5 protein-coding genes (1 of these 5 running past the window's edge) are annotated in these 57671 nt (G+C 75.5%); all 5 read left to right on the plus strand.

The window, feature by feature from the left end; all coding sequences use genetic code 11:
- Positions 1-2853, plus strand: a 2853-nt coding sequence (locus ABZW32_RS20275) for an SDR family NAD(P)-dependent oxidoreductase (RefSeq protein WP_356217714.1), incomplete at its 5' end; no start/stop codon positions are given.
- Positions 2854-3106: 253 nt separating this feature from the next.
- Complete coding sequence (locus ABZW32_RS20280; protein ID WP_356217716.1) at positions 3107-18814, plus strand: type I polyketide synthase; 15708 nt, start codon at positions 3107-3109, stop codon at positions 18812-18814.
- 57 nt (positions 18815-18871) lie between these two features.
- Positions 18872-35161: a type I polyketide synthase gene (locus tag ABZW32_RS20285; protein WP_356217722.1), complete on the plus strand. Its 16290-nt coding sequence runs from the start codon at positions 18872-18874 to the stop codon at positions 35159-35161.
- Positions 35162-35277: 116 nt separating this feature from the next.
- Positions 35278-44952, plus strand: coding sequence for a type I polyketide synthase (locus ABZW32_RS20290; protein ID WP_356217718.1), 9675 nt, complete (start codon positions 35278-35280; stop codon positions 44950-44952).
- A 61-nt stretch (positions 44953-45013) separates the two neighbouring features.
- Positions 45014-57671 carry the 5' portion of an SDR family NAD(P)-dependent oxidoreductase gene (locus ABZW32_RS20295; RefSeq protein ID WP_356217719.1) on the plus strand. The gene runs 9803 nt beyond the window's last position, so only the first 12658 of its 22461 coding nucleotides appear in the window; its start codon is at positions 45014-45016; its stop codon lies beyond the right edge, outside the window.

Raw genomic sequence — 57671 nt, forward strand, 5'->3', positions numbered from 1 at the left:
GGTGAGGAGCGGATCTCCGTCGCCGCCGTCAACGGGCCGTCGTCGGTCGTGATCTCGGGTGAGGTCCAGGCGCTGGAGGAGTTCCTGGCCGCGTGCGAGGCCGACGGGGTCCGTGCGCGGCGGATCGCGGTGGACTACGCCTCGCACTCCGCGCAGGTGGAACTGCTGCGGGAGGAACTCGACACGCTGCTCGCCCCGATCGCACCCCGGGTGGCGCGGGTTCCGTTCCTGTCGACCGTCACCGGTGAGTGGGTCGAGGGCCCCGAGCTGGACGGCGCGTACTGGTTCCGCAACCTGCGTCAGACGGTGGAGCTGGAGCGGGCCACGCGGACGCTGCTCGATCAGGGTTTCGGTGTGTTCATCGAGTCCAGCCCGCATCCGGTGCTGACGGTCGGGCTGCAGGAGACGGTCGAGGACGCGGGCCGCGAGGCCGCCGTACTCGGTTCCCTGCGCCGTAATGAGGGCGGTCTGGAGCGGTTCTGGCTCTCCCTGGGCGAGGCCTACGTACGCGGTGTGGCGGTGGACTGGGACGCCGTGTTCGCCGGAACGGGCGCACAGCGTGTCGACCTGCCCACCTACGCCTTCCAGTCGCAGCGGTTCTGGCCCGAGGCCGCGCCCGTCGACGCCGAGGCGCCGTCGGCCGAGAACGCGCTCGACGCCCGCTTCTGGGACGCCGTCGAGCGCGAGGACGTCACGGCGCTCGCCGAGGCTCTGGCCTTCGAGACCCCCGACGCGATCCAGTCCCTCGGCACCGTCCTGCCCGGCCTGTCCTCCTGGCGGCGGCAGAGCCGTGAGGAGTCCACCGTCGACGGCTGGCGCTACCGCGTCACCTGGAAGGCGCTGGCCGAAGCCGCTCCCACGCGGCTCTCGGGGACCTGGCTGGTCGCCGTACCCGAAGCACTGACCGGGCCGGCCGGTGACACGGCCGCCGCCGTGCTCCGAACGCTCGCCGAACGCGGCGCGGAGGTCCGTAGCGTCACCGTTGCCGCCGGTGCGGCCCACCGCGACGCGCTCACCGCCGCCATCGAGGCCGCCATCGGAGGGGACACCGCCCCCGCCGGCGTCCTCTCGCTCCTCGCGCTCGGCGGGGAGGGGGCGTTCGCCGCCGGACTGGCACTGTCCCAGGCCCTGGGCGACGCCTACGTGAGCGCGCCGCTGTGGTGCGTCACCCGGGGCGCGGTCGCCGCCGGGCGCGCCGACCGGGTCGAGGACCCGGAGCAGGCCCTCATCTGGGGTCTCGGGCGCGTCGCCTCCATGGAACAGGGCGAGCGGTGGGGCGGTCTGGTCGACCTGCCCGCCGAGGTCGATGGCCGTGTGCTGGAGCGGCTGGTGGGGGTGCTGGGCGGTGATGCGGCCGAGGACCAGGTCGCGGTGCGGTCTTCGGGGTTGTTCGTGCGTCGTCTGGTGCGGGCGCGGCTGGCCGAGACTGCGGTGGTGCGGGAGTGGCGTCCGGCCGGGACCACGCTGGTGACCGGTGGTACGGGTGCCCTCGGTGCGCACGTGGCGCGCTGGCTCGCTGCGAACGGTGCCGAGCACCTGGTGCTGACCAGCCGGCGGGGGGAGGCCGCGCCGGGCGCGGCCGAGCTGCGTGAGGAACTGACCGCGCTCGGGGCCCGGGTCACCCTGGCCGCGTGTGACGTCAGTGACCGCGAGGCGCTCGCCGGGCTGATCGCCGCCGTCCCGGCCGACCGGCCCCTGACCGCAGTCGTCCACACCGCCGCCGTCCTCGACGACGGCGTCATCGAGACGCTCACCCCCGAGCAGGTGGCCGACGTCCTGCGGGTCAAGGTCGACGGCACGCGCAACCTCCACGAGCTGACCCGCGGCCTCGACCTGTCGGCGTTCGTCCTCTTCTCCTCCTTCGCCGCCACCTTCGGCGCCCCCGGCCAGGGCAACCAGGCACCCGGCAACGCCTTCCTCGACGCGTTCGCCGAGTACCGGCGCGCCGAGGGCCTGCCCGCCACCTCCCTCGCCTGGGGACCCTGGGGCAGCGCGGACGGGGACGACAGCGCGGCGGGCGACCGCATGCGCCGCCACGGGATCCTCGCCATGTCGCCCGACCGGACCCTGACGTCGCTGCGGCACGCGCTGGACCGCGACGAGACCACCCTGACCGTGGTCGACATGGACTGGAAGCGGTTCACGCTCGCCTTCACCGCCGACCGGGCGCGCCCGCTGCTGCTGGAGCTCCCCGAGGCCCGGCGGGTCATCGAGAGCGCCGAGCGGGAGTCGGCCGAGGACCTGACCGGGGGAGTGCCGCTGACCCGGCAGCTCGCCGGGCTGCCCGAGGTCGAGCAGGAACGGCTGCTGCTGGACCTGGTGCGCACCGCCGTCGCCGCCGTCCTCGGACACCCCGACACCACCGCCGTCGAAGCCGGCCGGGCCTTCAAGGAGCTCGGCTTCGACTCCCTCACCTCCGTCGAGCTGCGCAACCGCCTCGGCGCGGTCAGCGGCCTCAAGCTGCCGGCCAGCCTGGTCTTCGACCAGCCCACCCCGGCCGCCGTCGCCGCGTACCTGCGCGCCGGGATCGTGCCGGACGCGGTGGCGGGCGGGGCGCCGCTGCTGGAGGAGCTCGACCGGCTGGAGTCCGTACTCGAACAGGGCACCGGGGACAACGTCGTACGGGCCCGGGTGACGATGCGGCTCCAGTCGCTGCTGGCGAAGTGGAACGAGAGCGGTGACCCGGCTGCCGGACCGGCCGGCCCGGGCGCGGCGGACGGCTCCGCGGCCGGCGGCCCGGCCGGGGAGGCGACGGACGGCGCGGACAGCGGAATCGACGCGGTCGAACAGCTCCAGGACGCCAGCGACGAAGAGCTGTTCGCCTTTATCAACAAGGGCCTGGGGCGTTATTGACGGTCCGCCGATTTATCGGTGAAGATGGCCAGCCCCTTGGGTAATTGACCCGGGACCACTGCCCCCTACGCATTCCCCTACCCCAGGGGTGTGTAGGGGGCAGTTAGGGGTTGTAGGGCGGGTTGGGCCAGAAATAGCCTGCGATCGAGCAGTCGCTTCGCCGGAGAGCGGAGCGCTCGCATTTCCGATGTCAATTCTCGGCTCTGCACACAGTTTTCCGATGCCGTCTGCTGCAAATGGGTGGTTGCGTTAAATGGCGAATGAAGAGACGCTGCGGGACTACCTGAAGCTGGTGACGGCGGATCTGCACCAGACGCGTCAGCGGCTTCGGGACGTCGAGGCGAAGAACCAGGACCCCGTGGCCATCGTGGGCATGGGCTGCCGCTATCCGGGAGGCGCGACCTCGCCGGAGGAGCTGTGGCAGCTGGTCGCCGATGGCGTCGACGCCATTACCGGGTTCCCCGCCGAGCGCGGCTGGGACATGGACACCGTCTACCACCCCGATCCCGAGCACCCGGGCACCAGCTACGCCAACCAGGGCGGCTTCGTACGGGACATCGCCCGGTTCGACCCCTCGCTCTTCGGCATCTCCCCGCGCGAGGCCCTCGCCATGGATCCGCAGCAGCGGCTGCTGCTGGAGACCTCGTGGGAGGCGTTCGAGCGCGCGGGGATCGACCCGACCTCGATGCGCGGCAAGCAGGTCGGCGTGTTCGTCGGCACCAGCAACCACGACTACCTGACGGCACTGCTCAGCTCCTCCGAGAACGTGGAGGGCTACCTCGGCACCGGCAACGCGGCGAGCGTGGCCTCGGGCCGCCTGTCCTACACGTTCGGGCTGGAGGGCCCGGCCGTCACCGTCGACACCGCCTGCTCCTCCTCCCTCGTAGCCCTGCACCTGGCCGTCCAGGCCCTGCGCAACGGCGAGTGCTCGATGGCCCTGGCCGGCGGTGCCACCCTGATGGCCGCGCCCGGCACCTTCATCGACTACAGCAAGCAGCGCGGCCTCGCCACCGACGGCCGCTGCAAGGCGTTCTCCCCCGACGCCGACGGCTTCAGCCTCGCCGAGGGCGTCGGCGTCCTGCTCGTCGAGCGGCTCTCCGACGCACGCCGCAAGGGCCACCACGTCCTCGCCGTGATCCGCGGCACCGCCGTGAACCAGGACGGCGCCTCCAACGGACTGACCGCCCCCAACGGCCCCTCGCAGCAGCGCGTCATCCTCCAGGCGCTGTCCAACGCCCGGCTCACGCCCGACCAGGTGGACGCCGTCGAGGCGCACGGCACCGGAACCGGCCTCGGCGACCCCATCGAGGCCCAGGCGATCATCGCCACCTACGGTCAGGACCGCCCCGACGGGCGGCCGCTGTGGCTGGGCTCGCTGAAGACCAACATCGGCCACGCGCAGGCCGCCGCCGGTGTCGCGGGGGTCATCAAGAGCGTCATGGCGATGCGCCACGGCGTGCTGGCGCGGAGCCTGCACCTGACCGAACCCACCCCGCACGTCGACTGGTCGGCGGGCGAGGTGTCCCTGCTCACCGAGGCGCGGCCGTGGCCGCAGCACGAGGGGCCGCGCCGGATCGGCGTCTCCTCCTTCGGCATGAGCGGCACCAACGCGCACGTCATCCTGGAGAGCGGCGAAGAGACGGCCCAGGAGTCCGCCGAGGAGCCGGCCGCCGGGACCCCCGGGACCTCCGCCGAAGCGGCCGCCCCGGCCGCCGTCCTGCCGGTCGTCCTCTCCGGCAAGACCGGTCCCGCGCTGCGGGCGCAGGCCGCCACGCTGCACGCCCACCTCACGGACCGGCCCGGCCTCCGCGTCGCGGACGTCGCCTACGCGCAGGCGCTCACCCGCGCCGCCCTGGACCGCCGCGCCGCGGTCGTCGCCGAGAACCGCGAAGAGCTGCTCGCGGGGCTCGCCGCGCTCGCCGAGGGCCGGACGGCCCCCGAAGTCCTCGAAGGCGCCGCCACGGAAGGCAAACTGGCGTTCCTGTTCACCGGTCAGGGCAGCCAGCGCCTGGGCATGGGGCGCGAACTGTACGACGCCTACCCGGTGTTCGCGACCGCCCTGGACGAGGTGTGCGCGCGGTTCGAACTCCCGCTGAAGGAAGTGCTGTTCGGTACGGATGCCGCCCTGCTGGACCGGACGGAGTACACCCAGCCCGCGCTGTTCGCCGTCGAGGTGGCGCTCTTCCGGCTGCTGGAGAGCTGGGGTCTGAAGCCCGACTTCCTGTCCGGTCACTCCATCGGTGAGATCGCTGCCGCGCACGTGGCGGGGGTGTTCTCGCTGGAGGACGCGTGCACGCTGGTCGAGGCGCGCGGGCGGCTGATGCAGGCGCTGCCGGCCGGTGGCGTGATGATCGCGGTGCAGGCTTCGGAGGACGAGGTCCTGCCGCTGCTGACGGACCGGGTGAGCATCGCCGCGGTCAACGGCCCGACCTCGGTCGTGATCGCCGGTGACGAGGACGCCGCCGCCGCGATCGTGGCGGCCTTCCCAGACCGGAAGTCTAAGCGGCTGACGGTGAGCCATGCGTTCCACTCGCCGCACATGGACGGCATGCTGGACGACTTCCGCCGGGTCGCGGAGGGGCTCACGTACGAGAGCCCGCGGATCCCGGTCGTCTCCAACCTGACCGGCGCCCTCGTCACCGACGAGATGGGCTCCGCCGACTTCTGGGTCCGCCACGTCCGCGAAGCCGTCCGCTTCCTCGACGGCATCCGCTGGCTGGAGAGCCGCGGCGTCACCGCGTACGTGGAGATCGGCCCCGGCGGGGTCCTCACCGCCCTCGGCCAGGACTGCCAGACCGCCACCGGCGCCCGCGCCGCCGTGTTCCTGCCCGCGCTGCGCACCGGCCGCCCCGAGGCCCGCTCGCTGGCCGCCGCCGTCGCGGGCGCCCACGTACACGGCCTCTCCCCGGACTGGGCCGCCCGCTTCGCCGGGACCGGCGCCCGCCGCGTCGACCTGCCGACGTACGCCTTCCAGCGCGAGCCGTACTGGCCCCGCGACCCCTTCAGCGACCTGACCGAACCCGCCGACGGCCGCGCACTGGGCGCCACCGACGCCAAGTTCTGGGAGGTCGTGGACAGCGAGGACCTGGCCGCGTTCGCCGACACCCTCGGCATCGACGGGGACGCGCCGCTCAGCGGCGTGCTGCCCGCGCTCTCCGCCTGGCACCGCCGCCACCGCGACCGCGACACCGTGGACGCCTGGCGCTACCGCGTCACCTGGAAGCCCCTCACCGACGCCGAGCCCGCGCCACTGTCCGGGCACTGGCTCCTCGTCGTCCCCGCCGGCCACACCGACGACCCGTGGGCCGTCGCCGCCTCGCGGGCCCTGGCCGCGCGCGGGGTCACCGTCAGCACCCTGACGGTGGACGCCACCGCCGACGACCGCGCCGCCCTCGCCCAGCGGATCGGCGAGACGCTGGCGGACGCCGACGCGCCCGCCGGAGTGCTCTCGCTGCTCGCCCTCGACGAGCGGCCGCACCCCGAGGACCCGGCGCTGCCCGCCGGGCTCGCCGCCACCCTCGCCCTCGTCCAGGCGCTGGGCGACGCCGACGTGGACGCCCCGCTCTGGGCCGCCACCCGCGGCGCGGTGTCCACCGGCCGCTCCGACCGGCTCACCGCCCTCGCCCAGGCACCCGTCTGGGGCCTCGGCCGTACCGCCGCCCTCGAACTCCCCGGCCGCTGGGGCGGCCTCGTCGACCTGCCCCCCAACCCGGACGAGCGGGCGGCCGCCCGGCTCGCGGACGTCCTCGGCGGCCTCGGCACCGAGGACCACCTCGCCGTACGCCCCACCGGCGTCTTCGCCCGCAGGCTGAGCCGCGCCCCCCGGGAAGAGGCCCCCGCCGACGCGTGGACCGCCTCCGGCACCGCCCTGATCACCGGTGCGACGGGCGCCCTCGGCCGGCACGTCGCCCGCTGGCTCGCCCGGACCGGCGCCGCACACCTGCTGCTGGTCAGCCGGAGCGGCCCCGCAGCCGAAGGCGCGCAGGAACTCGCCGCCGAACTGCGCGAACTGGGCACCCGCGTCACCCTCGCAGCCTGCGACGTGGCCGACCGCGACGCGGTGGCCGCACTCCTGGCCGGCGTCCCGGCCGACCTCCCGCTGACCACCGTCGTCCACGCCGCCGGCGTCCTGGACGACGGCGTCCTCGACGCGCAGACACCGCGGCGCATGGCGGAGGTCCTGCGCCCCAAGGCCCACGCCGCGCAGGTCCTGCACGAGCTGACCCGCGAGCTCGACCTCTCCGCGTTCGTGCTCTTCTCCTCCCTCGCCGCCTCCTTCGGCGCCGCCGGCCAGGCCAACTACGCCGCCGCCAACGCCTCCCTGGACGCCCTGGCCGAGCAGCGCCGCGCCGACGGCCTGCCCGCCACCGTGCTCGCCTGGGGCGCCTGGGCCGAGGGCGGCATGGCCACCGACGAGCTCGTCGCCGAGCGCCTGCGCTCCGCCGGCCTGCCCGCCCTCGCCCCCGAACTGGCCCTGTCGGCCCTGCACACCGCCCTCACCCTGGACGAGACGGCCTCCGTGGTCGCCGACATCGACTGGGAGCGCCTCGCGCCCGGCCTCACCGCCGTACGCCCCTGCCCGCTGATCGCCGACCTCCCCGAGGCCGTGCACGCCCTCACCGCGGCCGGAGCGCCCGACGCCGCCGGCGCGGGGACGGGGACGGCGGACGGCTTCGCGACGCAGCTCGCCCTGGCCGCACCGGCCGAACGCGACACGCTCGCGCTGGAGTTCGTCCGTACGCAGATCGCAGCGGTGCTCGGCTATTCCGGTCCCGCCGCCGTGGACCCGGCCATCGCCTTCCGCGACCTCGGCTTCGACTCCCTGACCGCGGTGGAGATCCGCAACCTGCTCACCTCCCGGACCGGCCTGCGCCTGCCCGCGACCCTGATCTTCGACTACCCCAACTCCCTCTCGCTGGCCGCGTTCCTCCAGGGCGAGCTCCTCGGCGCCGCCCCGGCGGGCCAGGGTGCGGCCGCCGTCCCCGCGGTCGCCGCCGATGACGACCCCATCGCCATCGTCGCGATGAGCTGCCGCTTCCCCGGCGGGGTGCGCACCCCCGAACAGCTGTGGGAGCTGCTCGCCGCCGGCCGCGACGCCGTCTCCGGCTTCCCCGCCGACCGCGGCTGGGACCTGGAGGGCCTGTACGACCCGGAGTCCGTCACCGAGAACACCACCTACGTCCGCGAGGGCGGCTTCCTCGCCGACGCGACCGAGTTCGACCCGGGCTTCTTCGGCATCTCGCCGCGCGAGGCCCTGGCCATGGACCCGCAGCAGCGGCTGCTGCTGGAGACCTCCTGGGAGGCCTTCGAGCAGGCCGGCATCGACCCCGCCACCGTGCGGGGCGAGCGGATCGGCGTCTTCACCGGCACGAACGGCCAGGACTACCTCGACGTCATCCTCGCCGCCCCCGACGGCAGTGAGGGCTTCCTCGGCACCGGCAACGCCGCGAGCGTCGTCTCCGGCCGCGTCAGCTACGTCCTCGGCCTGGAGGGCCCCGCCGTCACCGTCGACACGGCCTGCTCCTCCTCGCTGGTCGCCCTGCACTGGGCGATCCAGGCTCTGCGGGCCGGCGAGTGCACCATGGCCCTCGCGGGCGGTGTGACCGTCATGTCCACGCCCGCCTCCTTCATCGACTTCAGCCGCCAGCGCGGCCTCGCCGCCGACGGCCGCATCAAGGCCTTCGCCGCGGGCGCGGACGGCACCGGCTGGGGCGAGGGCCTCGGCATGCTGCTCGTCGAGCGGCTCTCCGACGCCCGCCGCAACGGCCACCCGGTCCTCGCCCTGGTCCGCGGCTCGGCCGTGAACCAGGACGGCGCCTCCAACGGCCTGACCGCGCCCAACGGCCCCTCCCAGCAGCGGGTCATCCGCCAGGCCCTGGCCAGTGCCGGCCTGTCCGCCGCCGAGGTCGACGCGGTGGAGGCGCACGGCACCGGCACCCGGCTCGGCGACCCCATCGAGGCACAGGCCCTGCTGGCCACGTACGGCCAGGGCCGCAGCGACGGGCAGCCCCTGCTGCTCGGCTCGATCAAGTCCAACTTCGGCCACACCCAGGCCGCCGCCGGTGTCGCCGGTGTGATGAAGATGGTGCTGGCCATGCGGCACGGAGTGCTGCCGCGCACCCTGCACGTGGACGAGCCCTCCCCGCACGTCGACTGGACGGCCGGGGACGTCACCCTGCTGACCGAGCCCGTGGAGTGGCCGGAGACCGGGCGTCCGCGCCGGGCCGGCGTGTCCTCGTTCGGCATCAGCGGCACCAACGCCCACACCATCATCGAGCAGGCCCCCGAGGACGAGCCGGCCGCGCGGACGGCGCGGACCCGGCCGCCGACGGCGACCGTCGCCGACGTGCACGCACCCGAAGGCAGTGCTTCGCCGCTGCCGTGGGTCCTGTCCGGCAAGACCGAGGGCGCCCTGCGCGACCAGGCGCGGAGCCTCCTGGCCCACGCCGAACGGCATCCCGAAGCCCGGCCCGCCGACCTGGCGCTCTCCCTGGCCGTCGGCCGCGCCGCCTTCGAGCACCGCGCGGCCGTGGTGGCCGCGGACCGGGAGGCGCTGCTGTCCGGGCTGGCGAAGCTGGCCGAGGGCGCCCCGGCAGCCGCCCTCGTGGAGGGCTCGCCCGCCGGCGGGAAGACCGCCTTCCTGTTCACCGGTCAGGGCAGCCAGCGCCTGGGGACGGGCCGTGCCCTGTACGAGGCCCAGCCGGTGTTCGCGGACGCGCTGGACGCGCTCTGCGCCCACCTCGACCCGCACCTCGAACTGCCCCTGAGGGAGGTGCTGTTCGGCTCCGACGCGGAGCTGCTGGACCGTACCGGGTACACCCAGCCCGCGTTGTTCGCGGTGGAGGTGGCGCTGTTCCGGCTCGTGGAGAGCTGGGGTGTGCGGCCCGACTTCGTGTCCGGTCATTCGATCGGTGAGATCGCTGCCGCGCATGTGGCGGGTGTCCTGTCGCTGGAGGACGCGTGTGCGCTGGTGGCCGCGCGTGGCCGGCTGATGCAGGCGCTGCCTTCGGGTGGTGTGATGATCGCGGTGCAGGCTTCGGAGGACGAGGTCCTGCCGCTGCTGACCGACCGGGTGAGCATCGCCGCCGTCAACGGTCCGACCTCGGTGGTCATCGCCGGTGACGAGGACGCTGCTGTTGCTGTCGTGGCAGCCTTCGCCGACCGGAAGTCCAAGCGGCTGACGGTGAGCCATGCGTTCCACTCGCCGCACATGGACGGCATGCTGGACGACTTCCGCCGGGTCGCGGAGGGGCTCACGTACGAGAGCCCGCGCATCCCGGTCGTCTCCAACCTGACCGGCGCCTTCGTCACCGACGAGATGGGCTCGGCCGAGTTCTGGGTCCGCCACGTCCGTGAAGCGGTCCGCTTCCTGGACGGCATCCGCGCCCTGGAAGCCGCCGGGGTCACCACGTACCTCGAACTCGGCCCCGACGGAGTCCTCTCCGCCCTCGCCCAGGACTGCGTCACCGAGGACGCCGTCTTCGTCCCCCTGCTCCGCGCGGGCCGCCCCGAGGCCGAGGCCGTCGCCACCGCCCTCGCCCGGGTCCACGTCCACGGCGGCACCGTCGACTGGGCCGCGTACTTCGCCGGCACCGGCGCCGTACGCGTCGACCTGCCCACCTACCCCTTCCAGCGGCAGCGCTACTGGCCCGCGATCTCCGGCCTCTACCTCGGGGACGTCGAGGCGATCGGCCTCGACGACACCGGCCACCCGCTGCTCAGCGCCGGTGTCGCGCTGCCCGAGTCGGACGGCATGGTCTTCGCCGGCCGCCTCGCCCTGTCCACCCACCCCTGGCTGGCCGACCACGCCATCCTCGGCAACGTCCTGCTGCCCGGCACGGCCTTCGTGGAACTCGCCACCCGCGCCGGCGACCAGCTCGGCTGCGACCACCTCGAAGAGCTCACCCTCGAAGCCCCCCTGGTGCTGCCCGAGCGCGGCGGCGTCCAGCTGCGCGTCTGGGCCGGAGCCGCCGACGCGTCCGGCCGCCGGCCGTTCGCCCTGCACTCGCGGCCCGAGGGCGCCCCGGCCGAGGAGCCGTGGACCCGGCACGCCGCCGGTGTCCTCGCCGAAGCCGGCCGCACCGCCGCCGACTTCGACCTGAGCGCCTGGCCCCCGGCCGACGCCACCGCGGTACCGCTCGACGGCCGCTACGAGGCCCTCGACGCCATCGGCTTCGCCTACGGGCCCACCTTCCGCGGCCTGCGCACCGCCTGGCAGCAGGGCGACGCGGTGTACGCCGAGGTCGCCCTGCCCGAGGGCACCGAGGACCAGGCGGGCCGATTCGGCCTGCACCCGGCGCTCCTCGACGCGGCCCTGCACGCCATCGGGCTGGGCGGCGTCGGAGCCGACGACGGCCGGGGCCGGCTGCCCTTCGCCTGGAGCGGGGTGTCGCTGTACGCGGGCGGCGCGAGCGCGCTGCGCGTCCGCCTCACCCCGGCCGGGGCCGAAGGGGTCCGGCTGGAGATCGCCGACGCCACCGGCGCCCCCGTCGCCGCCGTCGCCTCGCTGGGCCTGCGCCCGGTCACCGCCGACCAGCTGCGGGCCGCCCGGGCCACCTACCACGAGTCGGTGTTCCGCCGGCAGTGGACCGAACTGACCGGCCTCACCGCCCCGGACGGGGTCCGCTACGCCGTCCTCGGCGACACCGGCGCCGAGCGGGCGGCGGACGCCGACCAGTACACCGACCAGTACGCGGACCTGGCGGCACTGGCCGCCGCCGTCGACGCGGGGAGCCCCGTACCGGACGAGGTGCTCGTCCACCTCGCCCCGGCAGCCGCCCCCCTGACCGCGCCCGCCATGCACCGGGCCGCGCACGACGCGCTCGCCCTCGCCCAGGCCTGGCTCGCCGACGAGCGGTTCGCCGCCGCCCGGCTGGTGTTCGTCACCCGCGGCGCGGTTCCCGCGACCCCCGACGAGGACGTCAGCGACCTCGCCGCAGCCACCGTCTGGGGCCTGCTGGGCTCCGCGCAGACGGAGAACCCCGGCCGGATCGCCCTCGTAGACGCCGGGACCGGCACCGGTGACGGCGCCGGTGACGACGCCGCCCTGCGCGCCGCGCTCACCGGCGACGAGGAACGTTTCGCCCTGCGCGAGGGCGCCGTACTGGCCCCGCGCCTCGCCCGCGTCGAAACCGCCGAGGACGACGCCCAGGCGGGCCAGAGCGCCCCGGCCTTCGGGCCCGACGGCACCGTACTGATCACCGGCGCCACCGGTGCGCTGGGCGGCCTGATCGCCCGCCACCTGGCCACCGCCCACGGGGTGCGCCGGCTGCTGCTGGTCGGCCGCCGCGGCGCCGACGCCCCCGGTGCGGCCGCACTGACCGCCGAACTCGCCGCGTCGGGGGCCACGGCCACCTGGGCGGCCTGCGACGTGGCCGACCGCGACGCCCTCGCCGCACTGCTGGCCCGGATCCCCGCCGAGCACCCGCTGACGGCGGTCGTCCACACCGCGGGCGTGCTCGACGACGGGATCCTCTCCTCGCTGACCCCCGACCGGCTGTCGGCGGTCCTGCGCCCCAAGGTGGACGCGGCCTGGAACCTGCACGAGCTGACCCGCGACCTCGCCCCGGACCTCGCCGCCTTCGTGCTCTTCTCCTCCACCTCCGGCCTCTTCGGCGGCCCCGGCCAGGGCAACTACGCAGCCGCCAACACCTTCCTCGACGCCCTCGCCCAGCACCGGCGCGCCCACGGCCTGCCCGCCTCCGCGCTCGCCTGGGGCCTGTGGTCCGTCGCCGAGGGCATGGCCGGCGCCCTGGACGCCGCCGACGTCAACCGCATGCGCCGCGCCGGACTCCCGCCGCTGACGGCCGCCGACGGCCTGGAGCTGTTCGACACCGCCGTCTCCCTCGACGACGCGGCCGTCGCCCTGATGCGCGTGGACACCGACGCCCTGCGCCCCCAGGCCGCCGCGGGCACCATCGCCCCGCTGCTGCGCGGCCTGGTGCGCGGCGTCGCCCGCCGCTCCGCCGAAGCCGCGGGCACCGCCGCCGACGCGGGGTCGGGACCCCGGGCCCGGCTGGCCGGGCTGTCCGCGGCCGAACAGGACCGGGCGCTGCTGGACCTGGTCCGTACGCAGGTCGCCGCCGTACTCGGACACGACGGCCCCGGCGCCGTCGAGTCCGGCCGGGCCTTCAAGGAACTCGGCTTCGACTCGCTCACCGCCGTCGAGCTGCGCAACCGGCTGAACGCCGCCACCGCGCTGCGCCTGCCCGCCACGCTGATCTTCGACTACCCGGACCCGACCGTCCTCGCCCGCCACCTGCGCGGCGAACTCTTCGCCGACGCGGACCCGGCCGCCGACGTGGCGGCGGGCACCGGCTCCGCCGCGCCCGCACCGGCCGCCGACGCCGACGAGCCCATCGCCATCGTCGCGATGAGCTGCCGCTATCCCGGCGACGTCCGCACCCCCGAGGACCTCTGGCAGCTCCTCACCGCCGGGCAGGACGGCATCACCCGGCTGCCGGAGAACCGCGGCTGGGACACCGACGCCCTCTACCACCCCGACCCGGAGCACCCGGGCACCTCCTACGCCCGCGAGGGCGGCTTCCTGCACGACGCCGCCGAGTTCGACGCCTCCTTCTTCGGGATCTCCCCGCGCGAGGCCCTCGCCATGGACCCGCAGCAGCGGCTCCTCCTGGAGACCACCTGGGAGGTGTTCGAGCGGGCCGGGATCGCCCCGTCCTCGGTGCGCGGCACCCGGACCGGCGTCTTCGCCGGCGTCATGTACCACGACTACGGCGCCCGCCTGCACGCCGTGCCCGACGGCGTCGAGGGCTACCTCGGCACCGGCAGCTCCAGCAGCATCGTCTCCGGCCGGGTCGCCTACACCTTCGGCCTGGAGGGCCCGGCGGTCACCGTCGACACGGCCTGCTCCTCCTCGCTGGTGGCCCTGCACCTGGCCGCCCAGGCCCTGCGCAACGGCGAGTGCTCCCTCGCCCTGGCGGGCGGCGTGACCGTGATGTTCACGCCCGGTACGTTCATCGAGTTCAGCCGCCAGCGCGGGCTCGCCGCCGACGGCCGCTGCAAGTCCTTCGCGGCCGCCGCCGACGGCACCGGCTGGGGCGAGGGCGCGGGCATGCTCCTCCTGGAGCGGCTCTCCGACGCCCGCCGCAACGGCCACCAGGTCCTCGCGGTCGTCCGCGGCTCCGCCGTCAACCAGGACGGCGCCTCCAACGGCCTGACCGCCCCCAACGGCCCGTCCCAGCAGCGCGTCATCCGCCAGGCCCTCGCCAACGCCCGCCTCACCGGCGCGGACGTCGACGTGGTCGAGGCGCACGGCACCGGCACCACCCTCGGCGACCCCATCGAGGCGCAGGCCCTGCTGGCCACGTACGGCCGCGACCACAGCGAGGACCGGCCGCTGCTGCTGGGCTCGGTGAAGTCCAACCTCGGCCACACCCAGGCCGCCGCGGGCGTCGCCGGCATCATCAAGATGGTCATGGCGATGCGCCACGGCATCGTGCCCAAGACCCTGCACGTCGACGAGCCCACCCCGCACGTCGACTGGTCCGCGGGCGCCGTGTCCCTGCTCACCGAGCAGGTGGAGTGGCCGGCCACCGGGCGTCCGCGCCGGGCCGGCGTCTCCTCCTTCGGCATCAGCGGGACCAACGCGCACGCCGTCATCGAGCAGGCCCCCGAGCCCGCCGCCCCGGTCCCCGCCCCCGCGGCGCCCGCCGGCCCGCAGGCCCTCGGACAGCCGGAGGCGGACCCCGCCCCGTACCCGCCCGTGGTCCTGTCGGCCCGGGGCGAGGACGCGCTGCGCGCGCAGGCCCGCCTGCTCCACACCCGCGTCCGCACCGATGCGGACCTGCGCCCGGCCGACCTCGCCCTGTCGCTGGCCACCACCCGCTCGGCCCTGGAAGAGCGCGCCGCGCTGGTCGCCGGGGACCGTACGGAGCTGCTGGCCGCGCTGGACGCACTGGCCCGCGGCGAGGACTCGGCCGCCGTCGTGCGGGGGACCGCGCGCGAGCACCAGGTGGCGTTCCTGTTCACCGGGCAGGGCAGCCAGCGCCTCGGCATGGGACGCGAACTGCACGCCGCCCAGCCGGCGTTCGCGCGGGCCCTGGACGAGATCTGCGTCGAACTGGACCGGCACCTCGAACTGCCGCTGAAGGACGTCCTGTTCGGTACGGACGCCGCCCTGCTGGACCGCACCGAGTACACCCAGCCCGCACTCTTCGCGATCGAGGTGGCGCTGTTCCGGCTGCTGGCGGACTGGGGCCTGCGGCCCGACGTGCTGGCCGGACACTCCATCGGCGAGATCGCCGCCGCGCACGTCGCGGGCGTCCTCACCCTCCAGGACGCCGCCGAACTCGTCGCCGCCCGCGGCCGGCTGATGCAGGCGCTGCCCGCCGGCGGGGCGATGATCGCCGTACAGGCGGCCGAGGACGAGGTCCTGCCGCTGCTCACCGAGCGGATCTCCGTCGCGGCCGTCAACGGCCCCCGCTCCGTGGTCGTCGCCGGTGACGAGGACGCGGCGCTCGCGCTGGCCGCGCACTTCGAGGAGCGCGGCGCCAAGACCAAGCGGCTGACCGTCAGCCACGCCTTCCACTCCCCGCTGATGGACGGCATGCTCGCCGACTTCCGCAAGGTCGCCGAGGGCCTGGTCTACGCGGCCCCCCGCATCCCCGTCGTGTCCTGCCTGACCGGCGCGCCCGTCACCGACGAGATAGCCTCGGCCGACTTCTGGGTGCGCCACGTCCGCGAAGCCGTCCGCTTCCTCGACGGCGTCCGCGCCCTCGACGCCGCCGGAGTGACGGCCTACGTCGAACTCGGCCCCGACGCCATCTTGTCCGCACTCGTCCAGGACTGCCTGCCCGAGGACGCCGCCGCCGGGCCCGCCCTCTGCCTGCCCCTCCTGCGCAAGGGCCGCCCCGAGACGGAGGCGCTCACCGGCGCCCTCGCCCGGGCCCACGTCCACGGCATCGCCCCCGACTGGCAGGCGTACTTCTCCGCCACCGGCGCCCGGCGCGTCGACCTGCCCACCTACGCCTTCCAGCGCAAGCGCTACTGGCTCGACGTCGGACTGTCCGTCGAGGACGTGCTGGCCGCCGGACTGGAGGCCGCCGACCACCCGCTGTTCGGCGCCACCGTGCCGCTGCCCGCCTCCGACGGCCTGCTCCTCACCGGACGCCTCGCCCTGTCCAGCCATCCCTGGCTGGCCGACCACACCGTCATGGACACCGTCCTGCTGCCCGGCACCGCCTTCGTCGAACTCGCCCTGCGGGCGGCCGCCGAGGTCGGCTGCGACACCGTCGAGGAGCTGGCCATCGAGGCCCCGCTCACCCTCGCCGAACAGGGCGCCGTCCAGCTCCAGCTGGCCGTCGAAGCGGCCGACGGGACGGGCCGGCGCACCCTGGCCCTGCACGCACGTCCGGCCGACGCCCCGGCCGAGGAGCCGTGGACCCGGCACGCCACGGGCGTCCTCGCCCCGGCCGGCCCCGCCCGCGCCTTCGACCTGGCCGCGTGGCCCCCGGCCGACGCCGAGGAGGTGCCCGTCGACGGCTTCTACCCGGCCGCGGCCGCCGCCGGCCTCACCTACGGGCCCGTCTTCCAGGGACTGCGCGCCGCCTGGCGGCGCGACGGCGAGCTCTTCGCCGAGGTCGCCCTCGACGAGTCCTACGAGACCGACGCCGCCGCCTACGGCGTCCACCCCGCGCTCCTCGACGCCGCCCTCCAGGCCATCGGCCTCACGGCGCCCGACGGGTCCGACGCGGCCGACGGCGCGCGCCTGCCCTTCGCCTGGACCGGCGTACGGCTCCACGCGGCCGGCGCCGCCGCCCTGCGCGTCCGCATCACCGCGGGCCCCTCCGGCGGTGTCGCCCTGGACGTCGCCGACACCACCGGAGCTCCGGTCGCCTCGGTGGAATCCCTGGTCCTGCGACCGGTCTCCGCCGCGCAGCTCGGCGAGGACCGCGGCGCTCACCACGAGTCCCTGTTCGGCGTGGAGTGGGCGAAGCTGCCCCTCGCCGCCGCCCCCGTCCCCGCCGACGAGCGGTGGGCCGTCCTCGGTGAGGACCAGGCGGACTTCCGCATCGGCGGGGCCCCGCTGGAGGCGCACACCGACCTCACCGCGCTGCGCGCCAAGATCGCCGCCGGCGCCCCGGCGCCGGACGTGGTGATCGTCCCGCTGTCCGGCACGGCCGGGGCCGGCGGCCGGGCGGCCGCCGCCCGCACCGCCGCCCACCAGGCGCTCGCCCTGGTCCAGGAGTGGCTGGCCGAGGAGAGCCTCGACGCCTCCCGGCTGCTCCTGATCACCCGGGGCACCCAGGCGGCCGTACCGGGCGATCACGTCACCGACCTGGCCCACGCCCCGGTGTGGGGCCTGGTGCGCTCCGCGCAGTCGGAGAACCCCGGCCGGTTCGTCCTCGCCGACACCGACGGCTCCGACGCCTCCCTCGGCGTCCTGCCCGCCGCCCTGGCGGGCGACGAACCGCAGCTGGCCCTGCGGGCGGGCGAGGCGTACGCCTTCCGCCTGCGCCGCACCGCCCGCACCGAGACCGGCATCGCGGCCGGCACCGGGACCGGCATCGCGGTCGGCACCGGCACCGCTGCCGAGACCGGCACCGGGACCGAACCGGAGAACGGCACCGCGACCGGCCACCCGGCCCTCGACACCGCCGGCACCGTCCTCGTCACCGGCGCGAGCGGCACCCTCGGCGGACTCTTCGCCCGCCACCTCGCCGACGCCCACGGCGTACGGAACCTGCTCCTCCTGAGCCGCAGCGGCGACGCCGCACCCGGCGCGGCCGACCTGACGCGGGCCCTGAACGCGCGGGGCGCCGAGGTCACCTGGGCGGCCTGCGACGCCGCCGACCGGGACGCGCTGGCCGCAGTCCTGGCCGCCGTACCCGCCGACCGGCCGCTGACCGCGGTCGTCCACGCGGCCGGCGTCCTGGACGACGGCATCATCGACTCCCTCACCCCCGAACGCCTGGACACCGTCCTGCGGCCCAAGGTCGACGCGGCCTGGAACCTGCACGAGCTGACCGAGGGCCACCGGCTCTCCGCGTTCGTGCTCTTCTCCTCGGTCGCCGGTTGCTTCGGCGCCGCCGGCCAGGCCAACTACGCCGCCGCGAACGCCTTCCTGGACGCCCTCGCCCAGCACCGCACGGCCCGCGGCCTCGCGGGCAGCTCGCTGGCCTGGGGCCTGTGGGCGACCCAGGACGGCATGGCGGGCGCCCTCGACGAGAGCGACCTGACCCGGATGGCCCGCGCCGGAGTCGGCGCGCTCGCCCCCGCCGAGGGGCTGGCCCTCTTCGACACCTCCCGCACCCTGGCGGACGCCGTCCTCGTCCCCATGCGGATCGAACCGGCCGCACTGCGCGCCCAGGCAGCCGACGGCACCCTGCCGCCGCTGCTGCGCGCCCTGGTGCGCACCCCCGCCCGGCGGGCCGCCCCCAGTACGGCCCGCGCGGCCGCCCGGGCCGGCGCCGAGCCGGCCGGCTCCCTCCAGGAGCGGCTGGCGGGCCTGACGGCCGCGGACCGCGACCGGACGCTCAACGAACTGGTCCGCTCCCAGGTGGCCGCCGTACTCGGCCACGGCACCGCCGACGACGTCGACGCCGGCCGCGGCTTCCTCGACCTGGGCTTCGACTCGCTGACCGCCGTCGACCTGCGCAACCGGCTCACCGCCGCCTGCGGACTGCGGCTGCCCGTGACGCTGATCTTCGACTACCCGTCACCGTCGGCACTGGCCGCCTACATCGGGGAGCGGCTCGGCCGGGACGACAGCGCCCGCCCCTCCGTCCACACGGAACTCGACAAGCTCGAAACGATCCTCTCGGCGCTCGCCCCCGACGACACCGAACGCGCGGGCATCACCGCCCGGCTGCGCGACCTACTGGCGAAGTGGAACGACACGCACAGTGCACAGGACAACGCCGCCGAAGAGCGGGACATCCAGGCCGCGACGGCCGACGAGCTCTTCGACCTGCTCGACGACGAACTCGGACTGTCCTGAGATGGCCTCCGCGAGCTTGACGACCTTGAACACTTCGACGACGGGGATGGCGTGACAATGGTGAACGAGGAGAAGTACCTCGATTACCTCAAGCGGGCGACGGCCGACCTCCGCGAGGCGCGGCGCCGGCTGCGCGAGGTGGAGGAGCGGGAGCAGGAGCCGATCGCGGTCGTGGCGATGAGCTGCCGCTATCCCGGCGGCATCGACACCCCCGAAGCCCTGTGGGAACTCGTCGAACGCGGCGGCGACGCCGTCACCCCCTACCCCGCCGACCGGGGCTGGCCGGCCGAGGTCCTCTTCGATCCCGACCCGGACAGCGGCATCGAGGAGTACGAGCGGGTCGGCGGATTCCTGCACGACGCGCACCACTTCGACCCGGCGTTCTTCGGGATCTCCCCGCGCGAGGCCCTCGCCATGGACCCGCAGCAGCGGCTCCTGCTGGAGACCTCCTGGGAGGCCTTCGAGCGGGCCGGGATCGACCCCGCCACCCTGCGCGGCAGCCGCACCGGCGTGTTCGCGGGCCTCATGTACCACGACTACGCGGCACGGCTGTTCAGCGTCCCCGAGGAGATCGAGGGCTTCCTCGGCAACGGCAGCTCCGGCAGCATCGCCTCCGGCCGCATCGCCTACACCCTCGGCCTGGAGGGCCCGGCCGTCACCGTCGACACGGCCTGCTCCTCCTCGCTCGTCGCCGTCCACCTGGCCGTCCAGGCCCTGCGCAGCGGCGAGTGCACCCTCGCCCTCGCCGGCGGCGTCACCGTCATGTCGACCCCCGGCACCTTCACCGAGTTCAGCCGCCACCGCGGCCTGGCCGGCGACGGCCGCTGCAAGTCCTTCGCGGCCGCCGCCGACGGCACCGGCTGGGGCGAGGGCGCCGGCATGCTCGTCCTCGAACGGCTCTCCGCCGCCCGCGCGAACGGCCACCCGGTCCTCGCCGTCGTCCGCGGCACCGCCGTCAACCAGGACGGCGCCAGCAGCGGCCTGACCGCCCCCAACGGGCCCTCCCAGCAGCGCGTCATCCGCGAGGCGCTCGCCGGGGCCCGGCTCTCGCCCGCGCACATCGACGTGGTCGAGGCGCACGGCACCGGCACGACGCTCGGCGACCCCATCGAGGCCCAGGCCCTGCTGGCCACCTACGGCCAGGACCGGCCCGAGGACCGGCCGCTGCTGCTCGGCTCCATCAAGTCGAACATCGGCCACACCCAGGCCGCCGCCGGCGTGGCCGGGATCATCAAGATGGTCATGGCGATGCGCCACGGCGTCCTGCCCCCGACCCTGCACGTGGACGAGCCCACCCCGAACGTCGACTGGTCGGAGGGCGCCGTCCGGCTGCTCACCGAGGCCCAGCGGTGGCCGGAGACCGGCGCGCCCCGCCGTGCGGGCGTCTCCTCGTTCGGCATCAGCGGCACCAACGCCCACACCATCATCGAGCAGGCCCCCGACGCGGCGGCGGCCCCGGCCCCCGCCGCGGTTCCGGACGCCGCGTCGGGCAACGCCTCGGACGCCGCCTCGGGCACCGATGAGGCGGCCGCTGCCGTCCCCGTACCGGCCCTGTGGAACCTCTCGGGCAAGTCGCCGGCCGCCCTGCGCGCCCAGGCCGCGAAGCTGTACGCGCACCTGGCAGCCCACCCCGGGCAGCACCCCGGCGACGTCGCCCGCTCCCTCGCGAACGGCCGCACGGCCTTCGAGCACCGCGCGGTCCTCACGGCCGCCGACCGGTCCGGACTGGCCCGCGCCCTGCAGTCCCTCGCCGCCCTGGGACCCGAGGAATCCGCCCCGGGGGTCACCAGGGGCCGCCCGGTCGGCGGGAAGCTCGCCTTCCTGTTCACCGGTCAGGGCAGCCAGCGCCTCGGGATGGGGCGCGAACTGTACGAGGCCTTCCCGGTGTTCGCGCAGGCGCTGGACGCGGTGTGCGAGCGGCTGGAACTCCCGCTGAGGGAGGTGCTGTTCGGTACGGACGCGGAGCTGCTGGACCGTACGGAGTACGCCCAGCCGGCGCTGTTCGCCGTCGAGGTGGCGCTGTTCCGGCTGCTCGCCTCGTGGGGCGTCACGCCCGACTTCGTGTCCGGGCATTCGGTCGGTGAGATCGCTGCCGCGCATGTGGCGGGGGTCCTGTCGCTGGACGACGCGTGCACGCTCGTGTCCGCCCGCGGGCGGCTGATGCAGGCGCTGCCGGCCGGTGGTGTGATGATCGCTCTGGAGGCTTTGGAGGACGAGGTCCTGCCGCTGCTGACGGACCGGGTGAGCATCGCCGCTGTCAACGGTCCGCGTTCGGTCGTGATCGCCGGTGACGAGGACGCTGTCGTCGCTGTCGTGGAAGCTTTCCCCGACCGGAAGTCCAAGCGGCTGACCGTCAGCCACGCGTTCCACTCGCCGCACATGGACGGCATGCTGGCCGACTTCCGCCGGGTCGCGGAGGGGCTCACGTACGCCGCCCCGGCCCTCCCGGTGGTCTCCAACCTGACCGGCGCCCTCGTCACCGACGAGATGGGCTCCGCCGACTTCTGGGTCCGCCACGTCCGCGAAGCCGTCCGCTTCCACGACGGCATCCGGGCCCTCGCCGCCCGCAACGTCGTGCACTTCCTCGAAGTCGGCCCGGACGCCGTCCTCTCGGCCCTCGCCCCGGACTGCCTGCCCGAGGACTCCGGCACGGCCGCCTTCGTGCCCGTCCTGCGCGCCGGCCGTCCCGAGACCGAGACGCTGACCGGAGCCCTCGCCCGGCTGCACGTCAGGGGCGCGGCCGTGGACTGGAACGCGTACTACGCCGGCACCGGCTTCGAGCGCGTCGACCTGCCCACCTACGCCTTCCAGCGCGAGCCCTACTGGCTCGACGCCGGACGCCCCCCGGGCGACGTGTCCGCCGCCGGCCTCGGCACGGCGGGCCACCCCCTGCTCGGCGCCGCCGTAGCCCTCGCCGACCTCGACGGGTTCCTCTACACCGGCCGGCTCTCCCTGGACACCCACCCCTGGCTCGCCGACCACGCCGTGGGCGGATCCGTCGTCCTGCCCGGCAGCGCCTTCGTGGAGCTGGCGATCCGCGCCGGAGACCAGGTCGGCTGCGACCTCCTGGAGGAACTCACCCTCCACGCACCCCTCGTCCTGCCCCCGGACGGCGGGGTCCAGTTCCAGCTGTGGGTGGGCGCCCCCGACGCCGCCGGACACCGCCCCCTCGGCGTGCACTCCCGCCCCGAACCCGACGCCGACGCCGCAGCCGACACGGCCGAACTGCCGTGGACCCGGCACGCGGACGGCGTCCTCGCCACCGGCGCCCCGCAGCCGTCCTTCGCCCCCGCCGCCTGGCCGCCGGCCGACGCCACCCCCCTGCCCGTCGACGACCTGTACTCCCGGCTCGCGGAGGCCGGACTCCACTACGGGCCCGCCTTCCAAGGCGTCCGCGCCGCCTGGACCAGCGGCGACGAGGTCTACGCGGAGATCGAGGCCTCGGACGAACAGCGAGGCGACACCGCCCTGTTCGGCCTGCACCCCGCCCTCCTCGACGCCGCCCTGCACTCCATCGGACTCGGCGGCCTCGTGCCGGACGCCGACGGCGGCCGGCTGCCGTTCTCCTGGACCGGAGTGGCCCTGCACGCCGTGGGCGCCTCGGCCCTGCGCGTACGCCTGGCCAAGGCCGGACCGGACGCCGTGTCGCTGGCGCTCGCCGACGGCACCGGGCAGCCCGTCGCCGAGATCGCCTCGCTCACCCTGCGCGCCGTCTCGGCCGACCGGCCGGCGACCGCCACCGGCGGCCCCCACGACCGCCTGTTCCAGGTGGCGTGGACCCCGCTGGACCTCCCCGCCCCCACCGGCGCGGACGTACGCCCGCTGCTGCTCGACGGACCCGACGCGGCCGACGCGCTCGCCGCCGCCCTCGACGCTGCCCACACCGCCGCCGGGCCCGTCCCGGACACCGTCCTCGTGCGCCTGCCCGCCGCGCCCGAGCCGACCCCCGGCGCCGTCCGCGCGGCCGCGCACGGCACGCTGCGGCTGCTGCGCCGCTGGCTCGCCGACGACCGGCTCGCGGACAGCAGGCTCGTCCTCCTGACCGGGGGCTCGGTCGCCGTCCGCACCGGCGACCGGGTTCCCGACCCCGTCTCCGCCGCCGTCTGGGGCCTGGTGCGCTCGGCCCAGTCCGAGCACCCGGGCCGCTTCGTCCTCCTCGACACCGACGACACCGACGGCACCGACGCCTCCGGCGTACCGGCCGAGCCGACCGCGGCCGTCCTGGCCTCCGTCCTCGCCTCCCCGGAGCCTCAGCTCGCCCTGCGCGAAGGCGCCGCCCACGCCCCCCGCCTGGCCCGCGTCCCCGCCGCCGCGGGCAGCACCCTGGCCGGGGCGCCCGCGTACGGCGCCGAGGACACCGTCCTGATCACCGGAGCCGCCGGCACCCTCGGCCGGCTCGTCGCACGCCACCTCGTCGCCGAGCGCGGCGTACGGAACCTGCTGCTGCTGAGCCGCCGCGGCGACACCGCGCCCGGCGCCGCGGAGCTGACGAGCGAACTCACCGGCCTCGGCGCACGGGTGACCTGGTCGGCGTGCGACGCCGCCGACCGGGAGGCCCTCGCCGCCGCGCTGGCCACCGTCCCCGCCGACCGGCCGCTGCGCGCGGTCGTCCACACCGCAGGCGTCCTGGACGACGGAGTCATCGACTCGCTGACGCCCGAACGCCTCGACACCGTCCTGCGGCCCAAGGCCGACGCGGCCCTCCACCTCCACGAACTCACCCGCGGCCTCGACCTGTCGGCGTTCGTGCTCTTCTCCTCCGCCGCCGGCGTCTTCGGCGCACCCGGGCAGGGCAACTACGCCGCCGCCAACACCTTCCTGGACGCCCTCGCCCAGCACCGCCGCGCCCAGGGCCTCCCGGCCGTCTCCCTGGCCTGGGGCCTGTGGGACGACACCGAGGGCATGGCCGGCGCCCTCGACCGCGCCGACCTGGACCGGATGAAGCGCGGGGGAGTGCAGGGACTGACCGCCTCCGACGGACTGGCCCTCCTCGACCTCGCCGACGCCCTCGCCGCGACCGGCACGGATGCCGCTGCGGACACCGCCACCGCGGGCGGAGCGGGCATTGCCCTCCTCGTGCCGATGCGGCTGGCCCCGCCCGCCCCCGGAACGCTCGTCGCCCCGCTGCTGCGCGGGCTGGTCCGCACCCCCGTACGCCGTACGGCCGCGAGCGCCGGCGCCACCGGGCAGGACCTGTCCGCGCTGGAACGGCGCCTCGTCGGCCTCGACACCGCCGGGCGCGAACGGCTGCTCCTCGACCTGGTGCTCGGCCACGTCGCCGACGTACTGGGCCACGGCAGCCCGGACGCCGTCGAAGCCGGAGCCGCCTTCAGCGAACTGGGCTTCGACTCGCTGACCGCCGTAGAGCTGCGCAACCGGCTCGGCGCGGCCGTCGGCCGCCGGCTGCCCGCCACCCTGGTCTTCGACCACCCCACCTCCACCGCCCTGGCCCGCCACCTGGCCGCCGAACTCGGCGGAGGGGCCGCCGCGTCCCAGGACGCGGCCGCCACGCCCGGCACCGGTGCCGCGGGCGGCGAGGACGATCCGATCGCCATCGTGGCGATGAGCTGCCGTTACCCCGGTGGCGTCACCACCCCCGAGGAGCTGTGGCGGCTGCTGGAGAGCGGCGGCGACGCCATCACCGGCTTCCCCTCCGACCGGGGCTGGGACGTCGAGAACCTCTACCACCCCGACCCCGACCACCCCGGCACCTCGTACACCCGCCACGGCGGCTTCCTGCACGACGCCGCCGCCTTCGACCCGACGTTCTTCGGGATCAGCCCGCGCGAGGCCGTCGGTACCGACCCCCAGCAGCGGCTGCTGCTGGAGACCACCTGGGAGGCCTTCGAGCGGGCCGGGATCGACCCCGCCGGCGTGCGCGGCAGCCGCACCGGCGTGTTCGCGGGCGTCATGTACCACGACTACGCCGCCCTGCTGGAACGGTCCGCCGACGGCGCCGACGGCTCGTTGGGCTCCGGCAGCACGGGCAGCATCGCCTCGGGACGCGTCTCGTACACCTTCGGGCTCGAAGGCCCGGCCGTCACCATCGACACCGCCTGCTCCTCCTCGCTGATCGCCCTCCACATGGCGATCCAGGCCCTGCGCACCGGCGAATGCGACCTGGCCCTGGCCGGCGGTGTCACCGTCATGGCCACCCCGGGCACCTTCGTCGGCTTCAGCCGCCAGCGCGGCCTGTCGGCCGACGGCCGCTGCCGCGCCTTCTCGGCCGACGCCGACGGTACGGGCTGGGGTGAGGGCGTGGGCATGCTGCTCGTGGAGCGGCTGTCGGACGCGCGTCGCAACGGGCATCCGGTGCTGGCGGTGGTGCGGGGTTCGGCCGTCAACCAGGACGGTGCGAGCAACGGCCTGACGGCCCCGAACGGGCCGTCGCAGCAGCGGGTGATCCGCGCGGCGCTGGCCAGTGCGGGCCTGTCGGCCGCCGAGGTGGACGCGGTCGAGGCGCACGGTACCGGTACCACCCTCGGTGACCCGATCGAGGCGCAGGCCCTCCTGGCCACCTACGGCCAGGACCGGCCCGAGGGGCAGCCGCTGCTGCTGGGCTCCGTCAAGTCGAACCTGGGGCACACCCAGGCCGCCGCCGGCGTCGCCGGGATCATCAAGATGGTCATGGCGATGCGCCACGGCGTCCTGCCCAAGACCCTGCACGCGCAGCGACCGTCGCCGCACGTGGACTGGTCGGCAGGCGCCGTCAGCCTGCTCACCGAGTCGGTTCCGTGGCCGGAGACCGGGCGTCCGCGCCGGGCCGGCGTGTCCTCGTTCGGCATCAGCGGCACCAACGCCCACACCATCATCGAGCAGGCCCCGGACGCCGAACAGCCCCCGGCCGCCGACCCCGTCCGGGCCCTCCCGGCACTGCCGCTGCCGCTCTCGGGCCGCACCGAGCAGGCCCTCGCCGACCGGGCCCGCGCCCTGAGCGCCCACCTGGCCGCCCACCCCGACCTCGCGCCCGCCGACCTCGCCTACTCCCTGGCCACCACCCGGGCCGGCTTCGACCACCGCGCCGTGATCGTGGCGAAGGACCTGGCCACGGCCGCCACCGCCCTCGACGCGCTCGCCGCCGGCCGGCCGGCCCGCGGCCTGACCCGCGACACCGTCCGCAAGGGCGGCCGCACCGCCTTCCTGTTCACCGGTCAGGGCAGCCAGCGCCTCGACGCCGGCCGCGAACTGTACGACGCCCAGCCGGTGTTCGCCGCCGCCTTCGACGCGGTCTGCGCCCGACTCGACCTCGAACTGCCGCTCAAGGACGTCCTGTTCGGGACGGACGCGGAGCTGCTCAACCGGACCGAGTACGCCCAGCCGGGGCTGTTCGCCGTCGAGGTCGCGCTCTTCCGGCTCCTCGCGTCCTGGGGCGTCACCCCGGACTTCGTCGCGGGGCACTCCATCGGCGAGATAGCGGCGGCGCACGTCGCCGGCGTCCTCTCCCTCGCCGACGCGTGCGCCCTGGTCTCCGCCCGCGGGCGGCTGATGCAGGCGCTGCCGGCCGGTGGCGTGATGATCGCGGTGCAGGCTTCGGAGGACGAGGTCCTGCCGCTGCTGACCGACCGGGTGAGCATCGCCGCGATCAACGGTCCGCGTTCGGTCGTGATCGCCGGTGACGAGGACGCTGCCGTCGCTGTCGTGGAAGCCTTCCCCGACCGGAAGTCCAAGCGGCTGACCGTCAGCCACGCGTTCCACTCGCCGCACATGGACGGCATGCTGGACGACTTCCGCCGGGTCGCGGAGGGGCTCACGTACGAGAGCCCGCGGATCCCGGTCGTCTCCAACCTGACCGGCGCCCTCGTCACCGACGAGATGGGATCGGCGGAGTTCTGGGTCCGCCACGTCCGTGAAGCGGTCCGCTTCCTGGACGGCATCCGCGCCCTGGAAGCCGCCGGGGTCGCCACGTACCTCGAACTCGGCCCCGACGGCACCCTGTCCGCCCTCGCCCACGAGTGCGTCACCGACCGCGCCGCCGCCGCCTTCGCCCCCACGCTGCGCGCCGACCGGCCCGAGGCGCAGACCCTCGCCACGGCCCTCGCCCGGGCCCACGTACGCGGCGCGGCGATCGACTGGCACGCCCACTTCGCCCCGGCCGGCGCACGCCGCGTCGACCTGCCCACCTACCCCTTCCAGCGCGAGCGCTACTGGCCCGAGCCCGGCACCCCGCTGCCCGCCGACGCCAACGGCCTCGGCCTCGCGGCCGCCGGACACCCCCTGCTCGGCGCGGCGGTGTCCCTCGCGGACGCCGACGGCTGCGTACTGACCGGCCGCCTCTCGCTGCGCACCCACCCCTGGCTCGCGGACCACGCCGTCACGGGCTCCGTCCTGGTGCCCGGCACGGCCTTCGTCGAGCTGGCCCTGCACGCCGGAGAGCGGGTCGCGGCCCCGGCCCTCGAAGAGCTGACGCTCCAGGCGCCGCTGGTCCTCCCCGACTCGGGCGAGGCCGTCCGGGTACAGGTCACGGTGGGGGCGCCCGACGCTTCCGGGCTCCGCCCGGTCGCCGTGTACTCCCGCCCGGCCGACACGGAGGACGGGCCCTGGCTCCGGCACGCAGCCGGACTCCTCGCGGACGAGGTCCGCCCGGCCGGCGCCGACCTCGCCACCTGGCCGCCGACCGGAGCGGTCCCGGCCCCCGTGGAGGAGGCCTACGCGCTGCTCGACGCCTCCGGCCTCGGCTACGGACCCCTGTTCCGTGGCCTGCGCACGGCCTGGCGCCGGGACGGCGAACTCTTCGCCGAACTCGCCCTGCCGACGGGCGCGCAGAGCGACGCCGACGCGTACGGGCTCCACCCCGCCCTGTTCGACTCCGCCCTGCACACCCTCGCCCTCGACCCCGCCCTCGCGGCGGGCCCGGACCTCGGCGACGCCCAGGGAGCCCGGCTGCCCTTCGCGTGGACCGGCGTACGGCTCCACGCGAGCGGGGCCACCGCCGTACGGGTCCGGCTGGCTTCCGCCGGGTCCGGCGCGGTCTCGCTCGAACTGGCCGACCCCGCCGGGCGCCCCGTCGCCTCGGTGGACTCCCTGTCCCTGCGGACCCTCTCGTCCGGGCAGATCGGCGAGGCGGCCCGCGACGGCCGCCCCGACTCCCTCTTCCGGATCGACTGGACGCCGCTGTCCCCGGGGCGGACGGCTCCGGCCGGCGCCGCACCCGCCGTGGTGGGCGGGCCGGTCCCCGGCCTGGAAGGCCCCGCGTACGCGGACCTCACCGAGCTGGCGGCCTCCGGCGCCGAGGTGCCGGAGCTGGTCTTCATCGCCGCCCCGGACCCGGCCGCCGGGGACCGTGCCACCGGGGCCGGGCTGCCGGCCGCGGTGCACACCAGGACGGCCGAGGGGCTCGCCCTCGTCCGGGCCTGGCTCGCCGAGGAGCGGTTCGACTCCTCGCGGCTCGTCTTCGTCAGCCGGGGCGCCGTTCCGGCACAGGACCCCGCCGGGCCCGTCCGCGACCTCGCGGGCGCAGCCCTCGTCGGCCTGCTCCGCTCCGCCGCCACCGAACACCCCGGCCGGTTCGCCCTGGTCGACCTGGACGAGGACGGCGCGCCCCTGCCCGAGCAGGCGCTCGTGGCTGCCCTGGCTTCGGGTGAGTCCGAGGTGGCGGTGCGTGGCGGTTCGGTGCTGGTGCCGAGGCTGGCGCGGGCTGCGGTCGTGGCTGACGCGGCTCCTGCGTGGGATGCCGGGGGCACGGTCCTCGTCACGGGTGCGAGTGGTTCGCTGGGTGGTCTGTTCGCCCGGCACCTGGTGGCCGAGCACGGCGTACGCCACCTGCTGTTGGTGAGCCGTCGTGGTGAGGCGGCCTCGGGTGCCGCCGAGCTGTCGGCGGAGCTGGCTGAGCTGGGTGCCGAGGTGGCGTGGGCGGCGTGTGACGTCGCTGACCGGGAGGCGCTGGCCGGTGTGCTGGCTGGCATTCCGGCCGAGCGTCCGTTGTCGGCGGTGGTGCACACGGCCGGTGTTCTGGACGACGGTGTCGTGGGCTCTCTGACGGCCGAGCGGTTGTCGGCGGTGTTGCGTCCGAAGGTGGACGCGGCGTGGAACCTGCACGAGCTGACCGCTGGTCTCGACCTGTCCGCGTTCGTCCTGTTCTCCTCGGCCGCTGGTGTGTTCGGCGGCGCGGGCCAGGCCAACTACGCGGCTGCCAACACCTTCCTGGACGCCCTCGCCGCCCACCGCCGGGCCCAGGGCCTGGCCGCGACCTCCCTCGCCTGGGGTCTGTGGGCCGAGGTGGGCGGTATGGGTGGTGCGCTGGACGCCGAGGACGTTTCGCGCATGGGTCGTGGTGGGGTCAACGCCCTGTCGCCGGCCGAGGGTCTGGCCCTGTTCGACACCGCCTGCGCCTCCGGCCAGGCGCTGCTGGCGCCCGTCAAGCTGGACCTGGCCGCGCTCCGCGCCCAGGCGGGCGGCGGCATGCTGTCGCCGCTGCTCTCCGGCCTCGTCCGTACGCCGACCCGCCGGGCCGCCGGAGCTGCGGCCGCCGCCGGTGACACGCCGGCCGGCGCCCTCGCAGGCCTGTCGGCCGCCGAGCAGGAGGCCCGCGTACTGGACCTGGTGCGTACGCAGGTCGCCGGGGTGCTCGGCTACGCCGGGCCCGAGGCGGTCGAGGCCGACCGGTCCTTCCGCGAGCTCGGCTTCGACTCGCTGACCGCCGTCGAACTGCGCAACCTGCTCGGCGCCGCCACCGGCCTGCGCCTGCCCGCCACCCTCGTGTTCGACTACCCGACCTCGGCGGTGCTCGCCGAGCACCTGCGGACCGAACTGCTCGGCGCGGCCCCCGCCGCGCCCGCCGCACCGGCCGCCGTCGCCCTGCGGGACGACGAGCCCATCGCGATCGTCGGCCTGGGCTGCCGCTACCCCGGGGACGTGCAGTCACCCGAGGACCTGTGGCGGCTGGTGCTGGAGGGCCGCGACGTGGTGTCCGGGTTCCCCGACGACCGCGGCTGGGACGTCGACGGCCTCTTCGACGCCGACCCGGGCCGGGAAGGCACGAGCTACGCCCGCGAGGGCGGCTTCCTCGCCGACGCCTCCGCCTTCGACCCGGCGTTCTTCGGGATCTCGCCGCGCGAGGCCGTCGCGATGGACCCGCAGCAGCGCCTGCTGCTGGAGACCTCGTGGGAGGCCTTCGAGCGGGCCGGCATCGACCCCCGCTCCCTGCGCGGCAGCCGGACCGGCGTCTTCGCCGGCGTCATGTACCACGAATACGCCTCCCGGCTCGCGGCCCTGCCCGAGGGCGTCGAGGGCTTCCTGGGCACGGGCAACGCGGGCAGCGTCATCTCCGGCCGGCTCTCCTACACGTTCGGCCTGGAGGGCCCGGCGGTCACCATCGACACGGCCTGCTCCTCCTCACTGGTGGCCCTGCACCTCGCGGTGCAGGCACTGCGGCAGGGGGAGTGCTCGCTCGCCCTGGCGGGCGGCGTGACCGTGATGGCGACCCCCGCGGCCTTCGTGGAGTTCAGCCGCCAGCGCGGACTGGCCTCCGACGGCCGCTGCAAGGCCTTCTCCGCCGGTGCCGACGGCACGGGCTGGGCCGAGGGCGCAGGCGTCCTGCTGGTGGAGCGTCTGTCCGACGCCCGCCGCAACGGGCACCCCGTGCTCGCCGTGGTCCGGGGGACGGCGATCAATCAGGACGGCGCCTCCAACGGGCTGACCGCCCCCAACGGCCCGTCCCAGCAGCGTGTCATCCGCCAGGCCCTGGCCAACGCCGGTCTGTCCGCCGCCGAGGTGGACGCCGTCGAGGCGCACGGAACGGGCACGACGCTCGGCGACCCGATCGAAGCGCAGGCGCTGCTGGCCACGTACGGCCAGGACCGGGCGGCGGACCGTCCGCTGCTGCTGGGCTCGATCAAGTCCAACATGGGCCACACGCAGGCCGCCGCCGGTGTCGCCGGCGTGATCAAGATGATCATGGCGATGCGGCACGGCGTCCTGCCCAGGACCCTGCACGTGGACGAGCCCACCCCGCACGTGGACTGGACGGCGGGAGCGGTCTCGCTCCTGGAGTCGGCCACCGCCTGGCCGGAGACGGGCCGGCCGCGCCGCGCCGCGATCTCCTCCTTCGGCTTCAGCGGTACCAACGCCCACGCCGTCATCGAGCAGGCCCCCGAGCCGCCGGCCTCCGGCCCGGCCGAAGCCGCGACGCGGACGCCCGGCAGCCTGCCGTGGCTCCTGTCGGCGAAGGACCCGCAGGCCCTGGCCGACCAGGCCGCCCGGCTGGCGGCGCACGTGACCGACCACCCGGACCTGTCCCCGGCCGACATCGGCCGCTCCCTCGCCACGACCAGGACCGCCCTGGACCGGCGGGCCGCCGTCGTCGCGGACGACCGCGAAGGCTTCCTGGCAGGCCTGGGCGCGCTCGCAGAGGGCGAGTGGGCGCCGGGCGTATGGGAAGGCTCGCCGGTCGGCGGGAAGCTCGCCTTCCTGTTCACGGGTCAGGGCAGTCAGCGTCTCGGGATGGGGCGTGAGCTGTACGAGGCTCAGCCGGTGTTCGCCGCCGCGCTGGACGAGGTGTGCGCGCGGTTTGAACTCCCGCTGAAGGAAGCGCTGTTCGGTTCGGATGCCGCCCTGCTGGACCGGACGGAGTACGCCCAGCCGGCGTTGTTCGCCGTTGAGGTGGCGCTGTTCCGGCTGCTGGAGTCGTGGGGTGTGAAGCCGGACTTCGTGTCCGGGCATTCGGTCGGTGAGATCGCTGCCGCGCATGTGGCGGGGGTCCTGTCGCTGGACGACGCGTGCACGCTCGTGTCCGCCCGCGGGCGGCTGATGCAGGCCCTGCCCGCCGGTGGTGTGATGATCGCTCTGGAGGCTTTGGAGGACGAGGTCCTGCCGCTGCTGACGGACCGGGTGAGCATCGCCGCGATCAACGGTCCGCGTTCGGTCGTGATCGCCGGTGACGAGGACGCAGCCGTCGCTGTCGTGGAAGCCTTCCCGGACCGGAAGTCCAAGCGGCTGACGGTGAGCCACGCGTTCCACTCGCCGCACATGGACGGCATGCTGGACGACTTCCGCCAGGTCGTGCAGGGCATCACCTTCGCCGCCCCGCGCATTCCGGTGGTCTCGAACCTGACCGGTGCCCTGGTCTCCGACGAGATGGGCTCGGCCGAGTTCTGGGTCCGCCACGTCCGCGAGGCGGTCCGCTTCCTCGACGGCATCCGCGCCCTGGAGGCCGCCGGGGTCACCACGTACCTCGAACTCGGCCCCGACGGAGTCCTCTCCGCCCTCGCGCAAGAGGCCCTCGCCCAGGAAGGGGCGGCCGGCCTCCCCGTCCTGCGCGCGGACCGTCCCGAAGAGGCCGCCCTCGCCTCCGCCCTGGCCCAGGCGCACCTGCGCGGCGTCAGCGTCGACTGGAGCGCGTACTTCACCGGCACCGGCGCCCGCCGCGTCGACCTGCCGACCTACGCCTTCCAGCGGCAGCGGTACTGGCTGGAGGCCCCCGTACACGCCCTCGCGGGCGACGTCGCCTCCGCCGGACTCGGCGCGACCGCCCACCCCCTCCTCGGGGCCGCGGTCGACCTGCCCGACTCGGACGGGTTCCTCTTCACCGGGCGGCTCTCGCTGCGCACCCACCCCTGGCTGGCCGACCACCGCGTCGCCGGAGCCGTCCTGGTGCCGGGCGCCGCGCTGGTGGAACTGGCCGTCCGGGCCGGCGACCACGCGGGCTGCGGCCGCCTGGACGACCTCACGCTCGAAGCGCCCCTGGTGCTCCCCGAGTCGGGCGGGACTCAGCTGCGGCTCGCCGTGGCCGAGCCGGACCCGACCGGCCGCCGGCCCTTCCAGGTGTACTCGCGCCCCGAGGACAGCGCCCCCGACGGGCCGTGGACCCGGCACGCCGACGGCGTCCTGGCCCCCGGGTCCCAGGACGCCGACGCGGAGACCCTTGAGCAGTGGCCCCCGGCCGGCTCCGTCGAGTGTGCCGTGGACGAGCTCTACCCCGGCTTCGACTCCATCGGTCTCGGCTACGGCCCCGCCTTCCGCAACCTGCGCCGGGCCTACCGGCTCGCGGACGAGGTGTACGCCGAAGTGGCCCTCGCCGAGGACCGCCTCGCGGAGGCGGCCCCCTACGGGCTGCACCCGGCGCTGCTCGACGCCGCCCTGCACGCCGTCGGACTCGGGGAGTTCTTCCCCGACGGCCCGGCGGGCGCACGACTGCCCTTCTCGTGGGACGGCGTACGACTGCACGCCGCCGGGGCCGCCGCCCTGCGCGTACGGATGGCACCGGCCGGCCGGGACGCGGTGGCACTGACCCTGTGGGACGGCACCGGACAGCCCGTCCTGACCGTCGACTCGCTCGTCCTGCGCCCCCTGGCCGCCGACGGCTTCACCGCCGCCGGCGGGCCCGGCGCGGGCCCCGTGCGCGACGCGCTCTTCCGGATCGACTGGACCGCCCTGGCACTGCCCGACACCCCGGTGCGCTCCGGCGGGCCGTGGGCACTGCTGGGCGCCGATCCGCTGAAGGCGGGCGCCGGGCTGGAACGGGCCGGGCTGCTGGAGGACCCGGCCGGGGTGACCCACCCCGAACTGGACGCCCTCGGCGAAGCCTTCGACCTGGCCGGGGCCCTGGGGGAGCCGGTGCCGGAGACGGTCCTCGTCTCCCTGGCCCCCGACCTCGCCGCCCCGCCCGCGGCGGCCGCCGCGCACACCGCGACCGGGCACGCGCTGGCCCTCGTACAGGGCTGGCTGGCGGACGAGCGGTTCGCCGGATCCCGGCTCGCGGTCGTCACCCGGGGCGCCGTCTCCACGGACTCCGGCGAGGACGTGACCGACCTCGCGCACGCGGCGGTGTGGGGCCTGGTGCGCTCGGCCCAGGCCGAGCACCCCGACCGGTTCGTCCTGGTCGACCTCGACGGCCAGGACGCCTCCCACGAGGCCCTGCCGGCCGCCCTCGCCACCGACGAGACCCAACTCGCCCTGCGCGAAGGGGCCGTACGCGTACCCCGGCTGGCCCGCGCCGCCCCCACCGCCCCGGCGGACGGCCCGCCCGCCCTGCCGGACCCCGAGGGCACGGTCCTGATCACCGGGGCCACCGGCACCCTCGGCGGCCTGCTCGCCCGGCACCTCGTCGCCGAGCACGGGGTGCGGCACCTGCTGCTCACCAGTCGGCGCGGCGCCGAGGCGGCCGGAGCCGGCGAACTCGCCGACGCGCTCACCGGTGCGGGGGCCCAGGTCACCTGGGCGGCCTGCGACGCGGCCGACCGGGACGCCCTGGCCGCACTGCTGGACTCCGTACCGCACGAGCACCCGCTGACGGCCGTCGTGCACACCGCCGGTGTGCTCGACGACGGCACCGTCACCTCGCTCACCCCCGAGCGGATCGCGACGGTGCTGCGGCCCAAGGCCACCGCGGCCTGGAACCTGCACGAACTGACCCGGCACCTCGACCTGGCCGCGTTCGTCCTGTTCTCCTCGGCGGCCGGCGTGTTCGGCAATGCAGGACAGGCCAACTACGCGGCCGGCAACACCTTCCTCGACGCCCTCGCCCAGCACCGCCGGGCCCACGGCCTGGCGGGCCTCTCGCTCGCCTGGGGCCTGTGGGACGACGAGGCCGGCATGGGTTCGACCCTGGACGACCAGGACCGGCAGCGCCTGAGCCGCGGCAGCATGAACGCCCTGTCGCCCGCCGACGGACTGGCCCTCTTCGACGCCGCGCTGCGGACGCCGACGGCCCGGCCCGAAACCGGCGACCCGGCGGGCACCGGCCTGCTCGTGCCCGCCCGGATCGACCTGGCGGCGCTCCAGGCCCAGGCCGGCGACCACGTCGCACCGCTGCTGCGCGGCCTGCTCCGCGCCCCCGTACGCCGCAGGGCGAACGGCGGGGCGGCCGCGGACGCCCCCGGCTCGACGGCCGAGCGGCTGGCCCAACTGCCGCCCGCCGAACGGGACCGGGTCCTGCTCGATACGGTCTGCACGCACGTCGCCCAGGTCCTGGGCCACAGCGGCGCGGCCGCCATCGCGCCGGGCAGCGCGTTCAAGGAGCTGGGCTTCGACTCGCTGACGGCGGTCGAGCTGCGCAACCGGCTCGGCGCCGCCACCGGCCTGCGCCTTCCGGCCACGCTCATCTTCGACCACCCGACCCCCGAGCAGCTCGCCGGATACCTGCGCTCCGCCCTCTCCCTCGACGCGGACGGACCCACCGTCTTCGGCGAACTCGACCGGCTGGAAGCCGCGTTGGGTGCGGCGGAGGCGGCGGACGCGGACAGCGTCACCCGCTCGCGGATCACGATGCGCCTCCAGGCCCTCATGGCCAAGTGGGGCGCGGGCCAGGACACCGGCCGCACCGCGGCCGACGAGGACGGCGACGACGACCTCGACACGGCCACCGACGACGAGCTGTTCGACCTGCTCGACGACGAACTCGGCGCCTCCTGAGCGACGCGCCGTGAGACCGCCGGGGCGGGGCGGGGGGCTTCCCCCGCCCCGCCCCGGCGCCACCGACCACCACGGACAGACCCGTACGACCGCCTTCTGGCATGGAGCCCACGCACATGGTGAACGAGGACAAGCTTCGCGACTACCTCAAGCGGGCGACCGCCGATCTGCGCCAGGCCCGCAGGCGGTTGCGCGAGGTCGAGGAACAGAACCAGGAGCCCATCGCGATCGTCGCGATGAGCTGCCGCTATCCGGGCGGTGTCCGCACCCCCGACGACCTGTGGCGGCTCGTCGCCGACGGCCGTGACGCCGTCTCGGGCTTCCCGGCGGACCGCGGCTGGGACGTGGAGACGCTCTACGACGCCGACCCCGACAGCGCCGGATCCAGCTACGTCAGCGAGGGCGGCTTCCTCTACGACGCCGCCCGCTTCGACCCCGCGCCCTTCGGGATCTCCCCGCGCGAGGCGATGGCGATGGACCCGCAGCAGCGGCTGCTGCTGGAGACCTCGTGGGAGGCGTTCGAGCGGGCCGGCATCGACCCGACGTCCCAGCGCGGCAGCCGGACGGCCGTCTTCGCCGGCGTGATGTACCACGACTACACCGCCCGCCTGGACTCCGTACCCGAGGGCGTCGAGGGCTTCCTCGGCACGGGCAGCTCCGGGAGCATCGCCTCGGGCCGCGTGGCCTACACCTTCGGGCTGGAGGGCCCGGCGGTCACCGTCGACACCGCCTGCTCGTCCTCCCTGGTCACCCTGCACCTCGCCGTGCAGGCCCTGCGGGCGGGCGAGTGCACCATGGCCCTGGCCGGAGGTGTCACCGTCATGGCGACCCCGGCCACCTTCACCGAGTTCAGCCGCCAGCGCGGCCTGGCCTCCGACGGCCGCTGCAAGCCCTTCGCGGCCGCGGCCGACGGCACCGGCTGGGGCGAGGGCGTCGGCATGCTCCTCGTGGAGCGCCTGTCCGACGCCCAGCGCAACGGGCACCCCGTCCTGGCCGTGATCCGCGGCAGCGCCATCAACCAGGACGGCGCCTCCAACGGCCTCACCGCCCCCAACGGCCCCTCGCAGCAGCGCGTGATCCACCAGGCCCTCACCAACGCCCGGCTGGCGGCCGCCGACGTGGACGTGGTCGAGGCGCACGGCACCGGCACCACCCTGGGCGACCCGATCGAGGCCCAGGCCGTCCTGGCCACCTACGGCCAGGACCGGCCGGCCGACCGGCCGCTGCTGCTCGGCTCGATCAAGTCGAACATCGGTCACACGCAGGCCGCCGCGGGCGTCGCGAGCATCATCAAGATGGTCGAGGCGATGCGCCACGGCGTCGTACCGAAGACGCTCCACCTGGACGAGCCCACCCCGCACGTCGACTGGGAGGCGGGCGCCGTCTCCCTCATCGGCGAGACCCGCGACTGGCCGGAGACGGACCGTCCGCGTCGTGCGGGTGTGTCGTCGTTCGGGTTCAGCGGGACGAACGCGCATGTGATCGTGGAGCAGGCGCCGGAGCCGGTGGAGGCCTCGGAGGCTTCGGAGGCTTCGGGGGCTTCGGGGGTTGGGGCGCGGTCGGGTATGCCGGTGGTGCCGTGGGTGCTGTCGGGCAAGAGTGCGGCGGCGTTGCGTGCGCAGGCGGAGCGGTTGGCGGGTCTGCCGGGTCTGGCGGATGTGGATCCGGTGGATGTGGGCTGGTCGTTGGCTTCGTCGCGTGCGGGTCTGGAGCATCGGGCGGTGGTGCTCGGGGATCATGCGGCGGGTGTGCGGGCGGTGGCTTCGGGTGCGCTGGCTGCCGGTGTGGTGTCGGGTTCGGTGAGCTCCGGGAAGACGGTGTTCGTGTTCCCGGGTCAGGGTTCGCAGTGGTTGGGGATGGCGGCGGGGCTGCTGGAGTCCTCGCCGGTGTTCGCGGCGCGGATCGGGGAGTGTGCGAAGGCGCTGGAGCCCTTCACCGACTGGTCGTTGGTGGATGTGCTCCGGGCCGCCGACGGCGCGCCCTCCCTCGACCGGGTGGATGTGGTGCAGCCGGCGTTGTTCGCGGTGATGGTGTCGCTGGCCGAGGTGTGGGGTGCGGCGGGTGTGCGTCCGGGTGCGGTGATCGGGCATTCGCAGGGTGAGATCGCTGCGGCGTGTGTGGCGGGGATCTTGTCGCTGGAGGACGCGGCGCGTGTGGTGGCGCTGCGGTCGCAGGCGATCGGCCGGGTGCTGGCGGGACTGGGCGGCATGGTGTCCGTGCCGCTGGCCGGTGCCGAGGTGCGCGAGCGCATCGCGCCGTGGGGTGAGGAGCGGATCTCCGTCGCCGCGGTGAACGGGCCGTCGTCGGTGGTGGTCTCGGGCGAGGTCGAGGCGCTGGAGGAGTTCCTGGCCGCGTGCGAGGCGGACGGGGTCCGTGCGCGGCGGATCGCGGTGGACTACGCCTCGCACTCCGCGCAGGTGGAGTTGCTGCGGGAGGAGCTGGACACGCTGCTTGCGCCGATCGAGCCGCGGGATGCGGCGGTTCCGTTCCTGTCCACGGTGACGGGGGAGTGGATCAAGGGGCCCGAGCTGGACGGCGGGTACTGGTTCCGGAATCTGCGTCAGACGGTGGAGCTGGAGGGGGCCACGCGGACGCTGCTTGATCAGGGGTTCGGTGTGTTCATCGAGTCCAGCCCGCATCCGGTGCTGTCGGTCGGGCTGCAGGAGACGGCCGAGGATTCCGGCCGGGAGGCCGCAGTCCTGGGGTCCCTGCGGCGTGACGAGGGCGGTCTGGAGCGGTTCTGGCTCTCCCTGGGTGAGGCCTACGTACGCGGTGTGGCCGTGGACTGGGACGCCGTGTTCGCCGGAACGGGCGCACAGCGCGTCGACCTGCCCACCTACGCCTTCCAGCAGGATCACTTCTGGCTGGAGAGCGGCACCGTCGAGGACGCCGACACCGCCGCACACCCCGTCGACGCGGTCGACGCCCGCTTCTGGGAGGCCGTCGAGCGCCACGACGTCGCCGCCCTCACGGCGGAGCTGGACATCGACGCGGACGAGTCGCTCGCCGCCCTCCTGCCCGCGCTGTCCTCCTGGCGGCGCCAGAGCCAGGAGCGCTCCACGGTCGACGGCTGGCGCTACCGGATCACCTGGAAGCCCGCTCCCGAGCCCGCCGCCACCCGCCTCGACGGAACCTGGCTGGTCGCGGTCCCGCAGGCGCCGGCCGACGCGGAGCAGGCCGCCGCCGTCCTGCACGCCCTCGCCGAACACGGCGCCGACGTCCGGCAGATCGCCGTCCCCGGCACCCACGACGCCCGGGCCGAGCTGGCCGGGCTGATCCGGGAGGCGCTCGCCGACGGTCCCGCCGTGGCGGGCGTGCTCTCGCTGCTGACCCCCGTCGGCAGCGACGCGGAGCCGATCGGCGAGGCCGCGCCCGCCGGAGTGATCGCCACCCTGTCCCTCGTCCAGGCCCTCGGTGACGCCGAGGTGACCGCCCCGCTGTGGTGCGTCACCCGGGCAGCCGTCTCCGTGGGCCGCTCCGACCGGCGGACCGACCCCGCACAGGCCCCGGTCTGGGGCCTCGGTCGGGTGACGGCCCTGGAACACGGCGAGCGGTGGGGCGGTCTGGTCGACCTGCCCGCCGAGGTCGATGGTCGTGTCCTGGAGCGGCTGGTGGGGGTGCTGGCCGGTGATGCGGCCGAGGACCAGGTCGCGGTGCGGTCCTCGGGGTTGTTCGTGCGTCGTCTGGTGCGGGCGCGGCTGGCCGAGGCTCCGGTGGTGCGGGAGTGGCGTCCGGCCGGGACCACGCTGGTGACCGGTGGTACGGGCGCCCTCGGTGCGCACGTGGCGCGCTGGCTCGCGGCGAACGGTGCCGAGCACCTGGTGCTGACCAGCCGGCGCGGGGAGGAGGCGCCGGGCGCGGCCGAGCTGCGCGAGGAGCTGACCGCGCTCGGGGCCCGGGTCACCCTGGCCGCCTGTGACGTCAGTGACCGCGAGGCGCTCGCCGAGCTGATCGCCGCCGTCCCGGCCGACCGGCCCCTGACCGCAGTCGTCCACACCGCCGCCGTCCTCGACGACGGCGTCATCGAGACGCTCACCCCCGACCAGATCGAGCGGGTCCTGCGGGTCAAGGTCGATGCGACCCTGCACCTGCACGAGCTGACCCGCGAGCTGGACCTGTCGGCGTTCGTCCTCTTCTCCTCCTTCGCCGCCACCTTCGGCGCCCCCGGCCAGGGCAACTACGCGCCGGGCAACGCCTTCCTCGACGCGTTCGCCGAGTACCGGCGCGCCGAGGGCCTGCCCGCCACCTCCCTCGCCTGGGGACCCTGGGGCGACGGGGGCATGGCCGAAGGCGCCGTGGGGGACCGGATGCGCCGCCACGGCGTCATCGAGATGGACCCCGAACGCGCCGTCAGCGCCCTGCGGCACGCCCTCGACCGCGACGAGACCACCCTGACCGTCGCGGACATGGACTGGAAGCGCTTCGTCCTCGCCTTCACCGCCGGTCGCGCCCGCCCCCTGCTGCACGACCTGCCCGAGGCGCGCCAGGCCCTGGAGAGCGGCCGAGGCGACACCGCCGAGGACACCGGCAACGCGGCCGTCCTCGTCCGGCAGCTCGCCGGTCAGCCCGAGGCCGAACAGGAACGGCTGCTGCTGGACCTGGTCCGCACCGCCGTCGCCGCCGTCCTCGGCTACGCCGGCCCCGACGCGGTGGAGGCCGGCCGGGCCTTCAAGGAGCTCGGCTTCGACTCCCTCACCTCCGTCGAGCTGCGCAACCGGCTCAACGCCGCCGCCGGCCTCAAGCTGCCGCCCACCCTCGTCTTCGACTACCCGACCCCCACCGTGCTCGCCCGCCACCTGCGGACCGAACTCGCCGGTCAGGGCGCGGCGGGCGGCACCACGCCCGCGCCGACCGCCGCCGGCGCGGCCCCCGGGGGCGACGCCGAGCCGATCGCCCTCGTCGCGATGAGCTGCCGCTTCCCCGGCGGGGTGCGCAGCCCCGAGGAGCTCTGGCAACTGCTGGTCGGCGGCGGCGACGCGCTCTCCCAGTTCCCCGCCGACCGCGGCTGGGACGTCGAGGCGCTCTACAACCCCGACCCCGACGCCCAGGGCACCTCCTACACCCGCGAGGGCGGCTTCCTCGCCGACGCGGCCTCCTTCGACCCGGCGTTCTTCGGCATATCCCCGCGCGAGGCCCTCGCCATGGACCCGCAGCAGCGGCTCCTGCTGGAGACCTCCTGGGAGACGTTCGAGCGGGCCGGGATCGATCCGGAGACCCTGCGCGGCAGCCAGTCCGGCGTGTTCGTCGGCACCAACGGCTCCGACTACTCCCACCTCGTCAGGGGCGCCGCCACCGAGGGCCTCGAAGGGCACCTGGCCACCGGCAGCGCGGGCAGCGTCGTCTCGGGCCGGCTCTCCTACACCTTCGGCCTGGAGGGCCCGGCGGTCACCGTCGACACCGCCTGCTCGGCCTCCCTCGTCGCCCTCCACCTCGCGGTGCAGGCGCTGCGGTCGGGGGAGTGCTCCCTGGCCCTGGCCGGCGGGGTGACGGTCATGTCCACGCCCGGCACCTTCATCGAGTTCAGCCGCCAGCGCGGCCTGTCCACCGACGGCCGCTGCAAGGCCTTCTCCTCCGACGCCGACGGCTTCAGCCCGGCCGAGGGCGTCGGCATGCTGCTCGTCGAGCGCCTGTCGGACGCACGGCGCAACGGCCACCCCGTCCTCGCCGTCATCCGCGGTACGGCCATCAACCAGGACGGCGCCTCCAACGGCCTGACCGCCCCCAACGGCCCGTCCCAGCAGCGCGTCATCCGTCAGGCCCTCGCCAACGCCCGGCTGACCCCCGCCGAGGTCGACGTCGTGGAGGCCCACGGCACGGGTACGACGCTCGGCGACCCGATCGAGGCGCAGGCCCTCCTGGCCACCTACGGCCAGGACCGGCCCGAGGGCCGCCCGCTGCTGCTCGGCTCGATCAAATCCAACATCGGCCACGCGCAGGCCGCCGCCGGCGTCGCCGGCGTGATGAAGGTCGTCCTGTCCATGCGGCACGGCGTACTGCCGCAGAGCATCCACATCGCCGAGCCGACCCCGCACGTCGACTGGAGCGCGGGCGAGGTCGACCTGCTGACCGAGCAGCGGGCCTGGCCCGAGACCGGTGACCGGCCCTGGCGCGCGGGTGTTTCCTCGTTCGGGTTCAGCGGTACGAACGCCCATGTCATCATCGAGCGGGCCCCGGCCGAGCAGGGGTTCGACGACCCCGGCGCGCAGGGGGCACCCGTACCGCCGGCACCCCACCCCCTACTCGCCGCCCCGACCCCGCAGGAGAACGGCTCCGAGCACCGGGCCCCGCTGCCCTGGCCGCTCACGGCCAAGACCGAGAAGGCGCTCCACGCCCAGGCGGACCGCCTGCTGAACCACCTCGCCACCCGTCCTGACCTGCGAAGCAGCGATATCGGCCACTCGCTGGCCACCACCCGCACGGCCCATGACCGGCGCGCCGTGGTGATCGGCGGGAACCGGGAGGAACACCTCGCGGGGCTCGCCACCCTGGCCGCCGGAGGCACCGCACCCCTGTTCGTCCAGGGGGCGGTCATCGGGGGGAAGACCGCGTTCGTGTTCCCCGGACAGGGGTCGCAATGGGTGGGAATGGCGGAAGCGCTGTTGGACGCTTCACCCGTGTTTGCAACCCGGGTGGAAGAGTGTGCGAAGGCGCTGGAGCCCTTCACCGACTGGTCGTTGGTGGATGTGCTCCGGGCCGTCGAAGGCGCGCCCTCTCTCGACCGGGTGGATGTGGTGCAGCCGGCGTTGTTCGCGGTGATGGTGTCGCTGGCCGAGGTGTGGAGCGCGGCGGGTGTGCGTCCGGGTGCGGTGATCGGGCATTCGCAGGGTGAGATCGCCGCGGCGTGTGTGGCGGGGATCTTGTCGCTGGAGGACGCGGCCCGCGTGGTGGCGCTGCGGTCGCAGGCGATCGGCCGGGTGCTGGCGGGGCTGGGCGGCATGGTGTCGGTGCCGCTGGCCGCTGGCGAGGTGCGTGAGCGGATCGCCCCGTGGGGTGAGGAGCGGATCTCCGTCGCCGCGGTGAACGGGCCGTCGTCGGTGGTGGTCTCGGGTGAGGTCGAGGCGCTGGAGGAGTTCCTGGCGGCGTGTGAGGCGGACGGGGTCCGTGCGCGGCGGATCGCGGTGGACTACGCCTCGCACTCCGCGCAGGTGGAGTTGCTGCGGGAGGAGCTCGACACGCTGCTCGCGCCGATTACACCGCGGGAGGCGCGGGTTCCGTTCCTGTCGACCGTTACCGGTGAGTGGGTCGAGGGCCCCGAGCTGGACGGCGGGTACTGGTTCCGGAATCTGCGTCAGACGGTGGAGCTGGAGGGGGCCACGCGGACGCTGCTCGATCAGGGGTTCGGTGTGTTCATCGAGTCCAGCCCGCACCCGGTGCTGACGGTGGGCCTGCAGGAGACCGTCGAGGACGCGGGCCGCGAGGCCGCCGTACTCGGTTCCCTGCGCCGTAATGAGGGCGGTCTGGAGCGGTTCTGGCTCTCCCTGGGCGAGGCGTACGTACGTGGTGTGGCGGTGGACTGGGACGCCGTGTTCGCCGGAACGGGCGCACAGCGCGTCGACCTGCCCACCTACGCCTTCCAGTCGCAGCGGTTCTGGCCCGAGGCCGTGCCCGTCGACGCCGAGGCGCCGTCGGCCGAGAACGCGCTCGACGCCCGCTTCTGGGACGCCGTCGAGCGCGAGGACCTCGCCGCCCTCACCGCCGAACTGCACATCGAGGACGGTCAGCCGCTGACCGCCCTGCTCCCCGCCCTGTCCTCCTGGCGGCGCGAGAGCCGCGAGCAGTCCACCGCCGACGGCTGGCGCTACCGCGTCACCTGGAAGGCGCTGGCCGAAGCCGCTCCCACGCGGCTCTCGGGGACCTGGCTCGTCGCCGTACCCGAAGCCCTGACCGGGCCGGCCGGTGAAACGGCCGCCGCCGTGCTGCGCACGCTCGCCGAACGCGGCGCGGAGGTCCGTAGCGTCACCGTTGCCGCCGACGCAGGCCACCGCGACGCGCTCACCGCCGCCATCGAGGCCGCCATCGGAGGGGACACCGCCCCCGCCGGCGTCCTCTCCCTCCTCGCCCTCGCCGACAGCGACGGCGCCGCGCTGCGCGAGCACACCGGACTGCTCCACACCGCCGCCCTCGTCCAGGCCCTCGGCGACGCGCACGTGTCCGCACCGCTGTGGTGCCTCACCCGCGGCGCCGTGTCGGTGGCCCGCTCCGAGCGGCTCCAGGACCCGGCACAGGCACTCCTGTGGGGCTTCGGCCGCACCGCCGCCCTGGAGTTCCCCGACCGCTGGGGCGGTCTGCTCGACCTGCCCGCGCAGGCCGACGAGCGGACCCTCGAACGGCTCGTCGGGGTGCTGGCCGGTGACGGGTCCGAGGACCAGGTGGCGCTGCGCCCCTCCGGCCTCTTCGGCCGGCGGCTGGTCCACGCCTCCCTCGCCGACGCGCCCCTCGCGCCCGCCTGGAAGCCGCGCGGCACCACGCTCGTCACCGGCGGTACGGGCGCCCTCGGCGCCCACGTCGCCCGCTGGCTCGCCGAGAACGGCGCCGAGCACCTGATCCTGACCAGCCGGCGCGGGGACGGCGCGCCCGGCGCCGCCGCACTCCGCCAGGAACTGGCCGCGCTCGGCGCCCGGGTCACGATCTCCGCCTGCGACATGGCCGACCGGGACGCCGTCGCCGCACTGCTGGCCTCCGTGCCCGCGGAGCAGCCGCTGACCGCCGTCGTGCACACCGCCGGCGTCCTCGACGACGGGGTGATCGACGGCCTGACGCCGGAGCGGTTCGCGACCGTACTCGCCCCCAAGGCGGACGCGGCGCTCACCCTCCACGAGCTGACCCGCGACCTGGACCTGTCGGCGTTCGTCCTGTTCTCCGGAGTCGCCGGCACCCTCGGTGACGCCGGGCAGGGCAACTACGCCGCCGCCAACTCCTACCTGGACGCGCTCGCCGAGCAGCGGTACGCCGACGGCCTGCCCGCCACCTCCGTGGCCTGGGGCCGCTGGGGCGACAGCGGACTGGCCGCGGGCGGCGCCATCGGCGAACGCCTCGACCGCGGCGGGGTGCCGGCCATGGCGCCGCGCTCCGCGATCCGGGCGCTCCAGCAGGCCCTGGACCACGCCGATCCGGCCGTGGCCGTCGCCGACATCCAGTGGGAGCGGTTCACGCCCGGCTACACCGCGGTGCGGCCCAGCCCGTTCCTCGGCGACCTGCCCGAGGTCCGCCGGCTCGCGCAGGCGGCCCCGGCCGCCGGCGACGGGGACGCGGGCGCGCCCGGGGCTCCGGGCGAGGCGCTGCGCCGACGGCTGACGGTGATGCCGCAGGCCGAACAGGCCCTGGCCGTACTGGAACTGGTGCGCACCCACGCGGCGACCGCGCTGGGCCACGCCGGTACCGACGAGGTGGGCGCGGGCCGCGCGTTCAAGGAGCTCGGCTTCGACTCCCTGATCGCCCTGGAACTGCGCAACCGCCTGAACGCCGCCACCGGGCTGAAGCTCCCGGCCACGCTGGTCTTCGACCACCCGACCCCGGCCGTCCTCGCCGACTTCCTGCGGGCCGAGATCGTCCAGGACGGAAGCGCCGCGGCCGCGCCCGGCATCGCGGAACTGGAGAAGCTCGAATCCGCGCTCTCCGTCCTCGACCCGGACGGCGGAACGCGCGCCGACATCGCCTCGCGCCTCCAGGCCCTCCTGGCGAAGTGGGGTGAACCCCAAGCCCATTCGAGCGGCGAGGCCGTGGCCGACAAGCTCCAGGAAGCCACGCCCGACGAGCTCTTCGACTTCATCGAGAACGAGCTCGGTATCTAGCACAGCGGACAGCAGGCAGTAACAGCACAAGGGTTTTGTGACGAGCATGGGTGAGGTTCCAATGGCGCAGCAGGCAGCGGATCAGGACAAGATCATCGGCTACCTGAAGCGGGTGACGGCCGATCTGCACCAGACGCGGCAGCGCCTGCGTGAGGTCGAGGACCGGGAGCCGGAGCCGATCGCCATCGTCGGCATGGCCTGCAGGTTCCCCGGCGGCATCCAGTCGCCGGAGGACCTGTGGGACCTGGTCGCGGGAAGTCGGGACGCCGTCACCGACTTCCCGACCGACCGCGGCTGGGACCTGGAGTCCCTGTACGACGCCGACCCCGACCAGCGGGGCACCTCGTACACCCGCGAGGGCGGATTCCTCGACGGGGTCGGCGAGTTCGACGCCGGCTTCTTCGGGATCAGCCCGCGCGAGACCCTCGGCATGGACCCGCAGCAGCGCCTGCTGCTGGAGACGTCCTGGGAGACCTTCGAACGCGCGGGCATCGACCCGGTGACCCTGCGCGGCAGCAAGGCCGGCGTGTTCATCGGCACCAACGGCCAGGACTACCCCGACCTGCTGCGCGACGGGGTGCCCCAGGGCGTCGAGCAGTACCTCCTCACCGGGAACGCCGCCAGCGTCGTCTCCGGCCGGCTCTCCTACACCTTCGGCCTGGAGGGCCCGGCGGTCACCGTCGACACCGCCTGCTCGGCCTCCCTCGTCGCCCTGCACCTCGCGGTGCAGGCGCTGCGCGGCGGCGAGTGCAACCTCGCCCTGGCGGGCGGTGTCACCGTCATGTCCAGCCCGCGCGCCTTCGTGCAGTTCAGCCGGCAGCGCGGGCTCGCCCCCGACGGCCGGTGCAAGCCCTTCGCCGACGGCGCCGACGGCACCGGCTGGGGCGAGGGCGTCGGCATGCTCCTCGTGGAGAAGCTCTCCGACGCCCGCCGCAACGGCCACCCCGTCCTCGCCGTGGTCCGCGGCTCCGCGATCAACCAGGACGGCGCCTCCAACGGCCTGACCGCGCCCAACGGCCCGGCCCAGCAGCGCGTCATCCGTCAGGCCCTGACCAATGCCGGGCTCACCCCGGCGCAGGTCGACGTCGTCGAGGCGCACGGCACCGGCACCACCCTCGGCGACCCCATCGAGGCCCAGGCCATCCTGGCCACCTACGGCCAGAACCGGCCCCAGGGCCGCCCGCTGTGGCTGGGCTCCATCAAGTCGAACATCGGCCACACCCAGGCCGCCGCCGGTGTCGCGGGCATCATCAAGATGGTCGAGGCGATGCGCCACGGCGTCCTGCCCGAGTCCCTGCACATCGACCAGCCGTCCAGCGCCGTCGACTGGGCCACCGGTGACGTCGCCCTGCTGGACCGGACCGTGCCCTGGCCCGAGACCGGCCAGCCGCGCCGCGCCGGCATCTCCTCCTTCGGCGTCAGCGGCACCAACGCCCACACCGTCATCGAGCAGGCCCCGCCCGTCGAGGCGCCGGCCGGGGCGGGGGAGAGCGGCCAGGCCGACTCCGCCGCCGAGGCCACCGACGCCGCCGCCGACGCCGCCACCGGTCCCGTACCGCTGCTCGTGTCGGGCCACGGCGACGAGGGCCTGCGCGCCCAGGCGGGCCGCCTCGCCGCCCACCTGCGCGCCCACCCCGGACTCGCCGCCGACCCCGCCTCCCTCACCGACCTCGGCCTTTCCCTCGCCACCAGCCGCTCCGCGCTGGACCGCCGGGCCGTCCTCTTCGGCACCGACCGCGAGCAGCTCCTCGCCGACCTCGACGCGCTCGCCGCCGGCGAGCAGCCCGCCACCGCCCTCGTCGGCGCCGTCGGCGAGGGCAACACCGCCTTCCTCTTCACCGGCCAGGGCAGCCAGCGACCCGGCATGGCCCGCGAGCTGTACACCACCCACCCCGTCTTCGCCCGCGCCCTCGACGCGGTCCGCGACGAACTCGACCGGCACCTCGAACGGCCCCTCTACGACGTCCTGTTCGCGGCCGAGGGCACCCCCGAGGCCGCCCTCCTCGACGCCACGGCCCACACCCAGGCCGCCCTCTTCGCCGTCGAGGTCGCCCTCTACCGCCAGCTCGAACAGTGGGGTGTGCGCGCCGACTTCCTCATCGGCCACTCCATCGGCGAACTCGCCGCCGCCCACGTCTCCGGCGTCCTGACCCTGCCCGACGCCGCAGCCCTCGTCGCCGCCCGCGGCCGCCTGATGCAGGCCCTGCCGGCCGGCGGCGCGATGATCGCGGTCGAGGCCACCGAGGACGAGGTCACCCCGCTCCTCACCGACCGGATCTCCATCGCCGCCGTCAACGGACCCCGCTCCGTGGTCGTCTCGGGCGACGAGGACGCCGCGCTGGAACTCGCCGAGACCCTGCGCGCCCGCGGCCGCCGCACCAAGCGGCTCACCGTCAGTCACGCCTTCCACTCGCCGCTCATGGACGGCATGCTCGACGCGTTCCGCGAGGCCGCCGAAGCCGTCTCCTACGCGCCGCCGGTCATCCCGATCGTCTCCAACCTCACCGGCGCCTCCGTCACCGCCGAGGAGATCTGCACCCCCGACTACTGGGTCCGCCACGTCCGCGAGGCCGTCCGCTTCCTCGACGGCGTACGCGGCCTGGCCGCGCTCGGCGTCACCACCTTCGTCGAGGTCGGCCCCGGCGGGGTCCTCACCGCCCTCGCACAGGACTGCCTCACCGGCCAGGACGGCGAGGACACCCCCGAGGGCCTCGTCTTCGTACCCGCCCTGCGCGCCGACCGCCCCGAGCCGGCCGCGTTCGCCGCCGCCGTCGCCCGGGCCCACGTCCACGGTGTCGCGGTGGACTGGTCCGCCGTCTTCGCCGGGCGCGGCGGCACCCGCGTCGACCTGCCCACGTACGCCTTCCAGCGCCGCCTGTACTGGCCCGAGCCGCCCACCGCCTGGGCGGGCGACGTCACCGCGGCCGGCATCGGCTCCGCCGACCACCCGCTGCTCGGCGCGGCCATCACCCTGGCCGACGGCGACGGCTTCCTCTTCACCGGCCGGCTCTCCCTGGCCACCCACCCCTGGCTCGCCGACCACACCGTCATGGACACCGTGCTGCTGCCCGGCACGGCCTTCGTCGAACTCGCCCTCCAGGCCGGCGAACACACCGGCTGCGAACTCCTCGACGAACTCACCCTCCAGGCGCCCCTGGCACTGCCCCCGCACGGCGGCGTCCAGATCCAGCTCGCCGTCGGCGCGCCCGACGCCGACGGACGGCGCTCCCTGACCCTGCACTCCCGGCCCGAGGACGCGGCCGACGACACCTGGGGCGAAGGCGCCTGGACCCGCCACGCCACCGGCACCCTGGCCCGCGCCGCCCGCGACGCGTCCGGCACCGGCGCCGACCTCGCCGTCTGGCCCCCGCGGGACGCCACCGCCGTGCCCGTCGAGGGCCTCTACGACTTCCTCTCCGCCTCCGGCTTCGCCTACGGGCCCGTCTTCCAGGGCCTGACCGGCGCCTGGCAGCGCGCCGACGAGGTCTTCGCCGAGGTCCGGCTGCCCGAACAGGCACACGCCGACACGGCCCTCTTCGGCCTGCACCCGGCCCTCCTCGACGCCGCCCTGCACGCGGTCGGCATGGGCTCCCTGCTGGAGGACACCGAGCACGGCCGGCTGCCCTTCTCCTGGAGCGGCGTCACCCTGCACGCCGTCGGCGCCCGCTCCCTGCGCGTCCGCCTCGCCCCGGCCGGCCAGGACACCGTCCGCGTCGACCTCGCCGACGAGACCGGCGCCCCCGTCGCCACCGTGGCCGCCCTGCTGCTGCGCCCCGTCACCCCCGACCAGGTCCGCGCGGCCCGCACCGCCTTCCACGACTCGCTGTTCCACGTCGAGTGGAGCCCCCTGACCCTGCCGGCCGCCACCACCGTCGCCCCCGCCCAGTGGGCCCTGCTCGGCGCCGGGGCCGGCCCGCGCTTCACCGCCGTGCTGCCCACCGCCACCGCCCACCCCGACCTCGCCGCCCTCGCCGCCGCCATCGAGGCCGGCGGCCCCGTACCGCAGGCCGTGGTCGTCCCGCTGCCCGCCGCCGACGGCCCCGCGCGCACCCCCGTCGACGCCGCACTGCCCGCAGCCGTCGGCGAAGCCCTGCACCACGCCCTGGACCTGGCCCAGGCCTGGCTGGCCGACGACCGCCTGGCCGGCTCCCGGCTGGTGTTCGTCACCCAAGGCGCCGTCGCCACCACCCCCGCCGCCGACGTGCCCGACCTGGCGCACGCCCCGCTGTGGGGCCTGCTGCGCTCCGCCCAGTCCGAACACCCCGACCGCTTCGTCCTGATCGACCTGGACGAGCGCGAGGAGTCCCTGCGCGCCCTGCCCGCCGCCCTGGCGACCGGCGAGGCGCAGCTCGCCCTGCGCGAGGGCCGCGCCGTCGTACCCCGCCTCGGCCGGGTGCCCGCGCTCCCCGCCGCCGAAGGCCAGGAGGCCCGCCCGCTCGACCCCGATGGCACCGCCCTGGTCACCGGCGCCACCGGCACCCTCGGCGGGCTCGTCGCCCGCCACCTCGTCACCGGGCACGGCGTCCGCCGCCTGCTGCTGACCAGCCGCCGCGGCGAGGCCGCCGCCGGCGCCGGAGAGCTGCTCGCCGAACTGCGCGCGCTCGGCGCCGAGGTGACGCTGGCCGCCTGCGACGCCGCCGACCGCGAGGCCCTCGCCGCGCTGCTGGCATCCGTACCGGCCGAGCACCCGCTGACCGCCGTCGTCCACACCGCCGGCGTCCTCGACGACGGCATCCTCGAAGCGCTCACCGCCGAGCGCGTCGACCGCGTCCTGCCCGCCAAGGTGGACGCCGCCGTGCACCTGCACGAACTGACCCAGGGCCTCGACCTGGCCGCGTTCGTCCTGTTCTCCGCCGCCGCCGGCACCCTCGGCGCGGCGGGCCAGGCCAACTACGCCGCCGCCAACACCTTCCTCGACGCCCTCGCCCACCGCCGCCGCGCCGAAGGCCTGCCCGCCACCGCGCTCGCCTGGGGCCTGTGGGCCGAGCGCAGCGGCATGACCGGCGACCTCGCCGACGCCGACCTGGAACGCATCTCCCGCGCCGGCGTCGCCGCCCTGTCCTCCGCCGAGGGCCTCGCCCTCATGGACACCGCCCGCGCCGTGGGCGAGCCCACCGCCGTCCCCATGCACCTCGACCTGGCCGCCCTGCGCCAGGCCGACGCGAGCATGGTGCCGCCGCTGCTGCGCGGCCTGGTCCGGCCCGCCGCCCGCCGCACCGCGGCCGACCCGGGCGCCGCCCCCGCCGACGGCCTCGCCGAGCGGCTCCTGCCGCTGACCGCCGCCGAACGCGACCGGCTGCTGCTCGCCACCGTCCGCGTCCAGGTCGCCGCGGTCCTCGGCTTCCCCGGCCCCGACGCCGTCGACCCCGGCCGCGCCTTCAAGGAACTCGGCTTCGACTCGCTCACCGCCGTCGAGCTGCGCAACCGCCTCGGCTCCGCCACCGGCGTCCGGCTGCCCGCCACCCTCGTCTTCGACTACCCCACCCCGAACGCCCTCGCCGCGTTCCTGCGCACCGAACTCCTCGGCGACCGGGCCGCCCCCGCCGCGCCCACCACCGCCGGCGCCCCGGCCGTCGCCGACGAGCCCATCGCCATCGTCGCCATGGCCTGCCGCTACCCCGGCGGGGTCAGCACCCCCGAGGAGCTGTGGCAGCTCGTCGCCGGCTCCGTCGACGCGATCTCCGACTTCCCCACGGACCGCGGCTGGAACCTCGACGGGCTCTACGACTCCGACCCCGGCCGCGCCGGCACCTCGTACACCCGTACCGGCGGCTTCCTGCACGACGCCGCCGACTTCGACCCGGACCTCTTCGGCATCAACCCGCGCGAGGCCCTGGCCATGGACCCGCACCAGCGGCTCCTGCTGGAGACCTCCTGGGAGGCGTTCGAGCGGGCCGGACTCGACCCCTCGTCGCTGCGCGGCAGCCGCACCGGCGTCTTCGCCGGCGTCATGTACCACGACTACCTGACCCGCCTCCCCGCCGTCCCCGAGGGCCTGGAGGGCTACCTCGGCACCGGCACTGCCGGCAGCGTCGCCTCCGGCCGCATCTCGTACACCTTCGGCCTGGAGGGCCCCGCCGTCACCATCGACACGGCCTGCTCCTCCTCCCTCGTCGCCCTGCACCTGGCCGCCCAGGCCCTGCGCAGCGGCGAGTGCGACATGGCGCTCGCCGGCGGCGTCACCGTCATGTCCACCCCGGACACCTTCATCGACTTCAGCCGCCAGCGCGGCCTGTCCACCGACGGCCGCTGCAAGTCCTTCTCCGCCGACGCCGACGGCACCGGATGGGCCGAGGGCGCCGGCATGATCCTCGTCGAGCGCCTGTCCGACGCCCGCCGCAACGGCCACCCCGTGCTCGCCGTCGTCCGCGGCACCGCCGTCAACCAGGACGGCGCCTCCAACGGTCTCACCGCCCCCAACGGCCCCTCGCAGCAGCGCGTCATCCGCGAGGCCCTGGCCCACGCGGGCCTGACCGCCGCCGACGTCGACGCCGTCGAGGCGCACGGCACCGGCACGACCCTCGGCGACCCCATCGAGGCGCAGGCCCTCCTCGCCACCTACGGCCAGGGCCGCCCCGGGGACCGGCCGCTGCGCCTGGGCTCCATCAAGTCGAACATCGGCCACACCCAGGCCGCCGCCGGCGCCGCCGGCATCATCAAGATGGTCCAGGCGATGCGCCACGGCGTCCTGCCCGCGTCCCTGCACATCGGCGAGCCCTCCCCGCACATCGACTGGACCGCCGGCGCCGTCGAGCTGCTCACCGAAGCCGCCGCCTGGCCCGAGACGGACCGTCCGCGCCGCGCCGGCATCTCCTCCTTCGGCGTCAGCGGCACCAACGCCCACGTCATCATCGAGCAGCCGCCGCTGGAGCAGACCGACGAGGGCGAGGCGGGCCCCGGCACGGCCCCGCTCACCGAGGGGACCCCGCTCCCCTTCGTACTCGCCGGGCGTACCCCCGACGCGCTGCGCGCCCAGGCCGCCCGCCTCGCCGGCCACCTCGCCGCCCACCCCGAAGCCGCCCCCGCCGACGTGGCGTTCTCCCTGGCCACCACCCGTACCGCGCTGGACCGCCGGGCCGCCGTCGTCGCCGGGGACCGCGACGAGCTGCTGGCCGCGCTCACCGCGCTCGCCGAGGGCAAGGACGCCGCCCGGCTCGTGCGGCACGACACCGCCGACGGCCGCCTCGCCGTCCTCTTCACCGGACAGGGCAGCCAGCGCCCCGGCACGGGCCGCGAACTGTACGCCGCCCAACCGGTCTTCGCCGCCGCCCTCGACGAGGCCTGCGCCGCGCTCGACCCGCACCTCGAACAGCCCCTCAAGGACGTCCTGTTCGCCGAGGACGCCGAGCTGCTGAACCGGACCGGCTACACCCAGCCCGCCCTGTTCGCCCTGGAGACCGCGCTCTACCGGCTCGTCGAATCCTGGGGGGTGCGGCCCGACTTCGTATCCGGCCACTCCATCGGCGAGATCACCGCCGCGCACGTCGCGGGCGTCCTCACCCTGCCCGACGCGGCGAAGCTGGTCGCCGCCCGCGGCCGCCTCATGGAGGAACTCCCGGCCGGCGGGGCGATGATCGCGCTGAGCGCCACGGAGGACGAGGTCCGGCCGCTGCTGGCCGGCCACGAGGACCGGATCGGCATCGCCGCGGTCAACTCCGCCGCCGCCGTCGTCATCTCCGGCGAGGAGGACCTCGCCCTGGAGATCGCCGCCGAATTCGAGCGCCGCGGCCGCCAGACCAAGCGGCTCACCGTCAGCCACGCCTTCCACTCCCCGCTGATGGACGGCATGCTCGACGCCTTCCGCGACGTCGCCGCCTCGCTCACCTACCACGCGCCCACCCTCCCCGTCGTCACCCACCTCACCGGCGCCGTCGCGGGCGAGGAGCTGCGCACCCCCGAACACTGGGTCGCCCACGTCCGCGAAGCCGTCCGCTTCCTCGACGGCATCCGCACCCTGGACGCCGAACGCGTCACCACCTACCTCGAACTGGGCCCGCAGGGCGTCCTGTCGGGCCTCGGCCGCGACTGCCTCGGCGACACCGACACCGGCTCCGAGTCCGACGCCGTGTTCGTCCCGGCCCTGCGCCGCGACCGCGGCGAGGCCGAGGCGCTCGCCGCCGCCGTCGCCGCCCTCCACACCCGGGCCGTCCCGCTCGACTGGTCCGCGTACTTCGCCGCCACCGGCGCCCGCCGGACCGACCTGCCCACGTACGCCTTCCAGCGGCGCCGGTTCTGGCTCGAAGCGCCCGCCGGCTTCATCGGCGACGTCGAATCGGCCGGTCTGGGCGCCGCCCACCACCCGCTGCTCGGCGCCGCCGTACCGCTCGCCGACGGCGAGGGCTTCCTCTTCACCGGCCGGCTCTCCCTCGACACCCACCCCTGGCTCGCCGACCACGCCGTCATGGGCACCGTCCTGCTGCCCGGCACCGCCTTCGTCGAGCTGGCCATCCGCGCCGGCGACCAGGCCGGCTGCGACGTCCTGGAAGAACTCACCCTCGAAGCGCCGCTGGTCCTGGCCCCGCACACCGCCGTCCGCCTCCAGATCGTCGTCGGCGCCCCCGACCGCGACGGCCGCCGCACCCTCGACCTGTACTCCGGCGACCCGGACGCCGCCGACGACGAGCCGTGGACCCGGCACGCCGCGGGCGTCCTCGCCACCGGCGCCCCGCGCCCCGCCTTCGACCTCGCCGCCTGGCCCCCGCCCGGCGCCGAAGCCGTCACCGTCGATGGCCTGTACGAGCACCTCGGCCAGGGCGGATTCGCCTACGGGCCCGTCTTCCAGGGCCTGCGCGCCGCCTGGACCCTCGGCGAGGACGTCTACGCCGAGGTCGCCCTGCCCGAGGGCCTCCAGACGGAGGCCGCCCGGTTCGGCCTGCACCCGGCCCTCCTCGACGCCGCCCTGCACGCCACCTTCGTCAGGCCCACCACCGACGGCGACCGCCCGGCCGGACTGCCCTTCTCCTGGCGCGGCGTGTCCCTGCACGCCGTCGGCGCGGCCGCCCTGCGGGTGCGCCTCACCGCCGAGGGGGAGGACGCCCTCACCCTCCAGCTGGCCGACACCACCGGCGCACCCGTCGCCGCCGTCGACCACCTGATCGTGCGGCCCGTCTCCGCCGACCGGCTCGCCGGCGCCCCGCGCACCGCCCACCACGAGTCGCTGTTCCGCATCGACTGGGCCACCCTGCCGCTGCCCGCCGCCACCGGGGCAGCGGCCGAGGACACCGCCTGGGCCGTCCTCGCCACCGGCACCGCCAGCGACGCCGACGCCGATACCGCCACCGCGCTGCCCGGCCGGCCGCACGCCGACCTCGCGGCCCTCGCCGCCGCCCTCGACGCCGGCACCCCGGCCCCCGCGTACGTCCTCGCCCCCCTGCCGTCCGCGACGGCACGGGAGCTCACCCCGGACGCCGTCCGCGCCGCCACGCACCACGCCCTCGCCCTCGTCCAGGGCTGGCTCGCCGACGACCGCTTCGCCGACTCCCGGCTGGTGTTCGTCACCCGGGGCGCCGTCGCCACCCAGGGCGACTGGGACCTCACCGACCCCGTCCACGCCCCCGTCTGGGGCCTGGTCCGCTCCGCGCAGGCCGAGAACCCCGACCGCTTCGTCCTGGCCGACCTCGACGGCGACACCCCCACCGAGCTCCTCACCGCCGCCCTGGCCACCGGCGAGCCCCAGTTCGCGGTCCGCCGCGGCACCGTCCACGCCCCGCGCCTCGCCCGGGTCCCCGCCACCACCCCGCTGACCCCGCCCGCCGACGGCTCCGCCTGGCGCATGGACATCGAGGACAAGGGCACCCTCGACCACCTCACCCTGCTGCCGAGCCCCGAGTCCGAGGCCCCGCTGGAGCCCGGCCAGGTCCGCGTCGCGGTCCGCGCCGCCGGCCTCAACTTCCGCGACGTCCTCAACGCCCTCGGCATGTACCCCGGCGACCCGGGCCTGATGGGCAGCGAAGGCGCCGGCACCGTCGTGGAGACCGGCCCCGGCGTCACGGACCTCGCCCCCGGCGACCGCGTCATGGGCATGCTGCCCGGCGCCTTCGGCCCGCTGGCCGTCGTCGACCGGCGCATGATCGCCCCCATGCCCGAGGGCTGGACCTTCGCCGAGGCCGCGGCCGTACCGATCGTCTTCATGACGGCCTACTACGCCCTCCACGACCTCGCCGGCCTGCGCCGCGGCGAGACCCTCCTCGTGCACGCCGCCGCCGGCGGCGTCGGCATGGCCGCCGTCCAGCTCGCCCGCCACTGGGGCGCCGACGTCTACGCCACCGCCAGCCCCGCCAAGTGGGACACCCTGCGCGGACTCGGCCTGACCGACGACCGGATCGCCTCCTCCCGCACCCTCGACTTCGAGGACACCTTCCGGACGGCCACCGACGGCCGCGGCGTCGACGTCGTCCTGGACTCCCTCGCCCGCGAGTTCGTCGACGCCTCACTGCGGCTCCTGCCGCGCGGCGGCCGCTTCGTGGAGATGGGCAAGACCGACGTCCGCGACCCCCAGGACGTCGCCCACGCCCACCCCGGCGTCTCCTACCAGGCGTTCGACCTCACCGAAGCCGGCCTCGACCGCATCCAGGAGATGCTCACCGAGCTCCTCGGCCTCTTCGAATCCGGCGCCCTGCACGCCATCCCGGTCTCCGCCTGGGACCTGCGCCAGGCGCCCGAGGCGTTCCGCTACCTCAGCCAGGCCCGCCACACCGGCAAGATCGTGCTGACCGTGCCCGCCGCCTGGAACCCCGAGGGCACCGTCCTCATCACCGGCGGCACCGGCACACTGGGCGCCCTCGTGGCCCGGCACGCCGTCACCGCCCGGGGAGCCCGCCGCCTGGTCCTCACCAGCCGCCGCGGTGAACGGGCCGCCGGCGCCGCCGAACTCGCCGCCGAACTGCGCGCGCTCGGCGCCGAGGTCACCATCGCCGCCTGCGACGCCGCCGACCGCGAGGCCCTCGCCGCGCTGCTGGCATCCGTACCGGCCGAGCACCCGCTGACCGCCGTCGTCCACACCGCCGGCGTCCTCGACGACGGCATCGCCGAAGCCCTCACCCCCGAACGGGTCGACCGCGTCCTGCGCCCCAAGGCCGACGCCGCCCTCCACCTGCACGAACTGACCCGCCGGCTCGACCTGGCCGACTTCGTGCTCTTCTCCTCCGCCGCGGGCACCTTCGGCGGCGCCGGCCAGGCCAACTACGCGGCCGCGAACGTCTTCCTCGACGCCCTCGCCCGCCACCGCCAGGCCCACGGCCTGCCCGCCACCGCCCTCGGCTGGGGCCTGTGGGCCGAGGCCAGCGGCATGACCGGCGAGCTCGACAGCGCCGACAAGGACCGCATGACGCGCTCCGGCGTCCTCGGCCTCTCCTCCGAGGAGGGCCTCGCCCTCCTCGACACCGCCCACCGCACCGGCGACGCCCACCTCGTCCCCATGCAGCTCGACCTCGCGCCGCTGCGCCAGGCCGACGCGAGCATGGTCCCCGCCCTGCTGCGGGGCCTGGTCCGCGCCCCCGCCCGCCGCGCCGTCGAAGCCACCTCCGCCGGCACCGGAACCCCGCTGGTGGAACGGCTCGTACGACTGCCCGAGAGCGAGCGGGACGCACTCCTGCTCGACCTCGTACGCGACCAGGTCGCCGCAGTCCTCGGCCACGCCACCCCCGACGCCGTCGAACCCGGCCGCGCCTTCAAGGACCTCGGCTTCGACTCGCTGACCGCCGTCGAGTTCCGCAACCGCCTCGGCGCCACCGCCGGTGTCCGCCTGCCCGCCACCCTCGTCTTCGACTACCCGACCCCGACCGTCCTGGCCGGCTACCTCAAGGACGAACTCCTCGGCTCCGCGGCCGCCGCCGCGATCCTCCCGGCGCACACGGCCGCCGCCGAGGCCGACGACCCCATCGCCATCGTCGCCATGAGCTGCCGCTTCCCCGGCCGCGTCCGCAGCCCCGAGGACCTGTGGGAGCTCCTCGCCGAAGGACGCGACGGCATCGCCGACCTCCCCGCCGACCGCGGCTGGGACACCGAGGCGCTCTACGACCCCGACCCCGACAGCCCCGGCACCTCGTACGCCCGCGAAGGCGGCTTCGTCTACGACGCCCACCACTTCGACCCCTCCTTCTTCGGGATCAACCCCCGCGAGGCCCTCGCCATGGACCCGCAGCAGCGCCTGCTGCTGGAAACCTCCTGGGAGGCCTTCGAACGGGCCGGGATCGACCCGACGGGCCTGCGCGGACAGCAGGTCGGCGTCTTCGTCGGCCAGATGCACAACGACTACGTGTCCCGCCTCAACACCGTCCCCGAGGGCGTCGAGGGCTACCTCGGCACCGGCGGCTCCAGCAGCATCGCCTCAGGCCGGGTCTCCTACACCTTCGGCTTCGAGGGCCCCGCCGTCACCGTCGACACCGCCTGCTCCTCCTCGCTGGTCGCCCTGCACCTCGCGGCCCAGGCGCTGCGCGCCGGCGAGTGCTCGATCGCCCTGGCCGGCGGCGTCACCATCATCACCACCCCCGACGTCTTCACCGAGTTCAGCCGCCAGCGCGGCCTCGCCGCCGACGGCCGTTGCAAGCCCTTCGCCGCCGCCGCCGACGGCACCGCCTGGGGCGAGGGCGTCGGCATGCTCCTCGTCGAGCGGCTCTCCGACGCCCGCCGCAACGGCCACCAGGTCCTCGCCGTGGTCCGCGGCACCGCCGTCAACCAGGACGGCGCCAGCAACGGCCTCACGGCGCCCAACGGCCCGG

Origin of the sequence: Streptomyces sp. NPDC004667 (assembly GCF_040609475.1) — a bacterium.
GTDB lineage: Bacteria > Actinomycetota > Actinomycetes > Streptomycetales > Streptomycetaceae > Streptomyces.

Coding starts and splice junctions, on each gene's coding strand:
- ABZW32_RS20280 (WP_356217716.1), top strand. CDS start 3,107: ATGGCGAATGAAGAGACGCTGCGGGACTACCTGAAGCTGGTGACGGCG.
- ABZW32_RS20290 (WP_356217718.1), top strand. CDS start 35,278: ATGGTGAACGAGGACAAGCTTCGCGACTACCTCAAGCGGGCGACCGCC.
- ABZW32_RS20285 (WP_356217722.1), top strand. CDS start 18,872: ATGGTGAACGAGGAGAAGTACCTCGATTACCTCAAGCGGGCGACGGCC.